The 57,671-nt window shown below is 66.1% G+C and carries 48 protein-coding genes (2 of these 48 running past the window's edge); 30 read left to right on the top strand and 18 right to left on the bottom strand.

Going from position 1 to position 57,671, the window contains the following annotated elements:
• The 7 genes from CH42_RS10050 to CH42_RS10020 all read right to left on the bottom strand — a co-directional run.
• Positions 1–332, bottom strand: partial view of a hypothetical protein gene (locus tag CH42_RS10050; protein ID WP_156322532.1) — the 5' portion only. 289 nt of this gene lie to the left of the window's left edge; only the first 332 of its 621 coding nucleotides appear in the window; it begins with the start codon at positions 330–332; the stop codon falls past the left edge of the window.
• Positions 333–341: 9 nt separating this feature from the next.
• Entirely contained in the window at positions 342–668 is a 327-nt protein-coding gene (locus CH42_RS10045) for a hypothetical protein (RefSeq protein WP_053353053.1), read from the bottom strand.
• Positions 669–670: 2 nt separating this feature from the next.
• Positions 671–3,265 (bottom strand): valine--tRNA ligase, encoded by a 2,595-nt coding sequence (gene valS / locus CH42_RS10040; RefSeq protein WP_053353052.1) that lies wholly within the window; start codon positions 3,263–3,265, stop codon positions 671–673.
• A 128-nt stretch (positions 3,266–3,393) separates the two neighbouring features.
• Positions 3,394–3,897 (bottom strand): GyrI-like domain-containing protein, encoded by a 504-nt coding sequence (locus tag CH42_RS10035; protein WP_053353051.1) that lies wholly within the window; start codon positions 3,895–3,897, stop codon positions 3,394–3,396.
• 125 nt (positions 3,898–4,022) lie between these two features.
• Complete coding sequence (locus CH42_RS10030; protein WP_053353050.1) at positions 4,023–4,922, bottom strand: glycine betaine ABC transporter substrate-binding protein; 900 nt, start codon at positions 4,920–4,922, stop codon at positions 4,023–4,025.
• A 55-nt stretch (positions 4,923–4,977) separates the two neighbouring features.
• Positions 4,978–5,883 (bottom strand): ABC transporter permease, encoded by a 906-nt coding sequence (locus CH42_RS10025; RefSeq protein WP_053353049.1) that lies wholly within the window; start codon positions 5,881–5,883, stop codon positions 4,978–4,980.
• Positions 5,883–7,214 carry a quaternary amine ABC transporter ATP-binding protein gene (locus CH42_RS10020; RefSeq protein WP_193392091.1) on the bottom strand — a complete coding sequence of 444 codons (1,332 nt, stop codon included), beginning with the start codon at positions 7,212–7,214 and terminating at the stop codon, positions 5,883–5,885. Before CH42_RS10020 ends, CH42_RS10025 begins: the two co-directional genes overlap by 1 nt.
• 708 nt (positions 7,215–7,922) lie before the next feature.
• On the opposite strand from CH42_RS10020, the gene ileS reads away from it, so the two are divergent.
• The 4 genes from ileS to ndk all read left to right on the top strand — a co-directional run bounded on the left by ileS (position 7,923) and on the right by ndk (position 13,629).
• Positions 7,923–11,318 (top strand): isoleucine--tRNA ligase, encoded by a 3,396-nt coding sequence (gene ileS, locus CH42_RS10015; RefSeq protein WP_053353047.1) that lies wholly within the window; start codon positions 7,923–7,925, stop codon positions 11,316–11,318.
• Positions 11,315–12,658 (top strand): bifunctional folylpolyglutamate synthase/dihydrofolate synthase, encoded by a 1,344-nt coding sequence (locus CH42_RS10010; protein WP_053353046.1) that lies wholly within the window; start codon positions 11,315–11,317, stop codon positions 12,656–12,658. Before ileS ends, CH42_RS10010 begins: the two co-directional genes overlap by 4 nt.
• On the top strand, positions 12,655–13,143 hold the full coding sequence (locus tag CH42_RS10005; protein WP_082309390.1) for a DUF4233 domain-containing protein: 489 nt from the start codon (positions 12,655–12,657) through the stop codon (positions 13,141–13,143). Before CH42_RS10010 ends, CH42_RS10005 begins: the two co-directional genes overlap by 4 nt.
• 69 nt (positions 13,144–13,212) lie before the next feature.
• On the top strand, positions 13,213–13,629 hold the full coding sequence (gene ndk, locus CH42_RS10000) for a nucleoside-diphosphate kinase (RefSeq protein WP_053353044.1): 417 nt from the start codon (positions 13,213–13,215) through the stop codon (positions 13,627–13,629).
• Between the two features lie 72 nt (positions 13,630–13,701).
• On the opposite strand, the gene ilvD is transcribed toward ndk, so the two are convergent.
• Entirely contained in the window at positions 13,702–15,558 is a 1,857-nt protein-coding gene (gene ilvD, locus CH42_RS09995; RefSeq protein ID WP_053353043.1) for a dihydroxy-acid dehydratase, read from the bottom strand.
• Positions 15,559–15,631: 73 nt separating this feature from the next.
• Here ilvD and CH42_RS09990 point away from each other — a divergent pair, with 73 nt between their 5' ends.
• The 4 genes from CH42_RS09990 (at position 15,632) to CH42_RS09975 (ending at position 19,707) form a co-directional block, all read left to right on the top strand.
• Positions 15,632–16,552, top strand: a complete 921-nt coding sequence (locus CH42_RS09990) for a helix-turn-helix transcriptional regulator (RefSeq protein ID WP_082309389.1) — start codon at positions 15,632–15,634, stop codon at positions 16,550–16,552.
• A 9-nt stretch (positions 16,553–16,561) separates the two neighbouring features.
• Positions 16,562–17,755 (top strand): winged helix-turn-helix domain-containing protein, encoded by a 1,194-nt coding sequence (locus CH42_RS09985; protein WP_053353042.1) that lies wholly within the window; start codon positions 16,562–16,564, stop codon positions 17,753–17,755.
• 87 nt (positions 17,756–17,842) lie between these two features.
• A complete protein-coding gene (locus CH42_RS09980) occupies positions 17,843–18,871 on the top strand; it encodes an ATP-binding cassette domain-containing protein (RefSeq protein WP_193392082.1) in 1,029 nt (342 codons plus the stop codon).
• Complete coding sequence (locus tag CH42_RS09975; protein ID WP_082309388.1) at positions 18,868–19,707, top strand: ABC transporter permease; 840 nt, start codon at positions 18,868–18,870, stop codon at positions 19,705–19,707. The genes CH42_RS09980 and CH42_RS09975 overlap by 4 nt, the downstream gene beginning before the upstream one ends.
• Before the next feature lie 7 nt (positions 19,708–19,714).
• On the opposite strand, the gene CH42_RS09970 is transcribed toward CH42_RS09975, so the two are convergent.
• Complete coding sequence (locus tag CH42_RS09970; RefSeq protein WP_053353041.1) at positions 19,715–22,975, bottom strand: ATP-binding protein; 3,261 nt, start codon at positions 22,973–22,975, stop codon at positions 19,715–19,717.
• Positions 22,976–23,065: 90 nt separating this feature from the next.
• Here CH42_RS09970 and uvrB point away from each other — a divergent pair, with 90 nt between their 5' ends.
• A complete protein-coding gene (gene uvrB / locus CH42_RS09965; protein ID WP_053353556.1) occupies positions 23,066–25,159 on the top strand; it encodes an excinuclease ABC subunit UvrB in 2,094 nt (697 codons plus the stop codon).
• A gap of 22 nt (positions 25,160–25,181) precedes the next feature.
• The gene (locus tag CH42_RS09960; RefSeq protein WP_053353040.1) at positions 25,182–25,991 is read left to right on the top strand and encodes a helix-turn-helix domain-containing protein; all 810 of its coding nucleotides are present in this window, start codon (positions 25,182–25,184) and stop codon (positions 25,989–25,991) included.
• On the opposite strand, the gene CH42_RS09955 is transcribed toward CH42_RS09960, so the two are convergent.
• From CH42_RS09955 to CH42_RS09945, 3 genes are all read right to left on the bottom strand, one after another.
• A complete protein-coding gene (locus tag CH42_RS09955; RefSeq protein WP_053353039.1) occupies positions 25,988–26,392 on the bottom strand; it encodes a VOC family protein in 405 nt (134 codons plus the stop codon). The two genes, CH42_RS09960 and CH42_RS09955, sit on opposite strands and share 4 nt — an antisense overlap.
• Positions 26,393–26,455: 63 nt before the next feature.
• Positions 26,456–27,112: a hypothetical protein gene (locus tag CH42_RS09950; protein ID WP_053353038.1), complete on the bottom strand. Its 657-nt coding sequence runs from the start codon at positions 27,110–27,112 to the stop codon at positions 26,456–26,458.
• Complete coding sequence (locus CH42_RS09945) at positions 27,109–27,744, bottom strand: hypothetical protein (RefSeq protein WP_053353037.1); 636 nt, start codon at positions 27,742–27,744, stop codon at positions 27,109–27,111. The genes CH42_RS09950 and CH42_RS09945 overlap by 4 nt, the downstream gene beginning before the upstream one ends.
• 121 nt (positions 27,745–27,865) lie before the next feature.
• Here CH42_RS09945 and uvrA point away from each other — a divergent pair, with 121 nt between their 5' ends.
• The 9 genes from uvrA (at position 27,866) to CH42_RS09900 (ending at position 38,140) form a co-directional block, all read left to right on the top strand.
• Positions 27,866–30,772 (top strand): excinuclease ABC subunit UvrA, encoded by a 2,907-nt coding sequence (gene uvrA, locus CH42_RS09940; protein ID WP_053353036.1) that lies wholly within the window; start codon positions 27,866–27,868, stop codon positions 30,770–30,772.
• A 62-nt stretch (positions 30,773–30,834) separates the two neighbouring features.
• Complete coding sequence (gene uvrC / locus CH42_RS09935) at positions 30,835–32,697, top strand: excinuclease ABC subunit UvrC (protein WP_239684047.1); 1,863 nt, start codon at positions 30,835–30,837, stop codon at positions 32,695–32,697.
• Positions 32,694–33,572, top strand: coding sequence for an RNase adapter RapZ (gene rapZ / locus CH42_RS09930; RefSeq protein ID WP_053353035.1), 879 nt, complete (start codon positions 32,694–32,696; stop codon positions 33,570–33,572). Before uvrC ends, rapZ begins: the two co-directional genes overlap by 4 nt.
• A 58-nt stretch (positions 33,573–33,630) precedes the next feature.
• Positions 33,631–34,611, top strand: coding sequence for a DNA-binding protein WhiA (gene whiA / locus CH42_RS09925; RefSeq protein WP_053353034.1), 981 nt, complete (start codon positions 33,631–33,633; stop codon positions 34,609–34,611).
• A gap of 116 nt (positions 34,612–34,727) precedes the next feature.
• Complete coding sequence (locus tag CH42_RS09920; protein WP_053353033.1) at positions 34,728–35,345, top strand: superoxide dismutase; 618 nt, start codon at positions 34,728–34,730, stop codon at positions 35,343–35,345.
• A gap of 28 nt (positions 35,346–35,373) precedes the next feature.
• Positions 35,374–36,576, top strand: a complete 1,203-nt coding sequence (locus CH42_RS09915; RefSeq protein WP_053353032.1) for a phosphoglycerate kinase — start codon at positions 35,374–35,376, stop codon at positions 36,574–36,576.
• Complete coding sequence (tpiA, locus tag CH42_RS09910) at positions 36,573–37,418, top strand: triose-phosphate isomerase (protein WP_075205331.1); 846 nt, start codon at positions 36,573–36,575, stop codon at positions 37,416–37,418. The genes CH42_RS09915 and tpiA overlap by 4 nt, the downstream gene beginning before the upstream one ends.
• Positions 37,419–37,480: 62 nt before the next feature.
• Positions 37,481–37,729, top strand: a complete 249-nt coding sequence (gene secG / locus CH42_RS09905; RefSeq protein ID WP_053353553.1) for a preprotein translocase subunit SecG — start codon at positions 37,481–37,483, stop codon at positions 37,727–37,729.
• 45 nt (positions 37,730–37,774) lie between these two features.
• Entirely contained in the window at positions 37,775–38,140 is a 366-nt protein-coding gene (locus CH42_RS09900) for an RNA polymerase-binding protein RbpA (RefSeq protein ID WP_075201176.1), read from the top strand.
• 67 nt (positions 38,141–38,207) lie between these two features.
• Here the strand turns inward: CH42_RS09900 and CH42_RS09895 are convergent, their stop codons facing one another.
• From CH42_RS09895 to tkt, 3 genes are read right to left on the bottom strand one after another with little or no spacing between them, the layout of a single operon-like run.
• Complete coding sequence (locus CH42_RS09895) at positions 38,208–39,821, bottom strand: glucose-6-phosphate isomerase (RefSeq protein WP_053353030.1); 1,614 nt, start codon at positions 39,819–39,821, stop codon at positions 38,208–38,210.
• Positions 39,822–39,823: 2 nt separating this feature from the next.
• Entirely contained in the window at positions 39,824–40,933 is a 1,110-nt protein-coding gene (tal, locus tag CH42_RS09890; RefSeq protein ID WP_053353029.1) for a transaldolase, read from the bottom strand.
• 29 nt (positions 40,934–40,962) lie between these two features.
• Complete coding sequence (tkt, locus tag CH42_RS09885; RefSeq protein ID WP_053353028.1) at positions 40,963–43,050, bottom strand: transketolase; 2,088 nt, start codon at positions 43,048–43,050, stop codon at positions 40,963–40,965.
• 84 nt (positions 43,051–43,134) lie between these two features.
• Here tkt and CH42_RS09880 point away from each other — a divergent pair, with 84 nt between their 5' ends.
• Entirely contained in the window at positions 43,135–44,067 is a 933-nt protein-coding gene (locus tag CH42_RS09880; RefSeq protein WP_053353027.1) for a heme o synthase, read from the top strand.
• A 344-nt stretch (positions 44,068–44,411) separates the two neighbouring features.
• Here the strand turns inward: CH42_RS09880 and CH42_RS09875 are convergent, their stop codons facing one another.
• Positions 44,412–45,341, bottom strand: coding sequence for a COX15/CtaA family protein (locus CH42_RS09875; protein ID WP_239684009.1), 930 nt, complete (start codon positions 45,339–45,341; stop codon positions 44,412–44,414).
• Positions 45,342–45,624: 283 nt separating this feature from the next.
• On the opposite strand from CH42_RS09875, the gene sufB reads away from it, so the two are divergent.
• From sufB to CH42_RS09825, 10 genes are all read left to right on the top strand, one after another.
• Positions 45,625–47,043: a Fe-S cluster assembly protein SufB gene (gene sufB / locus CH42_RS09870; RefSeq protein ID WP_053353551.1), complete on the top strand. Its 1,419-nt coding sequence runs from the start codon at positions 45,625–45,627 to the stop codon at positions 47,041–47,043.
• Entirely contained in the window at positions 47,043–48,230 is a 1,188-nt protein-coding gene (sufD, locus tag CH42_RS09865; protein ID WP_053353026.1) for a Fe-S cluster assembly protein SufD, read from the top strand. The genes sufB and sufD overlap by 1 nt, the downstream gene beginning before the upstream one ends.
• Positions 48,230–48,562: a non-heme iron oxygenase ferredoxin subunit gene (locus CH42_RS09860; protein WP_053353025.1), complete on the top strand. Its 333-nt coding sequence runs from the start codon at positions 48,230–48,232 to the stop codon at positions 48,560–48,562. Before sufD ends, CH42_RS09860 begins: the two co-directional genes overlap by 1 nt.
• Positions 48,559–49,317 carry a Fe-S cluster assembly ATPase SufC gene (gene sufC / locus CH42_RS09855; protein WP_053353024.1) on the top strand — a complete coding sequence of 253 codons (759 nt, stop codon included), beginning with the start codon at positions 48,559–48,561 and terminating at the stop codon, positions 49,315–49,317. The genes CH42_RS09860 and sufC overlap by 4 nt, the downstream gene beginning before the upstream one ends.
• 16 nt (positions 49,318–49,333) lie before the next feature.
• Positions 49,334–49,684: a metal-sulfur cluster assembly factor gene (locus CH42_RS09850; RefSeq protein WP_053353023.1), complete on the top strand. Its 351-nt coding sequence runs from the start codon at positions 49,334–49,336 to the stop codon at positions 49,682–49,684.
• A 33-nt stretch (positions 49,685–49,717) separates the two neighbouring features.
• On the top strand, positions 49,718–51,283 hold the full coding sequence (gene zwf / locus CH42_RS09845) for a glucose-6-phosphate dehydrogenase (RefSeq protein ID WP_053353550.1): 1,566 nt from the start codon (positions 49,718–49,720) through the stop codon (positions 51,281–51,283).
• Positions 51,280–52,209 (top strand): glucose-6-phosphate dehydrogenase assembly protein OpcA, encoded by a 930-nt coding sequence (locus CH42_RS09840; protein ID WP_053353022.1) that lies wholly within the window; start codon positions 51,280–51,282, stop codon positions 52,207–52,209. Before zwf ends, CH42_RS09840 begins: the two co-directional genes overlap by 4 nt.
• Before the next feature lie 22 nt (positions 52,210–52,231).
• Positions 52,232–53,668 carry an NADP-dependent phosphogluconate dehydrogenase gene (gndA, locus tag CH42_RS09835; protein WP_053353549.1) on the top strand — a complete coding sequence of 479 codons (1,437 nt, stop codon included), beginning with the start codon at positions 52,232–52,234 and terminating at the stop codon, positions 53,666–53,668.
• Between the two features lie 12 nt (positions 53,669–53,680).
• Complete coding sequence (gene pgl / locus CH42_RS09830; protein WP_053353021.1) at positions 53,681–54,397, top strand: 6-phosphogluconolactonase; 717 nt, start codon at positions 53,681–53,683, stop codon at positions 54,395–54,397.
• A gap of 73 nt (positions 54,398–54,470) precedes the next feature.
• Entirely contained in the window at positions 54,471–56,069 is a 1,599-nt protein-coding gene (locus CH42_RS09825; RefSeq protein ID WP_053353020.1) for an ABC-F family ATP-binding cassette domain-containing protein, read from the top strand.
• A 42-nt stretch (positions 56,070–56,111) separates the two neighbouring features.
• Here the strand turns inward: CH42_RS09825 and CH42_RS09820 are convergent, their stop codons facing one another.
• Entirely contained in the window at positions 56,112–57,035 is a 924-nt protein-coding gene (locus CH42_RS09820) for a cutinase family protein (protein WP_053353019.1), read from the bottom strand.
• Positions 57,028–57,671, bottom strand: partial view of an SURF1 family cytochrome oxidase biogenesis protein gene (locus tag CH42_RS09815; RefSeq protein ID WP_053353018.1) — the 3' portion only. 262 nt of this gene lie beyond the right edge of the window; 644 of the gene's 906 nt are visible here — the last part of the coding sequence; its start codon lies off the right edge, out of view; the stop codon is at positions 57,028–57,030. Before CH42_RS09815 ends, CH42_RS09820 begins: the two co-directional genes overlap by 8 nt.

Raw genomic sequence — 57,671 nt, 5'->3', positions numbered from 1 at the left:
AACGAGGCAGGGAGCACCGCCGATTTGCCATCGCCGCCGCCGGGAATGCCGGTCTCCTCCCAGCTGCCGCTCCCATTGCCGCCTTTCGCGGTGCTGTCGGCTGTAGCGTGGGCGTTCGCGTCGTCTGCGGATTCTCCCGTGTTCTCGGACGCACTGTCACTCGAGGCATTGGTGTCTGACGGTGCACGCGTCGAAGTGCTCGAAGTCGTCGGGTCCGAAGAGCCCTGCTCTGCAGTGGGTTCAGGGGCGCAGCCGGCGAGCATGCCGGCCACCGCCGCACTGGTCGCGAGCAGCACCGTTACACGAAGTGTCACGGGTGGTCGTTTCGTCATGCGCACTCCTCAGCTCAACCAGTCGTCTTCGTCGTCGTCGAGATGCTCGCCGTGACCTGCTACCGACAGCGACGAGCCACTGACAGGGTCCGGTGCCCCTGCACGATCTGCCGGGGACGCACCAGGGAGTGCGCCGCTCAGCACACGACCGCGCGCGTCGAGCCCGACGAAAGCGAGATCGTCGAGCACGCAGCGCGGCCGGCCCTCGAGCCACGTCAGCGTCCAGGAATCTGCGTTCGGATGTGCCGACTCCTGGTGAGCAATTGCGGCATGCAGCAGCGGGGGCACGCCGCGGTGCGGGGTCGCCCCCGTCTGCCATCGCGCCCCCAGCTGCATGTTTAGGCCTCTACCGGCGCGAGCTGGATGTCGGCGACGACCACGCCCGAGGCGTCGTCGTCGGACGCTACGAGCTGCAGTTCTGCGATGCGGCCAACGGCCGCGAGATCGACCGAGGCGGATTCGAGGCGGGGCAGGTCAGCGGCGGGCGCCTGAATGACGGCGACGGAGACCGGCGTCTTCTGCGAAGCCTTCGCGGCGGTCTTCGCACCACGGATGCCGACGAGTGCGCCACCAACGAGCCCGAGCAGCCCGGCATCGGCACCCTCGCCCGCGAGATCGGTCGCTTCGGCGGTCACCGGCCACGCGGCTTGGTGCACCGATCCCTCGCCGAACCATGACCACACCTCTTCGGTCGCGTACGGCAGGAACGGAGCCAGCAGCCGCACGAACACCGAGAGCGAGGTGCGGAGTGCGGTGACCGCCGAGGCCTGCGTCTGGCCGCTGCCGTTGTGCGCGCGCTCCTTCACGAGCTCGAGATAGTCGTCACAGAACGTCCAGAAGTAGGACTCGGTGAGCTCGAGCGCTCGGGCGTGATCGTAGTTCTCGAACGCGCGGGTCGCGTCATCGATTACGGTGGCGAGCCCCGCGAGCACCGAACGGTCGAGCGCCTCGGTGACGGTGCCCGCGCCAGACGCGTCGAAGCTCAAGGTGAACTTCGCGGCGTTCAAGAGTTTGATGGCGAGGCGGCGACCGATCTTGATCTGCGTCGGATTCTGCGGGTCGAACGCCGCGTCGGTACCGAGCTTCGCAGAGGCCGCCCAGTAGCGCACGGCATCTGAGCCGTGCTGGTCGAGCATGCCCGCGGGGGTCACCACGTTGCCCTTCGACTTCGACATCTTCTTGCGGTCGGGGTCGAGGATCCACCCCGAGATGCCCGCGTGCTGCCAGGGGAGCTGACCGCTCTCGAGTTCTGACCGCAGCAGCGTCGAGAAGAGCCACGTGCGGATGATGTCCTGGCCCTGGGGGCGGATGCTGTAGGGGAAGACGAGATCGAAGAGCTCGGGGTCACGCTCCCACCCGCCCGCAAGCTGCGGGGTGAGCGACGACGTCGCCCACGTGTCCATCACGTCGACCTCGCCCTGGAAGCCACCCGCTACGCCGCGCTGATCAGCGGTGTAGCCCGCAGGCACATCACTCGACGGGTCCACCGGAAGCTGCTCGACTGCGGGAAGAATCGGCTGATCGAAGACGGGGTTGCCTTCGGCATCGAGCGGGTACCAGACCGGGATCGGCACGCCGAAGAAGCGCTGGCGCGAGATCAGCCAGTCGCCCGACAGGCCCTCGACCCAGTTCTCGTAGCGCACGCGCATGAAGTCGGGGTGCCACGACAGTTCACGACCGTGTGCCAGCAGCCGCTCGCGCAGGGATTCGTCACGCGCACCGTTGACGATGTACCACTGACGGGTCGAGACGATCTCGAGCGGCTTGTCACCCTTCTCGAAGAACTTCACGGGATGCGTGATCTTGCGGATGTCGCCGACGAGCTCGCCAGACGCCTGCAGTGCCTCGACGACCGTCTGCTTGGCACTGAAGACCGTCTTACCCGCGATATCCGCGTAGGCGGCGATGCCGGCCTCGCTGGTGATCGCTTCGGGGGCTTCGGCGATGATACGCCCATCGAACCCAAGGATCGCGCGGTTCGGCAGGTTGAGTTCGCGCCACCAGATGACGTCGGTCACATCGCCGAAGGTGCAGATCATGGCGATGCCGGTGCCCTTGTCCTGCTGCGCGAGGTGATGCGCGACGATCGGCACCTCGACGTCGAACAGCGGGGTACGCACGGTGGTGCCGAACAGTGGCTGGTACCGCTCGTCGTCGGGGTGCGCGACGAGCGCGACGCACGCGGCGAGGAGCTCGGGGCGGGTCGTGTCGATGAGGATGTCGCCCGATCCGTCTGACTTGTGGAACGCCAGGGTGTGGTAGGCGCTCGGCTGATCGCGATCTTCGAGCTCAGCCTGCGCGACCGCGGTGCGGAACGTGACGTCCCACAGCGTCGGCGCTTGAGCCTGATACGCCTCGCCACGCTCGACGTTGCGGATGAACGCGAGCTGAGAGGCGCGCAACGACTCGGGGCCGATGGTGCGGTAGCTCTGCGTCCAATCCACCGAGAGTCCGAGGGTGCGCCACAGCGCTTCGAACTGCTGCTCGTCTTCCTCGGTCAGACGCTCGCACAGCTCGATGAAGTTGCGGCGCGAGATCGGCTGCTGATCCGCCGCCTTGATGCTCTTGCCGTCGCCGCCCTCGTGCGGAGGCACGAATCCTTCGACGTAGGGGAGCGTCGGGTCGCAGCGCACACCGTAGTAGTTCTGCACGCGTCGCTCGGTGGGCAGGCCGTTGTCGTCCCAGCCCATCGGGTAGAAGACGTCTTTGCCTTGCATACGCTGATAGCGGGCGACCGTGTCGGTGTGGGTGTACGAGAAGACGTGCCCCACGTGCAGCGAACCCGAGGCGGTGGGCGGCGGCGTATCGATGCTGTAGACGTTCTCACGCGTCGCGCGCTCGCGCGGGAAGGCGTACGTGCCCTGCTGCTCCCAGACCGGGCCCCACTTCGCTTCGAGGCCTTCGAGTGCCGGCTTGTCGGGAATCGCGCTCATGCGTGGGGCTCCGCTTCTCGATCCCGTGACATCGCGGGATCGGGGTTCGATGTGGACGGCACCGCGTGATCGTGCGGCAGATTTCGCTGCACTGGTGCCTGATGGTGTGACGTCCAGCTTACCCGGAGTCACTGAGCACGGAGCGGCACTCCGAGCAGTGTTTCATTCAGTGCCGGGTCGCCGCCCGGCTCGGGTTCGGTGAGGTACTGCTCCCATGAGATATCGCCGGCCGTCTCGCCCGCGGCGACGATCCATTCGTGCAGACGCTGATATCCCGGACCGATACCTGAGTAGTCGCCGCGCACGAGCAGCGTCGCCGTGCGGGCTGCGGGGATCGTTTCCGACGACACGGCCGCATCATCCGGGTCGCCGAGCTCCGCGAGCGAGCACGCGATCGGCACGGCAACGGACAGGTCAAGGCCGGCCGCCGTCGGGTTGCCATGCACGACCGCCATCGGGGGAGCGGCGGGGGCGCCCCCGAGGCGTTGGAGCGCGCCGAAGAGCGTCGGGTACGCACGATCGTAGAACGACGGCAAGTGATCGAACGGAACGGTCTCGCGCACCACGATGAGGTGTGTGAGTGGCAGGTCGCGGATCTCTGGCTCGGGTGCTGCTGCAGGGGACGTACTCATCGGGTGCCTCCTCGGTGCCGATCGGGCCGGATCCGCCCGCCGTTTCGATCCTAAACGCCGCGCGCGGGCCGACCCCGGGGAGCTTCCCGTGAGTCGGCCCGCGCGCAGCGTACCGAAAGCATCGCTCAGCTGGCGATCAATCCGGGGTAGGCGTCGCCGTACTCCTCGAGCCACGCGTCCACGGCGCCCTCGGGGTCGTTCTTGTACTCGTCGCCGGTCACGAGCCCCTCGAGTGCGCCGTAGGCCTCGTCGTCGAGCTTGATCTTCGCGATGTAGTCGGCCACCTCGGGCATATCCTCCGCGAAGCCCTGCTTCGCGAGGAAGTGCAGCGCCTCCGGGTCGCCCATCGCGCCCTTGGGGTCGGCAAGATCCTTCATGGGGAAGGCGTCGTTCGCCCAGAAGGGACGCCACAGGGTCACCACGACGTCTTCCTGGCTCTTGATCTTGTCTTGCAGCGTCGCAAGCATCGTGGCGGTCGACGAGGTCACGAGCTCGTAGTCCGAGTCGAGGCCGTACTCCGGCATCGCCACTTCCTGCGTCTGCTTCGTCAGGCCCGCACCGGGCTCGATGCCGATAATCTGGCCGTCGAAGCGCTTTGCGTCGCCCGCCAGATCTTCGATCGAGTCGATGTCGACGTAGTCGGGCACCGCCATCGTGAGCACCGCGCCGTCGTAGTAGGCGCCGAGGTCTTCGATGTCGCTCGAGTACTGCTCCATGTACGACGCGTGGGTCACCTCGGGCCAGGCGGAGGGGTAGATGTCGAAGTCGCCGCCGGCGAGTCCCGCGTAGAGCACGCCTGCCTCGGTCAGCTCGTCCATCTCGACCGTGTAGCCCATCTTGCCGAGCTGGTCTTCGAGCAGGTAGGCCGTGCTCAACCCGTCGGTCCACGCCGGCAGGTAGCCGAGCTTGACGGTGCCCTTGTCGCCGCCATCGGCCGATCCGCCGTCGCTCGAGCACCCCGCGAGGGCCAGGGAGGCCGCGGCGCCGAGGGCAATGACTCCGGCAATCGTTCGTTTCTTCTGCATCGTGCGTCCTTTCGTGCGGCGCACCGGAGTGCGCCAAATGGGAAGTGAGTTGTGGTTAGGCGGCCTTCGCCACGGTCTGCTTGCGTGCGGCATCCCGTCGGCGGCGCAGCGTGCCCAGCACGGAGCGGGGGTAGTCGCCGGGGTTGCCGAGGGCCGCCGTGACGCGGTCGAGAAAGACGGCGAGGATCACAACGCCGAGGCCGGCTTCGACGCCCTTGGCAGTGTCGAGCGTCGAGATCGCTGCAACGACCTCCTTGCCGAGGCCGTTGGCGCCGGTGATGCCGGCGACGACTGCCATGGAGAGCGCCAGCATGATGACCTGGTTGATGCCGGCCATGATGGTGGGCGTGGCGAGGGGGAGCTGGATGCCGCGGAGGATCATGCCGGGAGCCGCGCCGAAGGCGTATCCGGCCTCGACGGTCTCGGAATCGACGCTCCGGATGCCGAGCTCGGTGAACCGCACACCCGGCGCCACCGAGAACAGCACGGTGGCGAACACGCCCGGCACGAAACCGACGGTGAAGAACGTCACTGCGGGAATCAGGTACACGAAGGCCGGCATCGTCTGCATGAAGTCGAGTACCGGCTTCAACACGGCACTGAAGGTGTCGTTTCGCGCCGCCACGATGCCGAGCGGCACCGCGATGACGATGGCGATCGCAGCGGCGATCAGCACGAGTGCGAGCGTGAGCATCGCGTTCTCCCATTGATCCATGGCGACGATGAGCAGCATCGTCACCAGCGTGCCGACCGCGAGCTGCCACGATCGCACGACCCAACCGATGAGGGCGAACACGACGATGAGCACGATGGCGGGCACGGAGGTGAGACCGTCGGCGAGGCCCTCGACCAAGAACTTGACGATAATCGTGATGACATCGAGGAGCCCGTCGAAGGTGTCCTTGATCCAGTCGAGGGCCGAGGCGACCCAGTCGCCGAGCGGAATGCGGAACCCGTCCATCAGCGCACCTCCTCAGTTCCGAAGGCGAGATCTTCGGCGGCATCGGCCTCCGAGGTCTCGCCGAGTGTTGCGGTAATCATGTCGGCGGGAATCGTCGGCGTCGGTTCGATGACCGGAATCTCCGTCGTGACGGCGGGGAGGTCGGTGAGCGCTGCGAGCAGCGTGACGCGAGGCACCACGCCGATGAGGCGATCCTCATCGTCGGTGACGGCGACCGGGAGCGGGCTTTCGACCGCGAGCTCGAAGAGTTCGGAGATCAACTGCTCACGCTTCACGATCGACGGCGTCGGGCGCAGTCGTTCGGTGATGTCGGTGCCGCCTTCGCGCACCTGACGGAGCACGTCCTTGTCGCGCACGACACCGAGCAGCTTCCGCGACCCGGTGGTGACGAAGCAGGCGGACGTCTGTAGATCGCGCATAGTGCGCAGCGCCGTCCGGGGTCCGGAGCTCGCCGGCACCACGGCGCGCGGCGGTTCCATGACGTCGCCGGCGGTCAGCACGCGAGCGCGGTCGACGTCTTGCACGAACTGGGCGACATAGTCGTTCGCCGGATCGGTCAGGATGTCATTGGGGGTGCCCACCTGCACGATCCGGCCGTCGCGCATGACGGCAATCCGGTCGCCGAGGAACATCGCCTCGTTGAGATCGTGCGTGATGAAGACGATCGTCTTGTTCAGCTCTTGCTGCAGCTCAACCAACTGCTCCTGCATCTCGCGTCGGATGAGCGGGTCGAGCGCCGAGAAGGCCTCGTCCATGAGCAAGATGTCGGTGTCTGCGGCGAAGGCGCGGGCGATGCCGACGCGCTGCTGCATGCCGCCCGAGAGCTCACCGGGGAGGCGATCCTCCCAGCCCGAGAGTCCGACGCGCTGCAACCAGCCGCCAGCGCGTTCGCGGCGCTCGGCCAGGCCGACGCCCTGCAACTCGAGCCCGTACGCGACATTGTCGAGCACGGATCGGTGGGGCAACAGGGCGAAGTGCTGGAAGACCATGGACATTCGGTCGCGGCGGAGCTCGCGGAGATCGGATCCACTGAGGCCAACGACCTCGTTCCCGAATACGGTGATCGAGCCGTCGGTCGTCTCGTTCAGGCCGTTCAACATGCGAATCAAGGTCGACTTTCCTGAACCGGAAAGCCCCATCACGACAAAAATCTCGCCCTGGGTCACGGTGAAACTGGCGTCGATCACCGCTGCGGTTCCCTGAGCGCGAACCTCGTCGCGCGTCGCGCCCTTCCGGAGGCGCTTCACCACTTCCTTCGGGCGGCGCCCAAACACCTTGTACGCATGTGACACCTCGATTGCGGGTGATGCGGTTGTACTGGTCACTCTCAACTCCTCGTTTCGTGGCACGACGAAATCGGAGGCACGCCAGATACAGCGACGGGAACGCGGCAGTTTTCGCGCGCGTCTCGCCCGGCGGCCTCACAATTGGCCAGTTGTCTATTGCGGAGACGGAGCCGCCCGTGACACTCCGACGCATCGGGTACCGAATCTCGGCAGAATTTCCCCGGCGCGATTTCGGAGGTCTGGCACGCGGCCGGCCTCAACGCTGCTTCGACGCTAACAACGTGGTGCACGGATGTGCAAGGCACAGAGGGCAGAAACACGCCCGGGATACCGAGTTATATATGGCTTGATCGGGAATTTCGCATTTACCGCATCGTTATCTCTTCGTGATCAAATGGGCGATCTCGGCTCGGCTAGTGACGTAATACGCGGCGTCCTGGCCCGCGCGCAGCTCACGACAATGCGCACAGGGGAGACGCTTCCCGCTGAGGTACACTCTTCCTATCGACTGCGATCCGGCCATCACCGGGGAGTCTTCGGAAGAACCGCCACCTGGGTTCCGGGAAACCGGAATGCGCTCGGCGCAATAGAACCGAACGGTCACGGCCCGTCATCGCCGAATGAAGCGGTTACCGCGACGCCCGGCGCCGGGCGAGTGGTGACAAGCGGGGTGGTACCGCGGGAGACGGATCGCGATCCGGAGCTCGTCCCGGCAACAGGAGTAACGACCGACGCCGGAATCGAGAAGGACCCATGCCGTATCCTCAGCAGCCCACGGGAACCCCGTCAGACCACGCAGAATCCTCGTCGCCCGCAGCGGGCGCAGCATTCGGTGTTTCGCCGTCACCCCGATTCCCCGAGATCGAGCAGCGCGTGCTCGACTTCTGGTCAGCCGACGACACATTCGCGGAGTCGATCCGCCAGCGCGAGCACGCCGAAGAGTGGGTATTCAACGACGGCCCGCCCTTCGCGAACGGCCTGCCGCACTACGGCCACCTGCTGACCGGTTACGCCAAAGACGTCTTCCCGCGGTTCCAGACCATGCTCGGGAAGAAGGTCGAGCGCCGCTTCGGGTGGGATACCCATGGTCTCCCCGCAGAACTCGAGGCGATGAAGCAGCTCGGCATCACCGAGAAGTCCGAGATCGAAGAGATGGGCGTTGCGGCGTTCAACGGCAAGGCTCGTGAATCGGTGCTGCAGTACACCCGCGAGTGGGAGGACTACGTCACCCGTCAGGCGCGCTGGGTCGACTTCGAGCACGGGTACAAGACGCTCGATCTGACGTACATGGAGAGCGTCATCTGGGCGTTCAAGCGACTGTACGATCAGGGTCTCGCATACGAGGGCTCGCGGATTCTGCCGTATTGCTGGCGTGACGAGACCCCGCTGTCGAACCACGAACTGCGCATGGACGATGACGTCTACCAGATGCGTCAGGATCCCTCGGTGACCGTGGCGTTCCCCTTCATCGGGGAGCGCGCAGCGGAGCTCAACCTCACCGGCGTGCGCGCCCTCGCATGGACCACGACGCCGTGGACGCTTCCCACGAACGCGGCGCTCGCGGTCGGACCGGCCATCGCCTATGCGGTGGTGCCCGCGGGCCCCGCGGGTGCGGGCGACGGCGCTGACGCGACAGCCGCGTACCTGTTGGCCGAAGATCTGGTCGGCGCGCACGCCAAGGATCTCGGCTACGACTCAGCCGACGCCGCGGTCGCCGCGGTCTCGCGCGTGATCGCTGGGTCCGAACTGAGCGGGGTCCGCTACGAGCCGCTCTTCGACTACTTCTCCGATGTCGAGACGTGGGGCACCGAGCACTGCTGGCAGGTGCTCGCCGACGACTACGTGTCGACCACCGACGGCACGGGCATCGTGCACCAGTCGCCGGCTTACGGCGAAGACGACTACCGCATCACGACCGCTGCAGGCATGCCGACCATCGTGAGCGTCGACGCGGGTGGCCGGTTCATTGCTGCCGTGACCGACGTCGCCGGTGAACTCTGGATGGATGCGAACCGCCCGCTGATCCGTCTCGTGCGCGAGCGCGGACGCCTGCTGCGCGAGCAGAGCTACGAGCATTCGTACCCGCACTGCTGGCGCTGCCGCAATCCGCTGATTTACAAGGCGGTCTCCAGCTGGTTCGTGCGCGTCACGGACATCAAGGAACGCATGCTCGAGACCAACGAGCAGATCACCTGGGTCCCCGAGAACGTGAAGCACGGTCAGTTCGGGAAGTGGCTCGAGGGCGCGCGCGACTGGTCGATCAGCCGCAACCGCTACTGGGGCAGCCCCATCCCGGTGTGGAAGAGCGACGACCCCGAGTACCCGCGCGTCGACGTCTACGGTTCAGTTGCCGAGATCGAGGCGGACTTCGGCGAGCTGCCACGGAATGCCGACGGCGAGGTCGACCTCCACCGCCCGTACATCGACGAACTCACGCGACCGAACCCCGATGATCCGACCGGCCGATCGACGATGCGCCGCATCGAAGACGTGCTCGACGTCTGGTTCGACTCCGCATCGATGCCGTTCGCGCAGGCCCACTATCCGTTCGAGAACCAGGAGTGGTTCGAGACGCACCAGCCGGCCGACTTCATCGTCGAGTACATCGGGCAGACCCGCGGCTGGTTCTACGTGCAGCATGTGCTCGCGACCGCGCTCTTTGATCGCCCGGCATTCACCAACGTGATCAGCCACGGCATCGTGCTCGGCTCCGACGGCAACAAGATGTCGAAGTCGTTGCGCAATTACCCCGACGTGAACGAGGTCTTCGACCGCGACGGCTCCGACGCGATGCGCTGGTTCCTGATGGCGTCGCCCGTGGTTCGCGGCGGCAACCTCGTTGTCACCGAGGAAGGCATCCGTGAGGGCGTGCGGCAATTCATCCTGCCGCTGTGGAGCACCTGGTACTTCTTCTCGCTGTACGCGAATGCCGACGGGCTCACGGCCGAACGACGCACTGATTCGACGGACCCACTCGATCGTTACATCCTCGCGAAGACGGGGCGCCTCATCCGCGATGTGCAGTCCCACCTCGAAGGGCTCGACACGACCTCGGCCGCTGAAGCGCTGCGCGCATATGCGGAGGTGCTGACCAACTGGTACGTGCGGCGATCGCGCGACCGGTTCTGGGAGGGCGTCGCGAGCGACAAGGGCAAGCCCGAGCACCAGCAGGCCTTCGACACGCTGTACACCGTGCTCGAAACGGTGGCGCGCGTCGCCGCCCCGCTTGCTCCGCTCGTCACCGAAGAGCTGTGGCGCGGCCTGACCGGCGGCCGATCCGTGCACCTCGCTGACTGGCCCGATGCCGCGGAGTTCTCGGGCGACGACGAGCTCGTCGACGCGATGGACGAGGTGCGCCAGATCACGTCGCAGGCGCTCGCCCTCCGCAAGAGCCGCGGCCTGCGCGTGCGTCTGCCGCTCGCAGAATTGACGGTCGTCGCGGAGCACCCCGGCGCGATCGAGCCGTTCGCGGGCATCCTCCGTGAAGAGCTCAACGTGAAGTCCGTGCGTCTCGTGCAGCAAACCGACACGAGCGCGGATGAGCACGGGATCGTACAGACGCTCGCCGTGAACGCCCGCGCGGCCGGCCCGCGACTCGGCAAGCAGGTGCAGCAGGCCATCAAGGCGGCGAAGACCGGTGATTGGAGTGAGACCGACGGCGTAGTGGTCGCGGGCGGTATCGCGCTCGAACCGCACGAATACGAGCTCACCCTGCGCGCGGGTTCCGGAGACGCCGACGGCGGGCCGGCTCTGACGCTGTTGCCCGGTGGCGGTTTCGCGATCCTCGACACCGTGCTCACGACGGAACTCGAGGCCGAGGGTATCGCTCGCGATGCGATTCGCGCCGTCCAAGAGGCACGAAAGAACGCCGGCCTCGACGTCAGCGACCGGATCGTGCTTGCGATCAACGCAGAGCCTGCGCACGTCGAGGCGCTGGAGGCGCACGCCGCCCTCATTGCCGCCGAGACGCTCGCGGAAGGGTTCGCGGTGCAGGAGGCGATCGGGATCGACGCGATCGTCGACGATCTCGTCTCGCCGGGTGGCGGCGTGCACGTGTCGGGAGCCCGCGCTATCGGCGCGGAGAAAGCTCCGATCGTCATCACGATTGACGCGACCGAGTCCGCTTCGACGCGCGGAGGCGCGGCATGACCGGGCCGGCAGAACGCGTCTACGCTGAACTCCTCGAGCGCGTCGGCGAGGCGAACCCGCGTCCGCGCATCGAGCCAGTGCGTCGACTCGCCGAGCTCGCGGGGTCGCCCCAGCTCTCGTACCCGGTGATCCAGGTCGCGGGCACGAACGGCAAGACCTCGACGAGTCGCGCCATCGCCTCGCTCATGCAGGCGCACGGGCTCCGCACGGGGCTGTTCACCAGCCCGCACCTCGTCGAGTTCACCGAGCGGTTCCAGCTCGATGGAGAGCCGATTGACGGCTCAGTGCTCGCCGGTGCGTGGGACGAGTTGAAGCTGCCCCTCGAGGTGGTCGATGCCGAACTCGTTGCTGCCGGGCACGCACCGATCACCTTCTTCGAGGCACTGGCGGTGCTCGCGTTCGCGGCGTTCGCCGATGCACCGGTCGATGTCGCCGTGATCGAGGTCGGCATGGGTGGCGAGTGGGACGCGACGAACATCGTCGAAGCCCAGGTCGCCGTATTCACGCCGATCGGTCTCGACCACACCGCGATTCTCGGTCCCGACGTCGAGACGATCGCGCGCACGAAGGCCGGAATCATCAAGGACGGCTCCACGGTGGTCACAGCCGGGCAAGAGGTCGATGCGCTCGCCGAACTCGAAGACGCGGCTGCCCGCCACGGTGCGCGGCTCTACGTGCAGGGCCGCGACTTCGCGCTCGCTGACGATCGGCTCGCGGTCGGCGGGCGCCAGATCGATGTTGTCGGGCTCTCCGGTCTCGCCTACGATCCGATCTTTGTGCCGCTGTTCGGCCGCCACCAGGCCGAGAACGCGGCGCTCGCGATCGCCGCCGCCGAGGCGTTCTTCGGTGCGGATCGCCCGCTGCCGACCGAGGTCGTCGATTACGGCTTCGGAGCGTTGACGTCACCGGGCCGGCTTCAGCTCATCGGAACCGAGCCGATCGTGTACGTCGACGCGGCGCACAACCCGCACGGTGCCGCCGCGCTGGTCACGGCCGTCACCGAGTCGTTCTCGTTCGAAGAGCTCGCGCTCGTCGTGGGCGTCCTTGCCGAGAAAGATGCCACCGGGCTGCTCTCGACGCTGGCACCGATCGCGCATCGCGTCACGGTGACCCCCGTCGACTCGCCGCGCACGACGAGCGGTGATGAGCTGCGCGAGCTCGCGGAGGAGGAGATTCCCGGCACGCCGATCGAGGTCGCCGAGTCGCTCCCCGAGGCACTGGATGAGGCACGCGCCTGGGCGGCACGCGCCGACGGTCGCGCCGTGCTTGTCGTGGGCAGCGTGCTCCTCGCCGGCGAAGCCATCGCGTTCGCGCGTGCAGAGGGCTGGGGGATCGCATGAGCGGCACGCAGCCCGAGCGCGAGGGGCAGGGAGCGGGCGGGCACGATCCCGAACTGCAGTTGTCTCCGTCTGAGACCGCGGCCCACAACTCCGCCATGCGCATTGCCGGCGCCCGGCGCGGCCCGGCGTCCACCCAGAAGGCCTTGGCCTCCGTGGTGCTCGGCTTCGAGCTCTTTATCGTCGTGCTGATCGGCCTCACGCTGTTTGGGCTCGCGACGCTCGAGCCGCGCGAGCTCGGCCTCTACCTGGGTGGCGGTCTCGCGGTCGTGATTCTCGTTGGCCTCGCCGGGATGCGTCGCGGCCGCTTCGGCATCATCACCGGGTGGGTGCTGCACGCACTCATGCTACTCACCGCGATCATTCTGCCCATGGCGTTGATCGTCGGTGTGCTCTTCACCGCGCTCTGGATCTACTGCATGGTGCGCGGTGCCCGCATCGACCGCGACCGCGCCGCGTGGATGGCAGCACAGGGCGACACCGCCTGAATTCGCTACACTCGGTGCTCGGGCCACCCGCCCGAGCACTTCCCGATCACCGAACCATGAGGAGTATGCATGTCGGCAGAAGAGACCCTGATCCTGGTAAAGCCCGACGGCGTCGCCCGCGGGCTGACCGGCGAGATCATCCGCCGCATCGAGGCCAAGGGGTACACGCTCACCGATCTCCGCTTCGTGCACGCCGACCGCGAGCTGCTCGCTGCGCACTACGCCGAGCACGAGGGAAAGCCGTTCTTCGAGCCCCTGCTGGAGTTCATGTCGTCGGGCCCGTCGGTCGCGATCCGGGCGACCGGTGACCGCGTCATCGAGGGGTTCCGTTCCCTGGCCGGCACCACGGACCCGACCACGGCGGCGCCCGGCACCATCCGTGGCGATCTCGGCCGCGACTGGGGCCTCAAGGTGCAGCAGAACCTCGTGCACGGCTCCGACTCGCCCGAGTCGGCCGCGCGCGAGCTCGGTCTCTGGTTCGCCTAACACGCAGCGCAGCACGACGGCCGCGGGGGAGTAACTCCTCCGCGGCCGTCGTGTTGTCTTGGCGACGCTCGTCTAGATCTCGGGCACGATGCGCACCGCTCCCTTATCGGCCGACTGGGCGAAAGTGGCATACGCGCGCAACGCCGGCGACACCTCGCGCTCGCGGGAGCGCGGGCGATAGCCGCCCGCCAGTTCCAGCGCCGCGCGCCGTCGGTCGAGCTCTGCAGCGGGAACGTCGAGCGTGAGCTCGCGCGTCGGAATGTCGATGACGATGCGGTCGCCGTCTTCGACGAGGGCGATCACACCACCGGCCGCGGCCTCGGGGGAGATGTGTCCGATCGAGAGCCCGGAGGTGCCGCCCGAGAAGCGACCATCAGTGATGAGCGCGCAGCTCTTGCCGAGACCCCGACCCTTCAAGAATGACGTGGGGTAGAGCATCTCCTGCATGCCCGGTCCGCCCTTCGGGCCCTCGTACCGGATGACGACGACGTCGCCGGCACTCACCCGCTTGTTCAAGATCTTTTCGACGGCTTCGTCCTGCGACTCGCACACGACCGCGGTGCCCTCGAAGTGCCAGATGGACTCGTCGACGCCGGCCGTCTTGACGACCGCGCCGTCGACCGCGACGTTTCCCCGGAGCACCGCGAGCCCGCCGTCCGCAGAGTAGGCGTGCGCGATATCGCGGATGCAGCCGCCTGCCGCGTCGACGTCGAGGCTCTGCCAACGTTCTGACTGGGAGAACGCCGTCGAAGAGCGCTTGCCGCCGGGAGCCGCGTGCCACAGGTCGAGTGACTCCTGAGACGCAGTGCCACCGCGCACGTCCCACTCGTCGAGCCACTCGCCGAGGGTGGCCGCGTGCACCGTGTGCACGGTGTCGTCGAGGTGCCCGCCGCGGCGCAGCTCACCGAGGAGGGCCGGAATGCCGCCCGCACGGTGCACGTCTTCCATGTAGTAGGTGCGATCGCCGGCGACATTCGGGGCGACCTTGGCGAGGCACGGCACGCGGCGGGAGACCGCGTCGATCTCGTCGAGGCCGAACGCCACCCCGGCCTCGTGCGCGGCCGCGAGCAGATGCAGGATCGTGTTCGTCGAGCCGCCCATGGCGATGTCGAGCGCCATCGCGTTGCCGAACGCCTCGGGGGTCGCGATACTGCGGGGGAGCAGGGTGTGGTCGTCGCCCTCGTAGTGACGTTTCGTGATGTCGACGACGAGCGATCCGGCACGTTCGTAGAGCGCCCGTCGCGCCGTATGAGTCGCAAGCGTGGAGCCGTTGCCCGGCAGAGAGAGTCCGATCGCCTCGGTGAGGCAGTTCATCGAATTGGCGGTGAACATGCCCGAGCACGAGCCGCAGGTCGGGCACGCGGATTCCTCGATGGTCTGCAGGTCCGAATCCGAGATGTTCTCGTTCACCGCGTCCGAGATCGCATCGACGAGATCGAGAGTGCGCACCATGCCATTTGCGAGCACGGCGCGCCCCGACTCCATCGGGCCTCCCGACACGAACACGGTCGGAATGTTCAGCCGGAGGGCAGCGAGCAGCATGCCGGGCGTGATCTTGTCGCAGTTCGAGATGCAGACGAGCGCGTCGGCGCAGTGCGCGTTCACCATGTACTCGACCGAGTCGGCGATGAGATCGCGCGAGGGGAGCGAGTAGAGCATGCCGCCGTGGCCCATCGCGATGCCGTCGTCGACCGCGATGGTATTAAATTCGCGTGGCACTCCGCCCGCTTCGGTGATCGCATCAGAGACGATGCGCCCGACCGGCGCGAGATGCGTGTGCCCGGGTACGAACTCGGTGAACGAGTTCGCCACGGCGATGATCGGTTTGCGGCCGATGTCGGCACCGGGAACGCCGGCGGCGCGCAGGAGCGCACGCGCCCCCGCCATGTTGCGTCCGTGGGTGACCGTGCGTGAGCGATATGGAGGCATGATTCACTGCATCACGGGCACAGTACTTCGCGGAAGAGAGCGTCACTCCTAGTACTGGCAGTACTATCAGAGTATGCCTCGGCCTCGCACTCCACGACGCGTGCAACTGGGTGAGTTTCTCGCTGCTCGCCGGCGCCAGCGGGATCGCGTCGGGCTCGGTCTCCCTGCGGCTGCGGGGCGTGGCCGCGCGGGTGCGGCCCGGTCGCAGGGGCTCAGCCGCGAGGAGATGGCGACGCTCTCGGGCATGAGCGTCAGCTGGTACACCTGGCTTGAGCAGGGGCGCGACATCAACGCGTCGCGCCAGGTCATCGACGCGGTCGCCCGAGTTCTCGCGTTGACCGATGCCGAACGCGAGTACGTACGATCGCTCGTCGAGACGGGCGATGTCGCCGGCGACGTGCCCGACCGTGCCACTCCGGCCCACCTGCAACGACTCATCGATGCGCTCGACCACCCGGCCTTCATCGTCGGCACGGACTGGGCGATTCTGGGCTGGAACCATCACTACGAGTGGCTTTACGGCCCCATCGCCTCGACGCCGAAGCCTGAACGCAATCTGCTCTGGCTCATCTACACCGACCCCAGACTGCGCGCGCTGCTTCCCGATTGGGAGCGCGACAGCCGGCGTTTCCTCGCCGAGTTCCGAGCCGAGTCGGGGGTGCGGCTCGACTCGGACCGGCATCGCGCACTCATCTCGCGCCTGCACGCGCACAGCGCCGATTTTCGGGGCCAGTGGGCCGAGCACGCCGTGGAACGCTTCGCCTCGCGGCAGCGCGCGTTCGTGCACCCGGACGCCGGGCCGGTCATCTTCGAGCATCATCGTTTAGTCCCCTCGGATGCCACGGAGTTGCACGTCGTGATCTACGTGCCGATTCCCGCGCACACGCCCGCCGATGCCGACGGGGCCGTGTGGTTTCCGGTCCCGCAGATCGGCAGTGCCGGATCACCCGGCGCTCCTGACCCGCCGCGCCGCGATGTCGGTGGCGCGCGATAGCGTACCCGCATGACTCTTTCGCTCAGCGCACCCGAGGCCCGACGCGTCGCCCTCGCCGCACAAGGCTTCGCCAACACGGCGAAGCTGCGCGTGCGCCGTCCCTTCGACACGGCTCTCGAGCGACTGCACGTGCTGCAGATCGACTCGGTGAACGTGTTCGCGCGGAGCCACCATTTGCCCGTGTTTTCGCGCCACGGCCGGTACGACGCCGACGCGCTCGACCGGCATCTCTGGGAGAGCGGGGAGTTCACGGAGTACTGGGCGCACGAGGCGGCGTTCATTCCGGTCAGCGATCGTCCGCTGTTCCAGTGGCGCATGGCTGAGCGCCGCCTCCGCGACCAGCGGTCGGGCCGCGCAGACGCCCTCGCCCCGGTGCTCGACCGGGTGCGCGCGCACCTCGCCGATGCGGGCCCGTCGCTCGTACGCGATCTCGAAGACGGCCCCCGCGCGAACCGCGGGCCCTGGTGGGACTGGAGCGACACGAAACGCGCGGTCGAGGTGCTCTTCGCCTGGGGCGAGGTGGTCACCGCGGGGCGCACCGGGTTCCAACGCAGATACGCACTCGCAGAGCAGGTGCTGCCGGCGGCCGGCCTCGATGACGTATCGGCGGCACGCGCGCAGCGCTCGCTCGTCGAACGGGCCGCCCGGTCGCTCGGCATCGGTACCCTCGCCGATCTCGCGGATTACCACCGGCTGAAGTCGACGCCGGCGCGCGCGGCCGTCGCCGAGCTCGAAGCCGACGGCGTGCTGCTGCCCGTCGTCGTCGACGGGTGGCGCACGCGCTCAGGAGCACCCGAACGCGCCTGGATGCACCGCGACGCGGCGGTGCCGTCGCGCCTCGCACCAAACGCCCTGCTCACGCCGTTCGACCCGGTGGTGTGGTTCCGTCCCCGCGCCGAGCGCATGTTCGATTTCCACTACCGCATCGAGATCTACACGCCGAAAGAGCAGCGAACGTTCGGGTACTACTGCCTGCCCCTGATGGTCGGCGGCACACTGGCCGGCCGCATCGATCTCAAAGCCGATCGGGCCTCCAACACGCTGCTCGTGCAGGCCGCGTGGCAAGAACAGCGCGCGCCCGCGCGAACATCGGAAGTCGCGGCGACATTGCTGGCGCAGGCGGCGGCGTGGCAGGGGCTCGCAGACGTGCGCGTTTCGGGTATCGGCAACCTGCCGCTGCCCGCGACGATTGCCGTCGGCTGACCGCCATCCAGTCCGCCTGACAGCGGCCGTTCCGAGCTGACAGCGCTCCGACAGTGCTGTGACAGCGCCGAGCATCACACTGATGCCATGATCCAACAACACAGCGAATGGGCCGTCGAGGCCGAGTCTCTGGTCAAGGTGTTCGGAACGCACCGCGCGGTCGACGGAGTCGACCTGCAGGTGCGCACCGGAACCGTGGTCGGCGTGCTCGGCCCGAACGGCGCCGGCAAGACCACCACCCTGAGCATGCTCGCGACGCTCCTGCGCCCGGACGGCGGCTCGGCCCGCGTGTTTGGGCACGATGTCGCGCGCGAGCCCCACATCGTGCGCCAGCTTCTCGGCGTGACCGGGCAATACGCCTCGGTCGATGAGGCGCTGTCAGCAACGGAGAACCTCGTCATCTTCGGCCGGCTGCTGGGCCTGTCGAGCCGTGAGGCGCGCGCCAAGTCCGAGGAACTGCTCGAGCGCTTCGGCCTGACCGAGGCCGCGCGTCGTCCCCTCAAGCACTTCTCGGGCGGCATGCGTCGGCGTCTCGACCTCGCGGCGTCACTGATCGCCCAGCCGCCGCTCATCTTCCTCGACGAACCGACCACGGGCCTGGACCCCCGCACCCGCGGCCAGATGTGGGAGACGATTCGCGAATTGGTCGCCACCGGGTCCACCGTCCTGCTCACCACGCAGTACCTCGACGAGGCCGACCAGCTCGCCGATCGCATCGCCGTCATCGACCACGGGCGCGTCGTCGCCGAGGGCACGGCCGAAGAACTCAAATCTTCGGTCGGCACGGCGTCCCTGCACCTGCGCGTCGCCGAGCGGGGCGACCGCACGGAACTTGAGGTGCAGACCGCCCTCGACGCGGTGCAGCGCGTGCTCGGAGTGCCGGCCGTGCGCTCACCCGAGGGGTCGCGCCTCACCGCGCCGATGACCGATCCCGATCGCCTCGCCGACCTCCTCATCGAGCTGCGCGCAGCCGACGTTTCGGTCACTGAGATCAGCGTGCAGAAGCCCACCCTCGACGAGGTTTTCCTCACCATCACCGGGGCGCCCGACTCCACGGCCTCGTCAGACACCCCGAGCGAACCCGAGCGCTCCAGCGCACAGGAGGTCCACGCATGAGCACCATCGCACCCGCACCCGCATCGCTCACCCCGATCGTCCCGGCGCACGCGCGGTCGCTGCACCGTCGTCCCGGCCTCTCTGAGAGCTTCGCGCACACGCGCACCATGGCGTACCGCGGCCTCATCAAGATCCGGCGCACCCCCGAACAGCTCGTCGACGTCACGATCCAACCCATCATCTTCACCCTGATGTTCGCCTACATCTTCGGAGGCGCAATCGCGGGCGACGTGCAGACGTACCTGCCGCAGCTCATCCCGGGCATTCTCGTGCAGACCGTCATCACCGGCTCCGTCGTGACCGGCACACAGCTCCGCGAAGACATGGACAAGGGCGTGTTCGATCGCTTCAGGTCCCTGCCCATCGCGCGCATCGCTCCGCTCTCCGGAGCGCTCCTCGCCGACACCGTGCGGTACGCGATCGCCACGACCATGACGATGCTCATGGGCGTGCTGATGGGGTGGCGTCCGGGCGGCGGGCTCGCCAGCGTGGTGCTCGCCAGCCTGCTCGTCATCGCGTGCGCATGGGCGCTCAGCTGGATCTTCGCGCTCTTCGGCGTGATTGCACGCACCGCAGCCAGCGTGCAGGGCATCTCGATGCTGATCCTGTTCCCGCTGACCTTCCTCTCGAACGCGTTCGTGCCCGCTGATTCGCTCCCGAACTGGCTGCAGTGGTTCGCCGATATCAATCCGGTATCGCACCTCGTCACCGCGGTGCGCGACCTGGCGAATTCGGGGACCGTCGGGGTCGATCTGTGGACCTCGCTGCTCGGCGCCGCCGTGGTGGTCGTGGTCTTCGCACCGCTCACCGTCCGGGCCTACATGCGGAAGGCGTAGACGCGGGTCAACGCCGGGAAACGCGTGCCGCGAGTACCTCGAGTGCTCGCGGCACCCGCGTCTCCGCGGCGGCAGCGGCCGCACCCGCGGCGGTGTCGGCGATGCGCGACGCACCGTCAACACCTCGGGCGTCGAGCACCTTGAACGCACGGGCCCGGTGCGCCTCGAGGCGCAGCGCCGGCTGATCCTGACGCGCCCCCAGCACACCGGCCCAGGCCAGCGCCTCAATACCGTGGTCCATCAGCTCGTCATGGTCGATCGCCCACGCGCCCCAGGCGATCAATGCGGTGCCCAGAATCGGGCGATCGATGTATCCCTGCTGCACGCGATGCATGGCGATCACGCGGGTGCGAATTCGGTTCGCCCACGATGCGCGTTCAGCGTTCGTGAGCGTGCCATCGAGACACGCGGCGGCAAGCATGCCCGACATGGCGACCAGATACCACGGCGACGCCCGCTGCTCCGGGGTTTCAAACGCGAGCATGGCACGGGCGAACCGCCGCAACGACTCTGCGGTGTCGCCCTCGGCGCGCGAGACCTCGGCCAGCCCGAACCAGGAAATCGCTGCGAACTGATGGCGATCCCGGGACCCCGGATGGGCATCGACAAGCCCCTCGAACAGCACTCGAGCCTCTCCGGTGCGACCGAGCGACAGCAGGGTCAACCCTCGCAACCAGTTCCGCTCGTCCGCTTCATCCTCCGCATCGAACGCGTGCAGACCTGCCGCCGCGCGATCGAGCCAGGTCAGTGCGTCGCCCGGGCGTGCCGACTGGCTCGCGAGTTGCGCCAGCGTGTTCGCCGCCATCGATTCCAGCCACACCTGGCCAGAGCTCCGCGCATCGCGCCAGGCCTCGCGGGCCGATTCCTCCGCACGGCGATGCTCACCGAGATTCTCATCGAGCATCGCAGCGAAGAGGGCACCGGCGAGCATTCCTTCGGGATCGCCGACGGCACGCATCCGAGCAATTTCTGCGGCGACCCGCTCGAGATCCGGAAATACCGCGATGATCGCGGCCATGCCGCGCAACACCGAGCGCACCGCGCTCACCCGTCTCATCACCAGACGGAGCAGCGCGACAAGTCGGGGCAGGCGCACATCTTCGATGCTCGCCAACCAGACGATGCAGGTCAGCTGAGCCAGTACGATCGCCTCGTCGGGGAGCCCTTCGAGCTCCGATCGCAGACGCGCCCGCGCCGTCTGAATCACAAGGTCCGCGGCTTCTGCGCACACCACCTGGAGCTCGGTGTGCGCACCCCGCACGATGTCCGTGTGCCCCAAGAGGCACACGATCAGCACCGCTGTCTCCGAGTCGTTCTGTCGGATTGCGTGACGCAGAATCGCCACCAGGTTGTCGCGCTCCGCACGTACCTCGCGGTGCCGCGCCGCGCCGATCGCTCCAGGCACGCCGTAAAGCTGCGGGGCGAACTCGCGCACGAACCCGCGTGCCCACTGGGTGACGGCATGCTCGGCGCGTTCCGTCGTCGCCGACTCGCGCAGGCGATCCAGGCCGAATTCGCGCACGGTTTCGTACATTCGGAACCGCACCGTGTGAGTTCCGACATCGTCGTAGGCGGTCAACATCGACTGCTCGACCAGGGAGGTGAGCGCCGCATCCGCGTCTTCGGTGGCGATTCCGCTCAGTTCGAGCACAGCAAGGGCGGTCGCAGTGCTCCACCCGCCGGGCAGCAGCGCGAGCACCGCCAACGCCTCTTGCGACGTCGCATCGAGTAGTTCCCAGCTCCAGTCGATGACCGCACGCAAGGTCTGGTGGCGCTCGGGCGCACTCCGATCGCCGCCCTGCAGCAGCGTGAAACGCTGCTGCAGTCGGACTTCGATCTCGGAGATGCTCAGCGTTCGCGTGCGCGCCGCCGCGAGTTCGATCGCAAGTGGAAGTCCGTCAAGGGCGCGGCACAAACGAGCAACGGTCGCAACGTCCCCGGCGGCACTCGCGCGAATCGAGCGGGCGCGGCGCTCAAAGAGCTGTTCCGCCGACCCGGTGCCGTCACCGGCGACCTGCAGCGGGGCCAGCTCGAACACCTGCTCGCCCGGGAGCCCGAGCGGTGCCCGACTTGTCGTCAGCACCGAGAGTGTCGGAATCTGGCCCAGCACATCGTCCACCCAGCGAGCAACGTCCGCGATGATCTGCTCGCAGTTGTCGAGCACGAGGAGCGTCGGGCGCTCAGCCAGTTCCGCGAGCACCACGGCACGGAGATCCGATCGCACGTCTGAGAGACGCGCATTGGTGGTCGCCTCGCGCACACCGAGTGCGCTGGCAACGGCGCCGAGGAGGTCAGCGCCCGCGCGGACGCTCGCCAAGCGAACCATCACTACCGCCTGTTCGACTCGATGGGCGGCAGCCTGCACGAGACTCGTCTTGCCGAGCCCGCCGATGCCGAGCACCGTGACCAGGCGGTGACTGTCGAGCAACGACTCCAATGCGGCGAGGTCGGCAGCGCGCCCGACCAATCCGTCCAGCGGCCCCGGCAGCGCACCGCGCGTGCGGCTCGCAGAACGTGTATCGAGTCGAGACCCATCGACCGGCCCCTCCGATGCGCGCAGCGCTTGGAGATGGGCCGACACGACCTCGGGGCCGGGTGAGGCGCCCCAGACTTCGCGAAGTCGCACTTGCAGGCCGGCGAAGACCGCGAGTGCTTCCGCAGTGTCGCCCTGTGCAACGAACGCTCCGATCGCCTCCGCGTGCAAATGCTCATCGAATGGACGCTCTTCGAGCAGGCCTCGGTAGGCGTCAAGAGCGTCTCGTCCGCGACCGGCGTGACGCAGGCCGAGCGCTCGCTGCATGCGAATCTCGAGATGTACCGCGGCCGCCTGCTCCGCGAGCATCAGCCCAACCGGCGCATCGCCCAGATCGGCACCGGGTTCACCGGCCCAGAGCGCGAGTGCCGCCTCGAGATGCTGCAGGCGTTCGGGCGTGCGCGCCTCGGGATCTTCCCGGTCCTGCGCCACCGCTCGCGCGATGGCCCAATCGCTTCTCCCGTACTCGGCAGAGAGCGCGTACCCGGCGGCCGTCGTCACGATGACGGGCCCGCAGGCCGCACGCACGCGTGACACCAGGCTCTGCAGTGCCGCCTTGGGATGGGTCGGAAGCGCATCGCCCCAGAGCAGCTCGCCGAGCGCGGCGACGCTCATGCCCGATGAAGCCCCGCTGGCCACTGCGGCCACGAGTGCGCGGGGGAGTCGCCCCCCGGGATTGACACCATCGACGCGAATCTCGCCCAGCACCGTGATGCGTGGCGGCTCGATCGACATGGGAACGAGTGTATCGCCGCGGTCCTCCTCCTCAGCGCGTTCTCGGAGCCGCGCCGACGAATGTCGGCGGCCGCGAGTACGCTCGGAGACATGGAACCCACGCGCAGCGTCCGCCCTTTCGAAGTGGTCAGCGAGTACGAGCCGAACGGCGATCAGCCGAAGGCGATCGAAGAGCTCGCGCATCGCATCAACGCCGGTGAAACCGACGTGGTGCTGCTCGGAGCCACCGGTACCGGCAAGTCCGCAACGACGGCCTGGTTGATCGAAGCGGTGCAACGCCCGACTCTCGTCCTCGCCCATAACAAGACGCTCGCCGCGCAGCTCGCGAGCGAGTTCCGAAGCCTGCTTCCGAACAATTCGGTCGAGTACTTCGTGAGCTACTACGACTATTACCAGCCCGAGGCCTACGTGCCGCAGACGGACACGTTCATCGAGAAAGACTCCTCCGTGAATGCCGAAGTCGAACGCCTGCGGCATTCGACGACCAACGCTTTGTTGAGCCGGCGTGACACCGTCGTCGTCTCCACCGTCTCCTGCATCTACGGACTCGGTAAACCGGAGGAGTACTACGAGGCGATGGTGCCGCTCGCCGTCGGCGATCGACTTGATCGCGACGTGCTGCTGCGCCGCTTTGTCGACATGCAGTACCAGCGCAACGACATCGAATTCGTTCGCGGCAACTTTCGCGTGCGCGGCGACACGGTCGAGATCATCCCGATGTATGAGGAACTGGCGATTCGCATCGAGTTCTTCGGCGACGAAATCGAAGCGCTGTACTACCTGCATCCGGTGACCGGTGACGTGATCAAACAGGTCGAGACGATCTCCGTGTTTCCTGGCTCTCATTACGTCGCGAGTCGGGAGGTGATGCATCGCGCGATGGGGCAGATCTCGGAAGAACTCGACGTGCGCACCCGAGAACTCAAGCAGCAGAACAAGCTGGTCGAGGAGCAACGGTTGCGCATGCGCACCACCTTCGATCTCGAGATGATGGAGCAGATCGGATTCTGCTCGGGCATCGAGAATTATTCGATGCACATGGACGGGCGCAGCCCCGGCGAGGCTCCGCACTGCCTGCTCGATTACTTCCCCGACGATTTTCTCGTCGTCATCGATGAGTCGCATGTCACCGTGCCGCAGATCGGTGCGATGTTCGAAGGTGATGCGTCGCGCAAACGTACGCTCGTCGACCATGGCTTCCGCCTGCCGAGCGCGCTCGACAATCGACCGTTGAAGTTCAGCGAGTTCAAAGATCGCGTCGGCCAGACGGTCTACCTCTCGGCCACTCCCGGTAAGTACGAGCTCGAGCGGGCCGATGGCGTCGTCGAGCAGATCATTCGACCGACCGGCCTCATCGATCCGAAGATCGTGGTCAAACCGAGTGAGGGCCAGATCGACGACCTCCTTGAAGAGGTGCGCCTCCGAGCCGAACGCGACGAGCGAGTGCTGGTCACGACGCTCACGAAGAAGATGGCCGAACAGCTCACGACGTTCATGGAGGAGTCGGGCGTACGCGTGCGCTATCTGCACTCCGATGTCGATACCCTGCGCCGCGTCGAGCTCCTCTCCGAGCTTCGCGCCGGTGTGTACGACGTGCTGATCGGCATCAATCTGCTGCGTGAGGGTCTCGACCTCCCCGAGGTCTCACTGGTCGCCATTCTCGACGCCGACAAAGAAGGGTTCCTGCGCTCGAGCACCTCCTTGATCCAGACGATCGGCCGCGCCGCGCGCAACGTTTCCGGCGAGGTGCACATGTACGCCGATCGCGTCACGCGCTCCATGCGTGAGGCCATCGATGAGACCGATCGTCGCCGAGAAATCCAAGTCGCGTACAACGCGGAGCACGGCATCGATCCTCAGCCCCTGCGCAAGAAGATCGGGGACATCACCGAGATGCTGCAGCGCGAGGCGGCGGATACCGAAGACGTGCTGTCTCGCACGGGGGCGCACGCGCAACGCGGTTCGGGCGGATCGTCGCAGCGCGCCAAGGGCAAGGCAGCAGCGCGCGCGGGAGCGATCGCAAGCGAAGGCGCCGGCAAGCTGCATGAACTGATTGCTGATCTGACCGACCAGATGCTGGTCGCCGCCGAGGAGCTCAAGTTCGAGCTCGCCGCGCGGCTCCGCGACGAGGTCTCAGAGCTCAAACGCGAATTGCGCAGCATGGATCAGGCCGGCCACCTCTAGGCCCGAATCGGAGGCGGACGAGATGTACCGGGAATTCGCCGTAGCGGGCATCGGCGTGCTGTGGCGCGCCGATGCCGATCACCCCGGTGATCGCGCGCATGCGTTGCCCGAGGAGCACACTCGCCGTGTACTCATCCCCGCCGATGGCTGTACTGACCTCGTGCTGCATCGCGATGAGTTGCGCATTGCGGGGCCATCGACGCGTGTGATCCATGCTGACGCGGCGACGCCCGGTTCAGCGGCTTCCGTCGGTATTCGCTTTCAGCCCGGAACCGCCAGCGAATTCCTCACCCACCCGCTCACCGAGCTGCGCAATCAATCGATCGTCGCGGACGCGGTCATCGATTCCCGCCTGGCCCGAAAGTTGAGGCTTGGCATGGAGCAGCTGGCTGCGGCCCCCGCTGACTACGCACATGACCTGGGAGCGGAGCTGTTCCGCGAACTGCGGGAGGTCCGCGCCAGTCGGCGAGGCATGCACGCGTTCGACCGCGAGCACCCCGTCGACTGGCGAGCGTGCGTGCGGCGAAGTGCCGAACGAGGCCTCTCCCTCCCGGCCTTGCTCTCCGAACTCGACACTTCAGAACGTCAGTTGCACCGCCGTATGGCGTCGGAGTTCGGGTACGGGTACACGGCACTCCGCAAAGTGCAGCGTTCGATGAGAGCCCGCACCCTGCTCCGGTCGGGAGCCACCGCGTCCGACGTTGCCGCGCGCCTGGGATTCGCCGATCAATCGCATCTCACCCGCGACCTGCGCAGCACCGCGGGAGTGTCCCCGGCCGCCCTGCACCGACGTGTGGCACCATCGGCGGAACCCTCCGCGGCGGCACGCTAGTCCGAGTCTGGCAGCGCCGCGTAGAGATCGATCGAGTTGCCGTCTGGGTCGAGCACCGTCGCGTAGCGCTGACCCCACGGCGCATCCCACGGCGCCGTCTCGCCGGCGTTCGGATGCTCGCGGACGATGCGGGCATATGCCTCGTCGACGGCGCTGGGGGATTCGGCGCTGAATGCGAACGCGATGCGGTTATCGCCCTTCGGCAGCGTGAATCCGGGAATAAAGCTTTCGAGTGTCGAGACCGGATCCCATGCGAGCTTCATGCCATTCGGAAGCACGTGCTCGACATGCGGAGCGTCGTCCTGCCCGTCTGGGATGTTCAGACCGAGCGAACGGTAGAACGCGAGCGAAGCGCCGAGGTTTGCGGTGACAATGCCGATGAAATCGAATGTGAGCGTCATGGGTTCAGCGTAGGCGGCGCCGAGCCATCCGTATTGAACAATTCGGACACCGGCGCACCGGACTCACAGGATCACATATCCGTAGCGATCGGCCGCGCGATCGACCACGCCCGAGAGCTCATCACGATCCAAACGCATGCGCGCGAGCGGATGGCGGGGGAGCGCCGACTGTGCCGGGGCCCACATCGCGACGACGCGCTCGCTGGGGATTACCGAAGACGCAGAGATCACGCCGTCGAGCTGAGGGTAGGCCTGTCGGATCGCGCGCGCCCATCGCCGGCTCTGTGCGCGTTCACCCGATGAGATCGCGGCGTTGCCGCCGGCGACGGAGATCCAGTCACTGTCGCTGACATCGAGGAGCCGGAGCTCTCGGGTCACCGCAAAGATCGTCACCTCGGGCGCATCTTCGGAGCGACGGATGATGCGCGTTGATTGGAACACTTCGAGCACGCAGGCGTCGAACGCCGTGATCGCTGGCCGTTCGAGGACCGCGTAGAGCACGCCCTCCCCGGGGTGCTCACCGACGGGCTCGGGGTGCGGGTCGAACCGGGCGTCGAGCGGGCCGTAGTTCCGGAAATCATGCCAGCGCACGGGGTGCGGGCCGGCCGTCTTCGAAATACGAGCGAATGCGGTGCCGGCAGGAAGTGAGCGCACCCAGGTGGGGTCGGCCTCGAGGTCGGGGAAACGAGAAGGATCGACCTCGGGCAATCGTTCACTCATGGGAGTCGATGCAGCGCATCGTCGACCGCAATGGCCGCGGCCGCCGGATCTCCGCCCTGTGCGAGCCATTCGAACGGAGCGAGTTCCTCCCCATCGCCCCGAAGCGACGGTGCCGGCGACGTCAGTACCCGTTCAGCCAGCAGCATGGGGGTGCCCGCCGGAATCGCCCGCGCCACCGTGCCCCAGCCGTTGAGCTCGCGGTCATGCGGGAACTGGAATCGCGGCAGGTACCAACCGTCGCTGCGACGCTGCGCGAGCAGCGAGCCAGCCGCGCACCGCTGCCGCACCCGGGCCGCAGTCACGCCGAGCATCTCGGCGGTTTCCGTCACCGTCGCGCTTCGATCGGCGACTTGGCGATCCCACAGCATTCCACGCGTCGTCGCTGCAAGCGGGGTCGGCTCGCGGAGTTCTGTTTCCGTCACCCCGAAACGTGCCAACGACTGAACTTCGGAGGCGCTCAGCCCTCGCGAGTCTGCAGCTTGATGCGCGAGCACGCCGGCGAGCAATGCCTCAGCGGCATCCAGGCGCTCGTGATCGATCTGCGTGACGAGCGCATGGACGCGCTCGACGGCGGGATCGGTACGTGCGCGGGTGGATCGACGCGCGACGGGGGAGAGCTGCGGCAGGGACACGGAGCATCCTTTCGTTGTCTTATGTCGATAGTACTCGCGTGCGGCCGAACCCGCCAGGGTCGAGCGGCGAGTCGTCGTACGTATGTTCGAATTCTCGGCAACGGCGACGTAGAATGGAGCGGTGACTACGACGCCCACTGCCCCCATCCGCTCCTCATCCGCTCACGCCCAGATCAGCGTGCAAGGGGCGCGCGTCCACAATCTCCAGAACGTGGACCTGTCGATTCCGCGCGACTCAATGGTGGTGTTCACGGGGTTGTCCGGGAGCGGCAAATCGAGCCTGGCGTTCGACACGATCTTCGCCGAGGGGCAGCGACGTTACGTCGAATCGTTGAGCGCGTATGCCCGACAGTTCCTCGGCCAGGTGGATCGGCCCGACGTCGATTTCATCGAGGGCTTGAGCCCCGCCGTGTCCATCGACCAGAAATCGACCAACCGCAACCCTCGATCGACGGTGGGCACGATCACCGAGATCTACGACTACATGCGTTTGCTCTGGGCCCGCATCGGCGTGCCGCACTGCGCCGTGTGTGGGGAGCGAATCGCCTCACAGACGGTGCAGCAGATCGCCGACCAGTTGATGGAGCTTGACGAGCGCACGCGCTACCAGGTGCTCGCGCCGGTCGTGAGCAAGAAGAAGGGGGAGTTCGTCGACCTCTTCCAAGACCTCGCCGCGAGCGGGTATTCTCGCGCACTCGTCGACGGCGAGATGATTCAGCTCTCCGATCCGCCCAAGCTGAAGAAACAGGTGAAGCACGACATCTCGGTCGTCGTCGACCGGCTCGTCGCCAGCCCCGAGATCCTCGGCCGCCTCACCGACTCGCTCGAAACCGCACTCAGACTTGCAAGCGGCATCGTCGCGATCGAATTCGTCGATCAAGACGCCGATGCCGCTGATCGAGTGCAGCTCTTTTCGGAGCATCTCTCGTGCCCGAACCAGCACCCGGTGCAACTTACCGAAATCGAGCCGCGCACATTCTCGTTCAATGCACCCTTCGGCGCATGCCCGACCTGTTCCGGTCTCGGCACCAGCATGTCGGTCGATGAAGATCTGGTCTTGGGTGATCCCGAGCTTTCCATCGCGGAAGGCGTCATCGTTCCCTGGACCAGCCAGGGCAAGAGCCTGTACCAATACTACGAGAAGCTGCTTGTCGGCCTGTCCGACGACCTCAATTTCTCGCTGAAGACTTCATGGTCCGATCTCGGCGAAGAGGTGCAACAGGCCGTTCTCTACGGCAACGACTTCAAGGTGAATGTGCGCTGGCGCAACCGGTTCGGGCGCGAAGTGAAGTACTCCTCGGGGTTCGAAGGGGTGATTCCCTTCATCGAACGCCAATACGCGGAGGCGGAGTCAGACACGAAGCGCGATCGCTGGTCTGAGTTCCTGCGCGAAGTGCCGTGCCATACGTGCCAGGGGCAGCGACTCAAGCCAGAGGTGCTCGCGGTGACCGTCGACGCGCAGTCCATCGCGAGCGTCGGCGAGTACAGCTTGACCGACGCGAAGCGCTTCTTCGACGAGGTCGTGCTCTCGGACCGCGAGGCGAAGATTGCCGCGCAGGTGCTTCGCGAAATCCGATTGCGCTTCGACTTCCTGATCGAGGTCGGTCTCGGCTACCTCACTCTGGCACGGGCGGCAGGCACGCTCTCCGGCGGCGAAGCGCAGCGCATTCGTCTCGCCACCCAGATCGGCTCCGGTCTCACGGGTGTGCTGTACGTGCTCGATGAGCCCAGCATTGGGCTGCATCAGCGAGACAATCGCCGCCTCATCGAAACCCTGATCAAATTGCGCGACCTCGGCAATACGCTGATCGTCGTCGAGCACGACGAGGAAACGATCGAGGCCGCAGACTGGATCGTCGACATCGGCCCAGGTGCCGGCGTCGAGGGTGGAACCGTCGTCCATTCAGGCAAGTACGACGAATTGCTCGAGAACACCGCTTCGATGACCGGTGACTACCTGGCAGGTCGGCGAGGCATCGACACTCCGAAGCGTCGGCGCAAACGCGACCGCAAGCGCGAACTCAAGGTCATCGGTGCGCGCTCGAACAACCTCCGCAACGTCGATGCCACGTTCCCGCTCGGAGTGATGACCGCGGTGACCGGTGTTTCGGGCTCGGGCAAATCGACGCTCGTGAACGACATTCTCTATCGAGTGCTCGCCAACCAGTTGAACGGCGCGCGCCTAGTGCCGGGCAAGCACACGCGGGTAACCGGCCTTGAACACCTCGACAAGGTCGTGCACGTCGACCAGGCGCCGATCGGCCGTACGCCGCGTTCCAACCCCGCGACGTACACCGGTGTCTTCGACAAGATCCGCAATCTCTTCGCAGAAACTCCTGAGGCGAAGACTCGCGGCTATCTGCCCGGTCGTTTCAGCTTCAACGTCAAGGGCGGTCGGTGCGAGGCATGCTCCGGTGACGGCACCCTGAAGATCGAAATGAACTTCCTCCCCGACGTGTACGTCGCGTGCGAGGTCTGCGGCGGGTCGCGGTACAACCGAGAGACGCTGCAGGTGCGATACAAGGGAAAGAACATCTCCGAGATTCTTGAGATGCCCATCGCGGAAGCCGAGCAGTTCTTCGAGCCGATCTCGTCGATTCACCGGTTCATGAAGACGCTGGTCGATGTCGGCCTCGGCTATGTGCGCTTGGGGCAGAGCGCGACGACCCTCTCCGGTGGTGAAGCGCAACGCGTCAAGCTCGCAACAGAACTGCAGAAGCGGTCGAACGGTCGCAGCATCTACGTACTCGATGAACCGACGACGGGGTTGCACTTCGAAGACGTGCGCAAGCTCCTGCTCGTGTTGAACGGCCTGGTCGAGAAGGGCAACACAGTGATCACGATCGAACACAACCTCGACGTCATTCGGAGCGCCGACTGGGTGATCGATCTGGGCCCCGAGGGCGGCTCCGGTGGCGGCATGATCATCGCGGAAGGCACCCCTGAACAGCTCTCGACCGTCACAGAGAGTCACACTGGCCAGTTCCTCGCCGAGGTCCTGAACGGTCGCGCGAAAGCGTCCGCTTGATCGACACCGACCGCAGGGCCGATTTCCGTCCGGCTCAGGGGGAAATCCCGACGTCACCTGGGGTGTATCGCTTCAGCGATCGACACGGTCGCGTGCTGTACATCGGCAAGGCGAAGAACCTGCGTGCGCGGCTCGCGAACTATTTCCAACCGTTGCACTCGCTCATGCCGCGTACGCGCACGATGCTCTCGCTCGCGGCGAAGCTCGACTGGACCGTGGTCGCGACGGACACTGAATCACTCGTACTGGAGCACACCTGGATCACGGAGTACAAGCCGCCGTTCAACGTCCAGTTCAAGGACGATAAGACCTATCCGTATCTTGCGGTGACCCTGCGAGAAGAGGCGCCCCGCCTCGTCATCACGCGGAATGAGCGTATTCGCGGCGCAAAGTACTTCGGGCCGTATCCGAAGGTGTGGGCGCTGCGTGAAACCACTGCGCTCTTGCAGCAGGCATTTCCGATTCGCACCTGCAACGACAGCGACTACCATCGCGCGATGTCGACGGGCCGTCCGTGCCTTGCCGGCCAGATCGGGCGCTGCAGCGGTCCGTGCTCGCAGCTCGTCACCCTCGACGAGCATCGGGACCGAGTGAATGCTCTGGTCTCGTTCTTGAACGGGGGAGACACGCGTCATCTGAAAGACCTGCAGGTCGCCATGCGCTCAGCCGCGCTCGAACAGCGCTATGAAGACGCCGCTCGACTGCGCGATCAGGCCCAGGCGGTCGAACACGTCATGGAGAAGAACGCGGTGGTGCTGGCACTCGACGTGAACCTCGATGTGTTCGGACTGCGCTCGGATGAGCTGGCCGCAGCCGCACACCAGTTCATCATTCGCGGCGGCAGAATTCGCGGCGAACGCAGCTGGATCGTGGATGTGGAGCTCGACGATTCCCCTGAAACGCTGCTCGAACAAGTGCTCCAATCCGCATACGAAGGCGAACGCGAACCGCCGCCTCAGGTCCTGGTACCGCGGCTTCCCGCCAATGCTCCCGATCTGGAAGTGGCGCTCGCCGCACGACGCCCGCGCAAGGGCAAGGTGCAGATCCGCGTCCCGGAGCGCGGCGACAAAGTGCAATTGATGGACCGGGCGGTGCTCAACGCCGGCGAGCATCTGATTCGGCACAAGTTGAAGCGCGCCGCAGATCTGACCGCGCGTACCGATGCACTTGCCGAGTTGCAGCGCTCGCTCGACATGGACGAGCCTCCGTTGCGTATCGAATGCATCGATGTGTCCCATTTGCAGGGAACCGGAGTCGTGGCGTCACTGGTGGTGTTCGAGGACGGGCTGCCCGCCAAGGGCGCGTATCGCAAGTACCGGATCGAGCAGACCACGGACGACACCGACTCGATCTATCAGGTGGTCTCGCGCCGCGCCGCTCAGCTGAACGCCGCACGCGAGTCTGGCGAGGCTCCCAGCGGCATCTACCGAGACCGGCCGCAACTCCTCATCGTCGATGGCGGAGAACCGCAAGTTCGGGCGGCGGCGCGCGCGCTCGCGGAAGCCGGGATCACTGATGTGGCACTCTGCGGCATCGCCAAGCGCCTCGAAGAGATCTGGCTGCCGAACGACCCGTTCCCGGTGATCCTTCCGCGCACGAGCGAGGCGCTCTTCCTCGTGCAACGGGTTCGCGACGAAGCACACCGCTTCGCGATCACCTTCCAACGGCAGCGACGCAGCACGTCGATCTCGAGTCGGCTCTCCGAGATTCCCGGTCTCGGGCCCAAGCGCGTGCAGGCACTCCTGAAACACTTCGGGTCGGTGACCCGTCTGCGTGCGGCCTCCCTCGCCGAGCTCGCAGCAGCGCCGGGCGTCGGCGAGAAATTGGGTGAGCAGATTCTCGCCCACCTGCAAACGGATCCCCAGCCGGGCGCTAAGCTAGAGGCCGCACCGGACGCGATGCAAGGAGAGGAGCACGGCGCATGAACGACGCGGCAACTCGACAGGAAATCCTCATCGTCACCGGCATGTCCGGCGCAGGTCGCAGCACCGTCGCAAACACCCTTGAAGATCTGGGCTGGTACGTCGTCGATAATCTTCCCCTGCCGATGCTGAAGACGCTCGCCGATATGGCCGATCGTTCCGGGGGAGCACTCCCGCGCATCGTCGCGGTTGTCGACGTTCGCGGGCGCGATCTGTTCGAAGACATTCAGGCCACCGTCGCCGAGCTCCGTGATAACGCGACCGTTCGCGTCGTGTTTCTCGACGCAACGGACGACATCCTGGTGCGTCGATACGAATCCGTTCGTCGGCCGCACCCGCTCCAGGGCGATGAGCGCAGCCTCGCCGAGGGTATCGGCTTGGAACGCGAGCGTCTTCAAGAGCTTCGGGCCTCCAGCGACGTCGTCATCGACACTTCGCGTTACAACGTGCACGAACTCTCGACGGCGACCCGCGAGCTGTTCTCCGATGACAACACTCCCGGCCTGCAGCTCTCCGTATCGAGTTTCGGCTTCAAATACGGCGCGCCGACCGATGTCGATCTGATGGTCGACATGCGTTTTCTGCCGAATCCGTTCTGGGAGCCCGAGCTGCGCGCCCTGACCGGAGTCGACCCAGAAGTGAAAGACTACGTGCTCAGTCGCGAAGGTGCGACGGAGTTCCTGGACCACTACGTCGCAGCTCTTGCTCCAGTGCTCGCGGGCTTCCAGCGAGAGAACAAACGACATGCTTCGCTCGCGGTAGGATGCACCGGCGGCAAACACCGCTCCGTTGCGACTGCGCGAGAACTCGCGGACCGGCTCGCCGGGCTGCCGGGCGTCAGTGTGAATCTGCGCCATCGCGACCTCGGTCGCGAGTAGTCGACGCTGCACCGTCGACCGATCTACCGAACCACCCCTTCCCGAAAGGACCCCATTCGTGCTGTCTACCACCGAGGTCAAAAGTGAACTCGTGCGATTCCCGGTGCAGCGCACCGGCGAACGCGTCGCCGAGGTCGCCACGATCCTCCGTCTTGCAGGCGGGCTGCACACGATTTCCGGCCGAATCGCCCTCGAGGCCGAACTGCACACTCCGCAGATCGTCCAGCGCGTGCGCAAGGATTTGGCCGAGTTGTACGGCATCCGCTCAGAAGCGAAGCAGTTGCCCCCGTCGAGCACCCGTCCGGGTGCGCCCCAGTTCCTCGTCCGCGTGCTCGATGGCGAAACCCTCGCGCGTCAGCTCGGACTCCTCGACCAGCGTCGTCGCCAGATCCGCGGTCTTCCGAACCGCCTGACCACGGGCGCTCAGCCCGAACTCGCGGCGATCTGGCGCGGTGCGTTTCTCGCCCGTGGCGGACTCACGGCGCCCGGCCGATCCGCGAATCTGGAGATCGCCTGCCCGAGCAACGAGGTCGCCATGGCGTTGGTCGGCGCCGCGGGGCGCATTGGCGTCGATGCGAAGAGTCGTGAGATTCGCGGGCAGCACAAGGTGTTGATCCGCGACAGCGAAGCCATCAGCCAGATGCTTGGACTCATGGGCGCTGAAGACGCTCGCACCAGCTGGGATGAGCTGCGTCGTGCGCGTGAAACGCGTGCGACGGCGAATCGTCTCGTGAACTTTGACGATGCGAACCTGCGACGCTCAGCCCAGGCTTCGGTGGCGGCTTGCGCACGCGTGGAACGCGCGCTCGAGATTCTCGGTGACGGGGTGCCTGAGCACCTGCGGTACGCGGGGGAGCTGCGTCTCACCCACCGCGAGGCGAGTCTCGATGATCTCGGTGCGCGAGCCGAGCCGGTGCTGACAAAGGACGCTGTGGCCGGGCGTATTCGACGTCTCCTCGCCATGGCCGACAAGGAGGCCGAGTCGCGCGGCATCCCGGGTACCGAGGCAAGCCTCCCCGAGGAGCTCGACGCAATTTAGCGCAAGGCGAACATCCCGGCAATCCCCGGTGTCACTCGGCGCCATCCTCTCCACGAGGGTGGCGCCGAGCCATAGACTGAAGTTGATCGACTGTCCCCGAGAGATTGGATCGCCACATGGCTGCCTACTCACTTCCTGAACTTCCCTATGATTACGCTGCCCTTGAGCCGCACATCAGCGGCAAGATCATGCAGTTGCACCACGACAAGCACCACCAGGCTTATGTCACCGGAGCGAACACAGCTCTCGATCAGCTCGCTGAGGCCCGCGAGACCGGCAGCCTTGCTGCCGTGAACAAGCTCGAAAAGGACCTGGCGTTCAACGTCGGCGGTCACGTGAACCACACGATCTTCTGGAACAACCTCTCGCCTGAGGGTGGCGGAAAGCCTGAGGGCGAGCTCGCAGCTGCGATCGACGAGTACTTCGGCGACTTCGAGAAGTTCCAGGCCCACTTCACCGCCACCGCGCTCGGTGTGCAGGGCTCGGGCTGGGCAGTGCTCGCCTGGGACGCGCTCGGACAGCGTCCGAACATCGTGCAGCTCTTCGACCAGCAGGGCAACCTCCCGGCAGGCACCATTCCGCTGCTGCAGCTGGATGTCTGGGAGCACGCGTACTACCTGGATTACCTCAACGTGCGCGCGGACTATGTGAAGGCCTTCTGGAACATCGCCAACTGGCAGGACGTCGCGCGTCGCTTTGAGGCAGCGCGTACGCAGACGCCCGGCCTGATCTAACTCGCCGTTCAAGGAGCCCCCACACCCTATGCGCATCATCGACACCCTGGGATCCCTGCGCGCCAAGACGGTCATCGTCCGCGTCGATCTCAATGTTCCCCTCAGCGACGGCGTCATCACCGATGACGGCCGCATTCGCGCGTCGCTCACGACGATCCGCGAGCTGAAAGATGCGGGCGCCAAGCTCGTACTGATCAGCCACCTGGGCCGCCCGAAGGGCGAGCCCGACCCGCAGTACTCACTGCGGCCGGTGGCGGAACGCATGGCTGAACTCCTGGGGGCTCCGGTCGAGTTCGTCCCGGAGACGATCGGAGACGCAGCCTCGGCCGTGATCTCCGGTCTCTCCGAGGGCGACATCGTGCTGCGCGAGAATCTCCGATTCAACGCTGCTGAGACCAGCAAGAACCCTGATGAGCGGCTCGCATTTGCTCAGCGACTCGCCACTGGCGCCGATGCGTTCGTCTCCGACGGTTTTGGAGTCGTGCACCGTCAGCAAGCGAGTGTCTTCGAACTCGCACAGATACTCCCGAGTGCTGCTGGCCGATTGGTCGCGGCGGAACTCGAGGTGCTGCAGCGTTTGACGGTCGATCCGGCACGGCCGTATGCGGTCGTACTCGGCGGGTCGAAGGTCTCCGACAAACTGGGCGTCATCTCGCACCTGATCGAACGCGTCGACACGCTCCTCATCGGCGGCGGTATGGTCTTCACCTTCCTCAAGGCACAGGGTCATGCGGTTGCGTCGAGTCTTCTCGAGGAAGATCAACTCGACACGGTTCGCCGGTACCTCGCGGATGCGGAGCGCCGTGGCGTGCAGATCGTGCTCCCGACGGACATCGTGGTCGCGGAGAAGTTCGGCGCCGACGCCGCGTTCGAAACCGTGCCGGCTGACGCGATCGAGTCGTCCCGCTTCGGTGCGTCAGGTCTCGGCCTCGATATCGGCCCTCAGTCGGCCGCAGCGTTTGCGCAGGTCATCGCCGAATCGAAGACGGTCTTCTGGAACGGCCCCATGGGCGTGTTCGAGATTGACGCATTTGCGTCAGGAACACGTACGGTCGCCCAAGCGTTGACCGACACGAGCGGTTTCACGGTCGTCGGAGGGGGCGACTCAGCTGCTGCAGTTCGCGCACTGGGCTTCAGCGACGATCAATTTGGTCACATCTCCACCGGCGGCGGTGCGAGTCTCGAATATCTGGAGGGCAAGACCCTCCCCGGCCTGGAGGTACTCGCATGAGCGACACCGCACCCGATCAGTCCACCGTGCCGTCCGTGCGCGAGCCGCTCCCGCCGGCCGAGCGCACACCGCTCATCGCCGGCAACTGGAAGATGAATCTCGATCATCTGCAAGCTATCGCGCTGGTTCAGAAGCTCTCCTGGGGGCTGCAAGACGTGCGCCACGACTACAGCGATGCCGAAGTCGTCGTCTTCCCGCCCTTCACTGATCTCCGTTCGGTGCAGACTCTGCTTGCAGCTGACAAGCTCTCGCTGGGTCTCGGTGCACAGGATCTCTCACCCCATGCATCCGGCGCCTACACCGGAGACATTTCTGCTGCGATGCTCTCGAAGCTCGACGTCGCGTATGCGCTCGTCGGGCACTCTGAGCGACGCGACGGCCACGGCGAAAGTGATGAGGTCGTAGGCAACAAAGCTCGAGCCGCGCACGAGGCCGGCATCGTTCCGGTGATCTGCGTGGGGGAGACCGCCGAAGATCTCGAACAGCACGGTGCCGCGGCGATCCCGGTCGCGCAGCTCACCGCCGCGCTCGCGCTTCTCCCGAGTGACGCCGAGTTCGTCGTCGCATACGAGCCGGTCTGGGCGATCGGAAGCGGGCAGGCCGCGACTCCCGAGCAGGCCGAAGAAGTGGCTCGCGCGCTGCGCGAGCATCTCCGCGACATTCGCGATGACGCGCGCGCGGCATCGACGCGGATTCTGTATGGCGGCTCGGTCTCCAGCCAGAACATCGCGGGGTTCCTTGCCCAGCCGAATGTCGATGGCGCGCTCATCGGAGGCGCCAGCTTGAAGGTCGATGAATTCACGCGAATCATCCAGTTCAAGAAGCACGTCACGGCCGGCTGAACCCGGCCCCGGTATACTGGGGTCTGGCCTCTCGCGCCCGCGACCCCTGAAAGGTGCACTTCGTGCTCATTTTGAAGATCATTCTGCTCGTTATCCTCGTGCTGACGAGCTTGCTGTTGACGCTGTTCATCCTCCTGCACAAGGGGCGTGGCGGCGGTCTTTCCGACATGTTCGGTGGCGGCGTGACCTCGAGCCTCGGTTCATCGGGCGTTGCTGAGCGCAACCTGAATCGCATTACGATCGTCGTCTCACTCGTGTGGTTCGCGGCAATCGTCGGGCTCGGGCTGATCGCGCGTTTCTCCGTCGTCTAATCGACAGAGCGACCGCACCCCGCACCCGTATTAGAAAGGCAACTCTTGGCAGGCAGTAACGCCATTCGTGGCGCTCGCGTCGGATCCGGCCCGATGGGCGAAAAGGATCACGGCTCCCGCGCTGAACGCACCCAGATCTCGTACTGGGACGCTCTCGGCAATGAGACGGTTCGCTATTTCGCGGCTGACGTCCCTGAAGACGAAATTCCCGAGCAGATCGATTCCCCGACGACTGGCCTTCCGGCTGGCCGCGACAAGGAGAATCCGCCGCTGCTCCCGAAGAACGAGCCCTTCAAGACGCACCTTGCGTACGTGAAGGAGCGCCGTACCCCTGAGGAAGCCGAAGAGCTCCTTGAGGCTGCGTTGGAGAAGCTGCGGACCCGTCGCGGTACCGCGCGCAAGTCCGCATAGTTCAGTCCGCGATACGACGAAGGCCCCGGTGTTCCACCGGGGCCTTCGTCGTTGGTGCAGGTATCGCTCAGGTCAGCGCTGCGCCCAATGCACGAACCATTGCCGCGAGGTCATCCGCAGCCAGTGCAAACACCGGTCTCCCGCGCTCGATGAGCACGCTGCGATCGCCTCGCGCCTGAGCGGTGATGAGCGCATCAAAGCCCCCGTCACCGCCCGGAATGGGGAAGGGCTCAGGCGATGCGTCGGAAATCTGCAGGAAGACGGCGTTCGCCGGCCCGCCCTTGTGCAGCTGTCCGGTCGAGTGCAAGTAGCTCGGCCCCCAACCCAGCGCCACCGGAATCTGCAGCACTCCGGCAAGCTGGTCTCGAAGCTGTTCCAGGGGAACGACGGCATCGCCGTGCGGATCCGCATAGGCCTGAAGCGAGAGATAGCCTGCGTCAGCGGCCGCCTGCTGCAGCGCGGAGACGAGCGACGCGGCATCAGCGACGTGCGCGCCCTCGGGTTCCGCAAGGAGGATGGCCCCTGCGAGCTCGGCGAGCACCGTGCCCGTGGGGGCAGTAGTCGTCGGCTGCGCGGCAAGTGCGGAGCGTGCAGCGACCTTTGCCGATTCGACGTCGGGTTGGTTGAACGGGTCGATCCCCATCAGCCGGCCCAACGCAGCAGTCGCGACCTCCCACAGGAGGAACTGGCCACCGAGAGAGCCCGACACCGAGACGTCGGGGGAGAACGAGGCGGCAGATTCCGCGTCGGACTCATCCGTCACCGCGACCACCTGTGCGCTCTGCGGCACCGTGCTCAGTTCTGGCGCATCGGCATGGAGCGCGATCGGGAGCACCCCGAGCCCGTCCTTGCCCGTCGATTCCGCGACGAGCTGTTCGATCCAACGGCCCAACCCCCAGCGCGCGCTGGGCGACTCAGCGACGGCCAGCACAAAGCGACAGGGGAGGCCCGCAAAGATTGCAGCCGCGAGGCGCAGCGCCGGGTTCTCCCCGTCATCCGACGCGACGATGTCACGCACAGACTGCTCCTCCGCGATCAAGCGAGCAAGATCGACGCCCGCCAGTCCGGAGGGCACGAGCCCAAACGCGGTGAGTGCCGAGAAGCGGCCGCCGATCGTGGGATCTGCCGTGAAGACATGACGCCCGGCAGCAATCGATTCTGCCTCGAGCGGGGAGCCGGGGTCGGTCACGATGACGACACGCTCCGACGGCGTGATTCCCGCGACGCGGAACGCGTCTTCGAACGCGGCGAGGTGGCTCCTCGTTTCGATCGTGCTGCCCGACTTCGAGCTCACCACTACGGCGGTTCGCGCGAGATCGCCTGCAAGTACACGACGCACCTCGGTCGGAGCGGTGGAGTCGATCATGGTCAGCTCGACGTCTGCCCACTGCGTGATGACTGCGGGAGCCAAACTCGAGCCACCCATGCCGCACAACACAATGCGATCGACACCCGACTTGTGGAACGCGTCGCGAAGTGCGGTGATTCGAGGAATCAGATCGTTGGCTGCAGAGGTAATATCCGTCCAGCCGAGACGAATCGATGCTTCGGGCTCCGCTGCCGAACCCCAGAGCGTCGCATCGTGCGCAAAGATGCGACTCGCGACGCGGTCTGCGACGAGCTGCGCAAGGGCGGTGTGCGCAGCCTCGCCGAACTGCGCTACTCGAACGTCGAGCGTCATGATCAGCGTGCCTCGCGGAGCGCACGCTCCACGGTGCCGAGCAGGTCCGCCCACGAAGCATCGAACTTCTCCAGGCCTTCGCGCTCGAGCAGTTCGGTGACCTCGGAATAGGCAATGCCCTGTGCGTCGATCGCGTTGAGCACCTGGTTCGCTTCCGCATAGCCCGAGGTAACCGTGTCACCCGGGGTTTCGCCGTGATCGGCGAACGCATTCAGCGTCGCCTCGGGCATCGTATTGACCGTGTGCGGCGCGATCAGCCCGGTGACGTATGCGGTGTCGGGAAGCGCCGGATCTTTCACACCCGTCGATGCCCAGAGCGGACGCTGCAGGTTGGCGCCGAGACCGACCAGGAATCGGGCCCGCTCGCTCGCGAACGACTGCTCGAACACTTCGTAGGCGAGACGCGCGTTGGCGATGCCAGCTTGGCCGGTGAGCGCCAGCGCTTCGGGTGTGCCGATCTCGCGCAGTCGGCGATCGACCTCGGAATCCACGCGCGAGACGAAGAACGATGCGACCGAGTGGATGCCGGCGAGATCGATGCCCGCCTCGCGCGCGCGCTCGAGACCGGTCAGATAGGCGTTAATGACTTCGCGGTAGCGCTCAAGGCTAAAGATCAACGTGACGTTGACACTAATGCCCGCAGCAATCGTCTCGGTGATGGCATCGAGGCCCTCGACCGTCGCGGGGATCTTGATCATCGCGTTCGGGCGGTCGACTCGTGCCCACAGCTGCTTCGCCTGCGCCGCAGTGCCGGCGGTGTCGCGTGCCAGGCCGGGCTCGACCTCGATGGAAACGCGGCCGTCACGACCGTCGGTCGACGCGAACACGTCTGCAAGCAGGTCGCACGCGTCGGCGACATCGGCGGTGGTGAGCTCGACGATCGCGGCGTCGGCGTCGAGGCCGCGCGATGCGGCGTCGGCGAGACGATCGCCGTATCCGTCGCCTCCGCCGATCGCGTTCGCGAAGATCGTCGGATTCGTGGTGACACCGACGACGTTGACGTCTTCGAGCAGGCGCGCCAGTTCGCCGCTCTCCAGCCGTCGACGCGAGAGATCATCGAGCCAGATGCTGACGCCGGCCTCGCTGAGGGCGGCGGTACGGGTATTCGACATCGCGTGATGTTCCTTTCGGGAGGGCAGATTCAGGCGGCGAGCGACGCGTGGGCAGCGGCCACAACGGCGTCGGTCGTGATCCCGAATTCGCGGAAGAGGGTCTCGTAGTCAGCCGACGCTCCGAAGTGCTCGATCGAGACGGAGCGGCCGCGGTCGCCGACAATGCGCTCCCAGCCGAGCGAGAGGCCTGCCTCAACGCTGACACGAGCAGTGACGCTCGCAGGAAGCACACTCTCGCGGTACTCCGCGGTCTGTTCGGCGAACCATTCGAGGCTCGGTGCGGACACGACGCGTGCACCGATGCCTTCGGCGGCAAGTCGCTCACGCGCTTCGACGGCCAACTGCACCTCGGAGCCCGTGGCGATGAGCAGCATGTCGAGCGAATCACTGGGGGAGTCGGCGAGCACATAGGCGCCGCGGCGCACGCCCTCGGCAGCCTGCTCTGCAGTGGCGAAGCCGTCACCCTGAGGCAGCACCGGCACATTCTGGCGGGTCAGCGCAATACCAGCGGGACCCGCGGTGCGCGTGAGGATCTCGTGCCAGGCGATCGCGGTCTCATTCGCGTCGGCCGGGCGCACGACAGCGAGGTTCGGGATCGCACGCAGCGTCGCCAGCTGCTCAATGGGCTGGTGCGTGGGGCCGTCCTCACCGAGAGCGATCGAGTCGTGCGTCCACACGAACACACTGGGCACATTCATCAACGCGGCGAGGCGAACGGCGGGCCGCATGTAGTCGCTGAAGATCAGGAATGTGCCGCCGTAGCTGCGGGTCTTGCCGTGCAACTGGATGCCATTGAGGATTGCGCCCATGGCGTGCTCACGAATACCGAAGTGGAGCACGCGGCCGTAGGGATCGCCCTGCCAGGTCGAGGTGGAATGTTCGGCGGGCACGAACGACGGAACACCAGGAATCGTGGTGTTGTTGGAGCCCGCGAGATCAGCGGACCCGCCCCAGAGCTCGGGCATGACCGGGCCGAGGGCCGCGAGCACTTTGCCGCTCGCAGCGCGGGTCGCAATGCTCTCGCCGGGTGCGAAGCTGGGGAGCACGTCGAGCGCCTCCGCCGGCAACTCCTGCGCCTCAATGCGATCGAAGAGCGCCTTCCGCTCGGGGTTCGCCGCGGCCCAGGAGTCGAAGCCGACCTGCCACTCGGCCCGCTTTGCCGCACCGCGGGGCACGGCCTCGCGGGCGTGCTCGATGACGTCAGGGGCGACTGCGAAATGCTGATCCGGGTCGAACCCGAGCGCGGTCTTGAGGCCCGCGAGCTCCTCAGCACCCAACTTCGATCCATGGATGCCGCCGGTGTTCTGCTTCCCGGGCGACGGCCAACCGATGATCGTCTTCAAGATGATGAGCGACGGCTTCGTCGTCTCGGCCTGGGCAGCCGTGATGGCGCGATGCAGCTCAGCGATGTCTTCGACGTACTCGCCGGTCTTCTTCCAATCGACCTCGAGCACCTGCCATCCGTAGGACTCATAGCGCTTCGCGACATCTTCGGAGAACGAGATATCGGTGTCGTCCTCGATCGAAATCTGGTTGGAATCGTAGATCGCGATGAGGTTGCCCAGATCTTGGTGCCCTGCCAGCGAAGATGCCTCGCTGGTGACGCCTTCCTGCAGATCGCCATCGCCGGCGATGACATAGATGAAGTGATCGAAGGGGCTTGTGCCGGGCGCCGCGTCCGGATCAAACAGCCCGCGCTCGTATCGCGCCGCGTAGGCAAAGCCGACGGCCGAAGCGAGACCCTGGCCGAGCGGACCGGTCGTGATCTCCACACCGTCGGTGTGACCGTACTCCGGGTGGCCCGGAGTCTTCGACCCCCAGGTGCGCAGCGATTCGAGGTCTTCGAGCTCAAGCCCGTACCCGCCGAGGTAGAGCTGCACGTACTGCGTCAGCGACGAGTGGCCCACGGACAGAATGAAACGGTCACGACCGACCCACTTCGGATCGGTCGGGTCGTGGCGCAGCACTTTCTGATGCAGCAGATACGAGACCGGTGCGAGGCTGATCGCGGTGCCGGGGTGACCGTTGCCGACCTTCTCCACGGCGTCAGCCGCCAGCACGCGCGCAGTGTCCACTGCGCGATCGTCGAGTTCGTTCCACTGCAGTTCGTTCGCCAAGAGTTCCCTTTCGACCGGAAGCGTGCGCGCAGCCTTGCCGCACCTCGCACAATCTTATCGAACGGCGAGGTACCATAGGAGGTGATGTCCACGCAGATCCCAGCCCAGACTCAGGCCCGCGCTACCGCCGGGCGACCCTCGTTCGGCCGCACGGTCAAGAACTATGTCGCCCTGACGAAGCCTCGGGTCATGGAACTGTTGCTCGTCGTCACGGTGCCGGCAATGATCCTCGCTCAGGGCGGTCTGCCGAACCTCTGGCTGGTGCTCGCAACGCTCATCGGCGGGGCGATGAGCGCCGGGTCTGCTGGCGCGTTCAACTGCTACATCGACCGCGACATGGATCGCAAGATGAAGCGCACCGAGAACCGTCCGCTCGTCACCGGCGAGATTTCGGATCGCAACGCGCTCATCTTCTCCTGGGTCATGGGCGCACTCTCCGTCGTATGGCTCGCCGCCACCACGAACTGGCTCGCCGCGGCGCTCTCAGCCGGCGCGATCTTCTTCTACGTGGTCATCTACACGATCGTGCTGAAGCGCCACAGCGAGCAGAACATCGTCTGGGGCGGGATCGCCGGGTGCTTCCCCGTGCTCATTGGCTGGGCTGCCGTCAACAACTCGCTCGACTGGCCCGCATGGGTGCTGTTCCTCGTGATCTTCCTCTGGACGCCAGCCCACTACTGGCCGCTCTCGATGAAGTACCGCAACGACTACGCGAACGCTGGCGTGCCGATGCTCGGCGTGGTCCGTGGGCGGGTCACGGTCGGCCTGCAGGTGATTCTCTACACGTGGGCGACGGTCGCTGCGAGCCTGCTCCTCATTCCCGTAGCCGATATGGGATGGACCTACACCGTCGCATCGCTCGTCTTCGGCGGCTACTTCATTTACCAGGCCCACCGCCTGTACGCGCATGCGATCCGCGGCGAGGCGGGGAAGCCGATGCAGGTCTTCCACACGGCCAACATCTACCTCTCGGTGCTCTCGCTGGTCATCGCCATCGACGCGCTGCTGCCGTTCTAAGGAACGCCCACGCGCGCCTGCGTGCGCACGGTCTGGACGGTGACCTCGGAGCCACGAGCTGGGGTGAGTGGTTTCTTTCGCGCACCTCCGGCGGAGTGAGCAATGTTCGTCAGTATCTGCACGCAGAATGGCAGAATTCGCTCACTCGCGGGCGTGTCGTACCGCAGGCTCGCGACGGGTGGACGCGTCGCGCACCCGCGGTTCAACCACGGCTGCGCGACGGTGCACGCTTCAGCCAGGTCACCGCGTTGTCACGACGTACGCAATCATCGACGTCGACGCCGCCTGGCGCACTGAGAGCAATGCGGAGTTCTTGCGCGATAGATGCGAGGGAGAGCCCCGCGCTACTCTGACGCGACCGGACGCTTGAGGCGCAGCACGACGACGGTCATCGTCGCCGCCGTCAGCGCCGCGAGCACCATGTGCACGCCGACCGCGAGCTCTGGCAGGCCATGGCGCGCCTGGTAGACCCCGACGGAGATCTGCACGATCAGTGCGGCGAGCAACACGACCGTCCACTTCAACGGGCGGAGTCGCCGGGCGGCCGCCCACACGAGCACGGCCACCGTCAGTGCGAAAGCGGCGTATCCGGGCAAGGAATGGATATGGCTCATGAGCGTCGCATCGACGCCGTCACGCTGAATGGTCGCGTCGCCCGAATGCGGGCCCGAGCCCGTGGTGAGCACCCCGAACAGCACCGTGATCGCCATGAAGAGCGTCGTGACGTGGGTGAGGATCGCGAATCCCTTCGGCACCGCCCGTTCGCGTGCGGTGCCCGGTTCGTACATTCGCGCCAGGAATGCCGCGGTGATACAGACGAGCGCGAGCGAGATGACGTAGTGAATGCCCACGAGGTTGGCGTTGAGGTGGAGCCAGACGATGACACCGCCGATGAGCGCCTGCAGCAGCACCAACCCGAACACGACGATCGAGATGACGAACAAGTCGCGACGTGCGGTTCGGATGCGCCACGCGAGGATCACGACCAGGATCGCACTGATCAGCAGCGGGCCCGAGATCGTACGATTGCCGAACTCGATCAAGGAGTGGTAGCTGAGTTCTTCGGTCGGCACGAGGGAACCGGGCGAGCAGAGCGGCCAGTTCGGGCAGCCCAAGCCGGATCCGGTGAGGCGCACCGCGCCGCCGGTACCGATGATGACCGTGTTCAACACGAACGAGATCCAGGCGACGACGCGCAGGAACCGCGACGGGGTGCCGATCCCGGAGCGCGGGGCTCTGGGGGCGGACGTGCTGGCGATGGGCGCGCTGGACAACGAGTCTCCTCTCGGGCGCTTCCCCTGAGTTTGCGAAGCCCTGAGCGGACATCCCACCGAAACTATCGGAACCCTGTAGAATGGGAAGCTGTGGTTGCGAACGATACGTCGGGCGTTCGATGCTCCGCATCGGATCGCTCCGGCCCCGTCCGAGGCCCAGAATACTGCACCGCTGCAGGGAACCCGATGTGTGCGTGAGCTCGCCGAGCTCACACGCCGTCAGGCCGGATCCCTCCGGCTCGACACCGGGTTTCCGTGCGAGACGAAGAATGAGGGAGGGATCATGCCTGAGGTACTGATCGACCGACCCGAGCTCGAAGGCTTGGGCCAGTACGAGTTCGGCTGGCACGACAGCGACGAGGCCGGCGCGATCGCCAAGCGCGGCCTGAGTGAGCAGGTCGTGCGCGAGATCTCGGCACTGAAGAACGAGCCCGAATGGATGCTGAAGCGTCGGCTCAAGGCATTGCAGATCTTCGATCGCAAGCCGATGCCGGCATGGGGCGCCGATCTCTCTGAGATCGACTTTGACAACATCAAGTACTTCGTGCGCTCCACGGAGAAGCAGGCGACCACTTGGGAAGACCTGCCCGAGGAAATCAAGGAGACGTACGAGCGTCTCGGTATCCCCGAGGCGGAACGCCAGCGCCTCGTCGCCGGTGTCGCAGCTCAGTACGAGTCCGAGGTCGTCTACCACCAGATCCGCGAAGATCTGGAAGAGCAGGGCGTCATCTTCCTCGACACCGATACCGCACTCAAAGAGCACCCGGAGATCTTCGAGCAGTACTTCGGCACGGTCATCCCGTCGGGCGACAACAAGTTCGCCGCACTCAACACCGCCGTGTGGTCGGGCGGCTCCTTCGTGTACGTTCCGAAGGGCGTGCACGTCGAGATCCCGCTCCAGGCCTACTTCCGCATCAACACGGAGAACATGGGTCAGTTCGAGCGCACGCTCATCATTGCTGACGAAGACAGCTACGTTCACTACATCGAGGGCTGCACGGCTCCGATCTATCAGTCGGACTCGCTGCACTCTGCCGTCGTCGAGATCATCGTGAAGAAGAACGCTCGCGTGCGCTACACGACGATCCAGAACTGGTCCACCAACGTGTACAACCTCGTGACGAAGCGTGCAATCGCTGAAGAGGGCGCCACCATGGAGTGGGTCGATGGCAACATCGGCTCGAAGGTGACGATGAAGTACCCGTCCATCTACCTCACTGGTGAGCACGCCAAGGGCGAGACGCTCTCTGTTGCGTTCGCCGGCCCGGGGCAGCACCAGGACACGGGCGCGAAGATGATTCACCTCGCTCCGAACACCAAGTCGTCGATTCTCGCGAAGTCCATCGCCCGCGGTGGCGGCCGCACGGGCTACCGCGGTGAGGTCCGCATCGAGGCGAACGCACGCCACTCCGCCAACTCGGTGGTGTGCGACGCGCTGCTCGTCGACACGATCTCGCGCAGCGACACCTACCCGGCGATCGACATTCGCACCGACGACGCTGAGCTCGGCCATGAGGCCACTGTTTCCCGCGTCAGCGAGGAGCAGCTGTTCTACCTCATGAGCCGCGGCCTCGCCGAAGAAGAGGGCATGGCAATGATCGTGCGCGGCTTCATCGAGCCGATCGCACGTGAGCTGCCCATGGAATACGCGCTCGAACTGAACAAGCTCATTGAGATGGGCATGGAAGGATCCGTCGGATAATGACCGAAGCTGTCGCTACGAAAGAAACGGCTCAGCACGGCCTGACCGAGCATTCCGACGGAGACTGGGCCAACCGCGTGCCCGTGCAGACCCGATCGGATCGCCCGAAATCGACGAATGTCGCAGATTTCGCCGCGGTCACCGGCCGCGAAGCGGTCTGGAAGTACACCCCGGTCGCGAAGCTCGACGCCGTGTTGCACGGTGAGCTCGACGGTGCGCGCGTGCCGGTATCGGTGACGGAGATCGCCGGAGTCAGTTCCGAGTGGATTCCTCGCGATGACGCACGCGTCGGCCGCGCCGGGATTCCCGAGGAGCGCGGTGCCGCCGCGGCCTGGTCTGCATTCGGTGAAGCTCACCTCGTGACGATCTCGTCGGAGGAGCAGGTCACCGCGATCATCACGCGTGACGCACTCGATGCCGCACCGCGCGCTGCGCACACCGTCATTGAAGCGGCTCCGCACTCTCAGGGCCTGGTCATCATCGAGAACTCGGGCGACGCGCAGCTCTCCGAGAACGTCGAGATCGTCGTCGGCGACGGCGCCAAGCTGACCGTGGTGAGTGTGCAGCAGTGGAACGATGAGGCGATCCACCTGGCGAGCCACTACGCCACGGTGGGCCGCGATGCCTCGATCACGCACATCGTCGTCTCATTGGGCGGTGGCATCGTTCGCCTGAACCCCTCGATTCACCTCGACCACGAGGGCGCGAACGGCGAAGCGCTCGGCGCGTACTTCGCCGATGCAGGTCAGCACCTTGAGCACCAGGTCTACCTCGATCACGATGCACCCCACACGCGCAGCCGCGTCACCTACAAGGGTGCGCTGCAGGGCGAGGGGGCGCACACGGTCTGGATTGGTGACGTGCTCATCCGCAACAACGCCACCGGCACCGACAGCTACGAGCAGAACCGCAACCTCGTGCTCACCGAGGGCACGCGCGCGGATTCGATCCCGAACCTGGAGATCGAGACCGGCGACATCGAGGGCGCCGGTCACGCGAGTGCCACCGGTCGTTTCGATGACGAGCACATCTTCTATCTCCAGAGCCGAGGCATCTCGGCTGAAGAGGCGCGGAAGCTCGTGGTCCGCGGCTTCCTTATCGAGGTCATCGCCCAGATCGGTGATGCCGCGACCGAGGAGCGCCTGCAGGCGGCGGTCGAGGCCGAACTCGCCGGCTCCGTCCGCTGATGCCGAGGCAGAAGGTGCTCGCCGTGAGCGATCTGGTGCAGGATCAGGCGACCCGCGTGGTGGTCGACGATGTACCGATCGCGATCGTGCTCGACGGCAACGGCGAGATCCACGCGATCGGCGACACCTGCAGCCACGGTCAGATCAGTCTGGCGGAGGGTTTCGTCGAGGGCGACACCCTCGAATGCTGGGCCCACGGGTCGGCATTCTCCCTCCGCACGGGCGTTCCGCAGAACCTTCCGGCGTATGAGCCGGTTCCCGTTTACGCCGTCGAGATCGCAGACGGCGACGTGTACATCGACCCCAACGTTACGAAAGAGATTGAACAATGAGCTCCGTTCTGGAAATCAAGGACCTGCACGTCAGCGTCGAGACCGAGCAGGGTGCGAAGCAGATCCTCAAGGGGGTCGACCTCACCATCAAGCAGGGTGAGACCCACGCCATCATGGGCCCGAACGGCTCGGGCAAGTCGACGCTGGCGTACGCCATCGCCGGCCACCCGCGCTACGAGGTCACCGGCGGGTCGATCCTGCTCGACGGCGAAGAGGTGCTCGAAATGGGCGTCGATGAGCGCGCTCAGGCGGGCATGTTCCTCGCGATGCAGTACCCGGTGGAGATTCCGGGCGTGACGAACGCCAACTTCCTCCGCACGGCGAAGACTGCCATCGACGGTGAAGCGCCCGCAATCCGCACCTGGATGAAGGACGTCAAGGAAGCCATGGGCAACCTGCGCATGGACGAGTCGTTCGCCGCGCGCAACGTCAACGAGGGTTTCTCGGGCGGCGAGAAGAAGCGCAACGAGATCCTGCAGCTCGAACTGCTCAAGCCGAAGTTCGCGGTGCTCGATGAGACCGACTCCGGCCTCGACGTCGACGCGCTGAAGATCGTCTCCGAAGGAGTGAACCGCGCCAAGGAGAACACCGGCCTCGGTGTCCTTCTGATTACGCACTACACCCGCATCCTCCGCTACATCAAGCCCGACTTCGTGCACGTGTTCGTCAACGGCCGTGTTGCCGAGCAGGGCGGCCCCGAGTTGGCCGATCGTCTCGAGAACGAGGGTTACGATCGCTTCCTCGAGTCGGCCTAGGGCGTAGGCTGGTCGTATGAGCGAGGAAACCACGACGGCACCGCAGTCGATCGACCCGGAGTTCCGCGAGCAGGCGCTTGACGCGTTGAAGAACGTGTCTGACCCCGAGCTCGGCGTGAACATCGTCGATCTCGGCCTGATCTACGATCTCGCCTTCGATGAGGAGCACGATGCGCTCGTCATCAGCATGACGCTCACCAGCGCGGGCTGCCCGCTCACCGACGTCATCGAGAACGATATCGCTGAAGCGCTCGACGGGCTCGTCACCGCGTTCCGCATCAACTGGGTGTGGATGCCGCCGTGGACGCCGGAGCGCATTACCGACGATGGGCGCGACATGATGCGCGCGCTCGGCTTCGCGATCTAACGCCGCGTGAACGACACGGCAGACGCCTTCGCGATGCCCGGCCCGGGTTGGGAATCTTCGGGTTCCACCCGGCCGGGCAATCCGCTGCGCTCAGCAGACGATCCGCGGCTCAGCCGCATTGCCGGCCCGAGCTCCCTCGTCATTTTCGGGGTGACCGGAGACCTGTCGCGCAAGAAGCTCATGCCCGCGGTCTACGACCTCGCGAACCGGGGGCTTCTGCCCCCCGGCTTCGCGCTGGTCGGCTTCGCCCGCCGCGATTGGAAAGATCGTGACTTCGCGGAGATCGTGCACGATGCGGTGCGCAAGTACGCGCGCACGCCGTTCCGCGAAGACACCTGGCAGCAGCTCGCCGAGGGCATTCGCTTCGTGCAGGGCCAGTTCGACGATCCCGAGGCGTACGATCGCCTGCGCGACACGGTCGAGACACTCGACCGCGAGCGCGGCACGATGGGCAATCACGCCTTCTACCTCTCGATTCCGCCGACGGCGTTCCCCGAGGTCGCGAAGCATCTCTCGAGTTCGGGGCTGGTCGATCGCACACCCGATGATCAGCGGTGGCGTCGTGTCATCATCGAGAAGCCTTTCGGTCATGACCTCGCCTCAGCGCGCGATCTGAATGATGTGCTCGAGTCGGCGTTCCCCGCCGACTCGATCTTCCGCATCGATCACTATCTGGGCAAGGAGACGGTCCAGAACATTCTCGCGCTGCGATTCGCGAACGCGATGTACGAGCCGATCTGGAACCGCAACTACGTCGACCACGTCCAGATCACCATGGCGGAAGACATCGGCGTGGGTGGCCGCGCGGGCTATTACGACGGCGTGGGCGCAGCGCGCGACGTGATCCAGAATCATCTGCTGCAATTGCTGGCGCTCACCGCGATGGAGCAACCCATCAGTCTCTCGGCGCAGCATCTGCGCGACGAGAAGGAGAAGGTGCTCGAAGCGGTCGTGCTGCCCGAAGATCTGGAGCACGCGACCGCCCGCGGCCAGTACGCGGCCGGATGGCAGGGCGGCGAGCTCGTGAACGGCTTCCTCGACGAGGAGGGCATGGCACCCGATTCGCGCACGGAGACGTTCGCCGCGATGAAGCTCGGAGTGCAGACGCGTCGCTGGACGGGCGTGCCCTTCTACCTCCGCACCGGCAAGCGTCTGGGGCGCCGCGTCACCGAGATCGCCGTCGTCTTCCGCAAGGAACCGGGCGAACTCTTCGGGCAATCGCAACGCCAGGAGCAGGGTTCGAATGCGCTCGTGATCCGGGTGCAGCCCGACGAGGGCATCACGATTCGGTTCGGCGCGAAGGTGCCGGGCAGTGGCACGCGCGTGCGCGACGTGACGATGGACTTCGGGTACGGCCACGCGTTCACCGAGGCGAGCCCCGAGGCCTATGAGCGTCTGATTCTCGACGTGTTGCTGGGTGACGCCCCGCTCTTCCCGCGGCAGCGCGAGGTGGAACTCTCATGGCGCATCCTCGATCCCATCGAGCGTCACTGGGCAGCGCAAGACGCGTCGCTCGAGCCCTACGTTCCCGGTTCCTGGGGCCCGGCATCCGCCGATGAGATGCTCGCCCGCGACGGTCGCACCTGGAGACGCCCATGATTGAGAGCCTGCCGAACACCACCGTCAGCGCCGTCACCCGCCGGCTCGTCTCGATGCGCCAGGAGAGCGGCGTCTCAGCGTTGGGCCACGTGCTCACGCTCGTCATCTCGGCGTCGGGCGAACTCGACGAGTCCGTCATCGAAGCGGCGAATCACGCCTCGAGCGAGCACCCCATGCGAGTCATCGTGCTGCAGGCGACTCCCGACGCCGAAGCACGTCTCGACGCGGAGATCCGTGTCGGGGCTGACGCGGGCGCGAGCGACGTCATCGTGCTCCGCGCGTTCGGCGATGTCGCGAGTGGGGTCGAGGGCCTGGTCACCGGCTTGCTGCTGCCCGACGCCCCGGTCGCGGTCTGGTGGCCCGATGAGGCTCCGGATCGCCCGGGCGCCGATCCGCTCGGTCGCATCGGGCAGCGCAGGATCACCGACGCGGCAGCACCGGACGGTTCAGGGTGGGACACCCGCATCGCGGGGTATTCCGCCGGCGACACCGACCTTGCATGGACGCGTTTGACCCGGTGGCGCGAGTATCTTGCTGCCGTGCTCGATCAGCCCCCGTTTGAACCGGTCACCGCGGTCGAAGTGGTCGGGTCGGAGGCGTCGCCCTCGACGGAGCTGCTCGCGGCCTGGCTGGAACTCGCACTCGATGTGCCCACGACCTGCACCCTCCTCGATCGTGCACTGCACGCCGAAGGGCTGCACTCGGTGAAGCTGGTGCGCGCGAGCGGCGAAGCGAAGCTCAAGCGGCTCTCGCCGACGCATGCGGCGCTCAGCCAGCCGGGCCAACCCACCCATCAGATCGTGCTGCCGTGGCGCACGCTGAGCGAGTGCCTTGCAGAAGAACTGCGCGGGCTCAATGAAGACGTGATGTACGGCCGTGTGCTCGAGCAACTCTCGCGCACGCGCGCTGCCGCATCCCAGCACTGAACACACTGACGAAGGAGCGAGCGTGACTGACAGCGCAGCGAACATCGGGGTCGTCGGCCTCGCCGTGATGGGTGCGAACCTCGCACGCAACCTCGCGAGCCGCGAGGGCAACACCGTCGCGGTGCTCAACCGCAGCCCGGAACGCACCCAGACGCTGATCTCGGAGCACCCCGAGGCCGGATTCGTGCCGGCATACGATTACGCGGAGTTTGCGGCATCGCTGTCGCGCCCCCGCACCGCGATCATCATGGTGCAGGCCGGTGCCGCGACCGACGCGACGATCGATGCTCTGGTCGAAGTGTTCGAGCCGGGCGACATCATCGTCGATGGCGGCAACGCGTTCTTCCCCGACACGATTCGTCGCGAGCGCACGGTGCGGGAGACCGGCATCAACTTCGTCGGTGCGGGGATCTCGGGTGGTGAAGAGGGCGCACTGAACGGTCCGAGCATCATGCCGGGCGGCTCTGACGAGGCGTGGCAGACGCTGGGGCCGATTCTGAAGTCGATCGCTGCGGTCGCTGAGGGCGAACCGTGCGTCACGCACGTCGGCCACGATGGTGCGGGGCACTTCGTCAAGATGGTGCACAACGGTATCGAGTACGCCGATATGCAGCTCATCGCGGAAGCGTACGACCTGATCCGCCGCGGCACCGGCAAATCCCCGGCAGAGATCGCAGACATCTTCGCCGAGTGGAACCAGGGCGAGCTCGAGTCGTACCTGATCGAGATCACCGCCGAGGTGCTGCGTCAGATTGATGCCGCAACGGGGGAGCCGCTCGTCGACGTGATTCTCGACCAGGCCGGCGCGAAAGGCACGGGGGCGTGGACGGTGCAGACCGCGCTCGCGCTCGGGGTACCGGTGTCTGGAATCGCCGAGGCGACGTTTGCCCGGTCGCTGTCGTCGCACCCGGAGCAGCGCGCCGCCGCGTCGGCCCTGCCCGGGCCCGCCGCGGGCGTCGCGGTCGCCGATGAGGCCGCCTTCATCGAAGACGTGCGACAGGCGCTCTACGCCTCGAAGATCGTTGCGTATTCGCAGGGATTCGACGAGATTCGCGCGGGTGCTGCGGAGCACAACTGGACGATTGACCTCGGAGCCATTTCGCGGATCTGGCGCGCCGGGTGCATCATTCGCGCGCAGTTCTTGAATCGCATCGCCGATGCGTATCAGGCCGAGGCCGACCTGCCGCTCCTGATGAGCGCGCCCTACTTCGCCGAGGCACTGACGCGCGGGCAGGAGGCGTGGCGCCGGGTCGTCGTGCACGCAACGCAGACCGGGATTCCGGCCCCCGCGTTCTCGTCGTCGCTGGCGTACTACGACGGGCTGCGCGCGGAACGGCTGCCTGCGGCGCTCATCCAGGGGCAGCGCGACTTCTTCGGCGCGCACACCTACCGCCGCACCGATCGCGACGGCAGCTTCCACACGCTGTGGTCGGGCGACCGCACCGAGATCACCGCGTAGTTCGGCTGCATCATGCGCATCGAGTCACGCACTGACCTGGCGAGCCTCGCAGCCGATGCTGCCTCCGCCGCCATCGAATTACTCGCCGACCGCCAGGCGCAGGGGGACATTCCCTGCATCGTGCTCACCGGTGGCACCGGGGGTGCACGGGTGCTCGAAGCGATCGGCGCACACGCGGAGCGCGATCGCGTGGAGTGGTCGCGAGTGCGCGTGCTGTGGGGCGACGAACGGTGGGTGCCAGCGGGGCACGAGGATCGCAATGACTTGCTCGCCGACCGCGCGCTGTTGCAGCACGTCGAGACGGACCCGGCGCTCGTGCACCGGGTGGCGGGCGCTGACGCGGGTCTGACGCTCGACGACGCCGCAACCGCCTACGCCGAGATCGTCGCGCGTATCGACCGCATCGACCTCGCACTCAACGGTGTGGGGGAAGACGGGCACGTCGCGTCGCTCTTCCCCGGTCGCCCGGAGATCGATGCGGTCGCCGCCGACACACCCAGCGCACTGGCGATCCGGAACTCGCCGAAGCCGCCTCCTGAGCGCGTCACGCTTTCACTCCCCGCGCTCAATCGCGCGGAGCACATATGGCTCATCGCTGCCGGCGCGGGCAAAGCCGATGCCATTTCACAGGTGGTGACTGCGGCTGAGCCCGCGCTGCCCGCCGCTCGGCTCGTCGGGCGCACCGACACCGTGCTCTGGGCCGACGAGGTCGCCCTCGCTGGGGTGTGATCTCAGCACCGTCCACTAGACTGTTGCGGTTGCCGTGCAGACGCACGGACGGTGTATCTGGGAGCCCCACAGCATGATTTCGGTCGAAGACCTCGCCATCGACGTCGGTGCACGACGCCTCATGTCGGAGGTGACCTTCCGCGTGAATCCCGGCGATAAGATCGGGCTCGTGGGGCGCAACGGTGCCGGCAAGACGACGCTGACGCGCACGCTCTCGGGGGAGCTGCAGCCTGCCGAAGGCAAGATTACGGTGACCGGAGAGCTCGGCTTCTTGCCGCAGGATCCGCGCACCGGCGACCCCGAGCAGATCGCCCGCCATCGCATTCTCGATGCGCGCGGGCTCGGCACGCTGCAGCAGAACATTGCGAAGGCGACCGAAGACATGGGCTCAGACGATCCCGCCGTCGCCGAAAAGGCGATGAAGCGCTTCGGCAACCTCACCGACCGCTTCCAGGCTCTCGGCGGCTACGCCGCAGAATCTGAGGCCGCCTCGATCTCGAACAACCTGGGTTTGCCGGATCGCATCCTCGATCAGCCACTGAAGACACTGTCGGGCGGTCAGCGTCGTCGCATCGAGCTGGCGCGCATTCTGTTCTCGGATGCCGACACGATGATTCTTGACGAACCGACCAACCACCTCGACGCCGACTCGATCGTCTGGCTGCGGGAGTTCCTCAAGAACTCGAAGGCCGGGGTCATCGTCATCAGCCACGACATCGATCTCGTCGGCGAAACCGTGAACCGCGTGTTCTATCTCGACGCGAACCGCCAGGTCATCGATATCTACAACATGAACTGGAAGCTGTATCTGCGTCAGCGCGCCGCCGATGAGGAGCGCCGCCGCAAGGAGCGCACCAATATCGAGAAGAAGGCGTCGGTACTGAAGGATCAGGCGGCGCGCTTCGGCGCGAAGGCGTCGAAGGCCGCCGCCGCGCACCAGATGGTCGCGCGAGCCGACAAGATGCTCGCGAGCCTGGAAGACGAGCGCCAAGTCGAACGCGTCGCAAAGCTCCGTTTCCCGGACCCGGCGCCCTGCGGTAAGACCCCGCTCATGGCCGAGGGGCTGTCGAAGTCGTACGGGTCGCTCGAGATTTTTGCGGGTGTCGACCTCGCCATCGATCGCGGGTCGAAGGTGGTCGTGCTGGGGTTGAACGGCGCCGGCAAGACGACGCTGCTCCGCATGCTCGCGGGCGTCGACGAGCCCGATACGGGAGAACTCATCGCCGGTCACGGCCTGAAAGTCGGGTATTACGCGCAGGAGCACGAGACGCTCGATGTCAAGGCGAGCGTGCTCCACAACATGGTCTCGGTGTCGCAGCACCTCACCGAGACCGAAGCGCGACGCGTACTCGGCTCATTCCTGTTCACGGGCGACGACGTCCACAAGCCCGCCGGCGTGCTGTCAGGCGGTGAGAAGACGCGCCTCGCGCTCGCTATGCTCGTCGTCTCGAGCGCGAATGTGCTGCTGCTCGACGAGCCCACGAACAACCTCGACCCGGCCAGCCGCGAAGAAGTACTCGATGCGCTCGCGCACTTCTCCGGAGCAGTGGTGCTCGTGTCGCACGACCCGGGGGCTGTCGAGGCGCTCAACCCGGAGCGCGTGCTCATCATGCCCGAGGCCACCGAAGATCACTGGTCGAAGGAGTACCTGGAGCTCATCGAACTCGCCTGAGCGGACGCCGCGTTCCCACGCGCCTCGGATGGCGCGCGGGCTTCAGCCGTCGCTGTCAGACGGTGTCGGAGTCGGCGTGACGTTCGACGACGGGGGAGTCCGTGACGTCTTGTCGTCGTTCGCGGACTTTTCCGCGGCGTCGATCCGAGCCAGCACGAATTCGGCACCCTCGGACGGCATGCCGTTCGAGTAATACGCGATATGCGGCTTCTCGTCGAAGTCGAGGCTGCTCTGGCAGATGAAGTCGCCGGCGACGCAGTAGTCGCGTATTCGGTCGGCGACCGCGTCGAGCGCGTCTTCGGGCCTGGGAAGGAGCCCGTTGAGCGACGCATCGAAGCTTCCGACGTTGTATTCAGCCGCTCCATCGAAGCGCGGATCACCGAACAGCACGACCGCGAGCACGCGTTCCATCGCACCCTCATCGACGGTGCCGACGGTCTCGCCGACCATCCGGTCTTCGGGGGCCGAGAGGGCGTCACCGATCACGAGTGCGCCCTGCGAATATCCGAGCAGCACGAATCGCTGATCCGGGCAGGCTTCCGACTGCACATTCAGAATGTCGACCAGGGTCCGCGCCCCGATCGTGCCGCCCTCTTTGACATCGCTGTCCGCCGGGTAGTCGACGTCAAGTACGCGCACATCGCCTGCGTGCGCCTTCGAGATCTTTCGCGTCATGCCGGTCACGAGCTGCCCGGAACTGGGTTCGCCTGTTCCGCGCGCCGTGATCAGCAGATAGGGCTCGCACGATCCGGCATCCACGACGGGATCCGGGTGCGACTCGGCACTGTACGCATCAGCGGCCTCGGGCGGCGCCGGATCTTGGGTGACGTCTGAGAGCGACTCGCGCGCCTCGACGGGATCGACCGGTGCCGCGCAGGCGGAGAGCAGCAGGGCGCTGCCGAGCACGATCACCAGGGCGGAGATCGCCGTCAGTCGCGAGCCCCGAGGCTGGAACGCATCACCCATCGAGCAGCGCGTCCTCAATGTCGGCGTCACTCGGGCCGCGACGCCGTTTGCGTTCAGCCTCTCGCCGATCCTGCGCCGCCACTTCATCGCTGCCGGCATTAAAGGTGCGATACTCCCGACGGGCCGCATAGACCACGCCGATCGCGGCGATGATGATGAAGATGTACCACTGCACCGCGTACGACAGATGGGGCCCCTCGTCACGCTCGGGTTTTGCAGGGAGCACGCCGTGATCAGCCGTCGGCGACTCAGCGACGAGCATGCCGTACGCCCCCGTATACGACTCGGTCGGTGCGCCAGCGAGGGTCGCGAGTTCCGGCAACTCGATACTGGCCACGGCGCGACCAGCGGTCGTGCGGTTCGCAATCGCGGGCTCCGAAGCACGCAGGCGCACCTCGACGGTTACGCGCCCAGACGGGGGAGTGGGAAGGTCGGCATCATCCACATGCTCCGCGGCGGCACCATCGACGGGCACCCATCCGCGGTCCACGAAGAACAGCAGCCCGTCGTCGGTGCGCAGCGGCTGGATCAGATCGGACCCGACCCCCTGTGGCCCGGGACGGTTGCGCGCAAGATACCGATCGCCGACGTACTCGCCCGTCACGGTGACCGTGCGCCACTTCTGGCGATCCTCAT

This window comes from Leucobacter musarum subsp. musarum (assembly GCF_001273845.1).
GTDB classification, from domain to species: domain Bacteria; phylum Actinomycetota; class Actinomycetes; order Actinomycetales; family Microbacteriaceae; genus Leucobacter; species Leucobacter musarum.
Note: the sequence above shows the minus strand (reverse complement) of the source record. Positions and strands in the feature narration are given on the sequence as shown.

Excerpts from the sequence above, each read along its gene's own strand:
- CH42_RS10045 (WP_053353053.1), bottom strand. The coding sequence starts at position 668 with ATGCAGCTGGGGGCGCGATGGCAGACGGGGGCGACCCCGCACCGCGGC.
- valS (WP_053353052.1), bottom strand. The coding sequence starts at position 3,265 with ATGAGCGCGATTCCCGACAAGCCGGCACTCGAAGGCCTCGAAGCGAAG.
- CH42_RS10035 (WP_053353051.1), bottom strand. The coding sequence starts at position 3,897 with ATGAGTACGTCCCCTGCAGCAGCACCCGAGCCAGAGATCCGCGACCTG.
- CH42_RS10030 (WP_053353050.1), bottom strand. The coding sequence starts at position 4,922 with ATGCAGAAGAAACGAACGATTGCCGGAGTCATTGCCCTCGGCGCCGCG.
- CH42_RS10025 (WP_053353049.1), bottom strand. The coding sequence starts at position 5,883 with ATGGACGGGTTCCGCATTCCGCTCGGCGACTGGGTCGCCTCGGCCCTC.
- ileS (WP_053353047.1), top strand. The coding sequence starts at position 7,923 with ATGCCGTATCCTCAGCAGCCCACGGGAACCCCGTCAGACCACGCAGAA.
- CH42_RS10010 (WP_053353046.1), top strand. The coding sequence starts at position 11,315 with ATGACCGGGCCGGCAGAACGCGTCTACGCTGAACTCCTCGAGCGCGTC.
- CH42_RS10005 (WP_082309390.1), top strand. The coding sequence starts at position 12,655 with ATGAGCGGCACGCAGCCCGAGCGCGAGGGGCAGGGAGCGGGCGGGCAC.
- ndk (WP_053353044.1), top strand. The coding sequence starts at position 13,213 with ATGTCGGCAGAAGAGACCCTGATCCTGGTAAAGCCCGACGGCGTCGCC.
- ilvD (WP_053353043.1), bottom strand. The coding sequence starts at position 15,558 with ATGCCTCCATATCGCTCACGCACGGTCACCCACGGACGCAACATGGCG.
- CH42_RS09990 (WP_082309389.1), top strand. The coding sequence starts at position 15,632 with ATGCCTCGGCCTCGCACTCCACGACGCGTGCAACTGGGTGAGTTTCTC.
- CH42_RS09985 (WP_053353042.1), top strand. The coding sequence starts at position 16,562 with ATGACTCTTTCGCTCAGCGCACCCGAGGCCCGACGCGTCGCCCTCGCC.
- CH42_RS09980 (WP_193392082.1), top strand. The coding sequence starts at position 17,843 with ATGATCCAACAACACAGCGAATGGGCCGTCGAGGCCGAGTCTCTGGTC.
- CH42_RS09975 (WP_082309388.1), top strand. The coding sequence starts at position 18,868 with ATGAGCACCATCGCACCCGCACCCGCATCGCTCACCCCGATCGTCCCG.
- CH42_RS09970 (WP_053353041.1), bottom strand. The coding sequence starts at position 22,975 with ATGTCGATCGAGCCGCCACGCATCACGGTGCTGGGCGAGATTCGCGTC.
- uvrB (WP_053353556.1), top strand. The coding sequence starts at position 23,066 with ATGGAACCCACGCGCAGCGTCCGCCCTTTCGAAGTGGTCAGCGAGTAC.
- CH42_RS09960 (WP_053353040.1), top strand. The coding sequence starts at position 25,182 with ATGTACCGGGAATTCGCCGTAGCGGGCATCGGCGTGCTGTGGCGCGCC.
- CH42_RS09955 (WP_053353039.1), bottom strand. The coding sequence starts at position 26,392 with ATGACGCTCACATTCGATTTCATCGGCATTGTCACCGCAAACCTCGGC.
- CH42_RS09950 (WP_053353038.1), bottom strand. The coding sequence starts at position 27,112 with ATGAGTGAACGATTGCCCGAGGTCGATCCTTCTCGTTTCCCCGACCTC.
- rapZ (WP_053353035.1), top strand. The coding sequence starts at position 32,694 with ATGAACGACGCGGCAACTCGACAGGAAATCCTCATCGTCACCGGCATG.
- CH42_RS09920 (WP_053353033.1), top strand. The coding sequence starts at position 34,728 with ATGGCTGCCTACTCACTTCCTGAACTTCCCTATGATTACGCTGCCCTT.
- CH42_RS09915 (WP_053353032.1), top strand. The coding sequence starts at position 35,374 with ATGCGCATCATCGACACCCTGGGATCCCTGCGCGCCAAGACGGTCATC.
- tpiA (WP_075205331.1), top strand. The coding sequence starts at position 36,573 with ATGAGCGACACCGCACCCGATCAGTCCACCGTGCCGTCCGTGCGCGAG.
- CH42_RS09895 (WP_053353030.1), bottom strand. The coding sequence starts at position 39,821 with ATGACGCTCGACGTTCGAGTAGCGCAGTTCGGCGAGGCTGCGCACACC.
- tal (WP_053353029.1), bottom strand. The coding sequence starts at position 40,933 with ATGTCGAATACCCGTACCGCCGCCCTCAGCGAGGCCGGCGTCAGCATC.
- CH42_RS09880 (WP_053353027.1), top strand. The coding sequence starts at position 43,135 with ATGTCCACGCAGATCCCAGCCCAGACTCAGGCCCGCGCTACCGCCGGG.
- sufB (WP_053353551.1), top strand. The coding sequence starts at position 45,625 with ATGCCTGAGGTACTGATCGACCGACCCGAGCTCGAAGGCTTGGGCCAG.
- sufD (WP_053353026.1), top strand. The coding sequence starts at position 47,043 with ATGACCGAAGCTGTCGCTACGAAAGAAACGGCTCAGCACGGCCTGACC.
- CH42_RS09860 (WP_053353025.1), top strand. The coding sequence starts at position 48,230 with ATGCCGAGGCAGAAGGTGCTCGCCGTGAGCGATCTGGTGCAGGATCAG.
- sufC (WP_053353024.1), top strand. The coding sequence starts at position 48,559 with ATGAGCTCCGTTCTGGAAATCAAGGACCTGCACGTCAGCGTCGAGACC.
- CH42_RS09850 (WP_053353023.1), top strand. The coding sequence starts at position 49,334 with ATGAGCGAGGAAACCACGACGGCACCGCAGTCGATCGACCCGGAGTTC.
- zwf (WP_053353550.1), top strand. The coding sequence starts at position 49,718 with ATGCCCGGCCCGGGTTGGGAATCTTCGGGTTCCACCCGGCCGGGCAAT.
- CH42_RS09840 (WP_053353022.1), top strand. The coding sequence starts at position 51,280 with ATGATTGAGAGCCTGCCGAACACCACCGTCAGCGCCGTCACCCGCCGG.
- pgl (WP_053353021.1), top strand. The coding sequence starts at position 53,681 with ATGCGCATCGAGTCACGCACTGACCTGGCGAGCCTCGCAGCCGATGCT.
- CH42_RS09825 (WP_053353020.1), top strand. The coding sequence starts at position 54,471 with ATGATTTCGGTCGAAGACCTCGCCATCGACGTCGGTGCACGACGCCTC.
- CH42_RS09820 (WP_053353019.1), bottom strand. The coding sequence starts at position 57,035 with ATGGGTGATGCGTTCCAGCCTCGGGGCTCGCGACTGACGGCGATCTCC.